Raw genomic sequence first — 55835 nt, forward strand, 5'->3', positions numbered from 1 at the left:
ACCGCCGGATCCCGCGGAACTCATGCTGGACCTCAACTGGTCGAGCGAGCAGGGCGGTGACCCGGCGGCACCTCGGGTGCATCAGCAGTCTCACGACTACCGACACAAGGATGGTGCACCAGTGAGCGAGGTGCTGGAGCCGTTGGAGAACACCGACGAGCACCCGAAGGAGCGCGTCGACCGCGAGCTCGGCGAGTTGCTGCAAGGTCTGCGGGTGGCCGCGACGGGCGTGCAGGTGCTGTTCGCGTTCCTGCTGACGCTCCCGTTCTCCGCCGGTTTCGAGAAGATCGACGCCACCGGAAACTGGCTGTTCTACACCGCGGTCGTGTCCGCGGCGGTCGCGTCCATCTGCCTGATCGCTCCGGCGACCCAGCACCGGATCCTGTTCCGGTCGGGTCTCAAGGAGCTGCTGCTGCAGCGGGCGAACCGGCTCGGCGTGGTCGGCGGGCTCGCCCTGGCCGTGTCGATGGCCTGCTCCACCGCCCTGGTCATGGACGCGCTGACCGGTATGTGGCCGACGGCGCTGGTCGGCGCGGGTGTGGCGCTGCTGTCCGGCTGGCTCTGGTTCATCCAGCCGCTCCTGTCGCTGCGCCTGGTCAGGGACGACGCCTGAAGAACCGCCATGAGAGCGCGACCGCGTGCACCGCGGTCGCGCTTCTTCGCGATCAGCCCGCTTCCCGCAGGCGCGGCAGGATCCGCGTCGCGTAGAACTCGAAGAACCCGTCCTGGTCCGGGCCGATCTGGTTGACGTAGACCTCGTCGAAGCCGGCGTCCACGTACTCGCGGATCGCGTTCAGGTGCGCCTCGGGGGAGGGTCCGCAGGGCGTGGACCGGGTCGCGGCCTCCTCCGTGACGAGCTGTGAGAGCTGCTCGAAGTGCCGGGGCAGCGGCAGGAGCTGTGCGGCCTCGCCCGGGATCCCCTGGTTGGGCCAGAGCCGGTGGACGGTCCTGCGCGCCTCGGCCTCGTCGTCCGACCAGCACACCTTCAGCCCGGCCGCGCACGGCTTGCCCTCGCCGCCCGCCTTGTGGAACGCCTCCACCATGTCGGCGGCGGGCGCGGTGTGGATGTAACCGTCGCCGAGCCGGCCCGCGAGCTCGACGGACTTGGGCCCGAAGCCCGAGATGTAGACCGGCGGGGGCCGGTCCGGCAGCGAGTACAGCCGGGCCGTGTCCACCTCGTAGAACTCGCCGCGGTAGGTCACCAGCTCGCCGGTCCACAGCTCCCTGATGACGTCGAGAGCCTCCTCCAGCATTTGCTGGCGATCCTCGGCCGGGGGCCACTGGTCGCCCAGGATGTGCTCGTTCAACGCCTCTCCGGTGCCGACCCCGAGCCGGAACCTGCCCTCCAGCAGGATCTGGGCGGTCGCCGCGGCCTGGGCGATGATCGCCGGGTGGATGCGGATGATGGGACAGGTGACGGCAGTGGTCACCGGTAGCGACGTCGCCTGCGAGACAGCCCCGATGATGGACCACACGAACGAGCTCTCGCCCTGCTCGTCCAGCCACGGGTGATAGTGGTCCGAGATCCACAACGCCTCGAAGCCGGCCTCCTCGGCGAGTTTCGCCTGGCGGACCAGCTCCTTCGGATCATGTTCCTCACTGGACAAGAAATAGCCGAAAGTGGTCATGTATCACCACATGCCCGAATATTGTCAAGCAAACGTAACAATGAGTGCTGCGAGGGAAAATTCGATCGGCCTCAGGCCTGAATGATGTTACGAGGCCCTTTGTACGGGCAGTGGAGGGCCATGGCTACTCTGCTTTGGATCATCGCCGTGGTACTGGTAATCGCCGGGATCTACGTGATCCTGGCCCGTCGGGACATCCTCTGGGGGATCGTCCTCATCGTCATCGGATTCCTCGTCGGCCCCGGTGGCGTCAGTATCTTCAATCCCTAGTCGCACCTCACCCACCCTGATCGCGGACACCGAGACGGCGGCCGGCCACAAGGGCCGGCCGCCGTCTCACGGCTGAACGCTCAGCATTGGTCGCCGTTCAGGCAGTAGACGGTGTACGCGTGTTTGATGACCGGAAGGGCGACATTACGCACCCGGATACCTCCGGGAGTCACGCCCTTTTCGGTGCCCGCGTGCGCGTGGCCGTGAATGAAGAGATCCGCGCCCTCGGCGTCGGCGGCCTCCGCCAGCATGTAACTGCCGAGGAACGGATAGATTTCCGGCGGCTCGCCCATCAGCGTGTCCTTGACCGGCGAGTAATGGCTGAGCACGATCTTGTGGTCGGCGTCGAGTTCCTTGAGCGCCCGCCGCCACCGCTCGGCGATTTCCTTGGTGTGCCGGACGAACGCCTTGGTCTCCGGCTCGCCGAACTCGCTCGCGCATTTCCCGGCGAAACCGCCGCCGAAGCCCTTGCCTCCGGCGACTCCGAGCCGTACGCCGTCGACGGGGACGACCGTCCCCTCGTCGTCGAGGACGGTGATGCCGGCGTCGCGGAGGAGGTCGATGATCTCCTGGTTGCAGTCGGAGTGGTAGTCGTGGTTGCCGAGCACGGCGACGACGGGGATGGGCAGGCCGCTCAGCTCCTCGGCGACCACCCGGCCCTCGGGGACCGTGCCGTGCCTGGTCAGATCGCCTCCTACCAGCAGCACGTCCGCGCGGCGCTCGATGCCCTCGATCTTCTTGCGATAGTGACCGCGCAGATCCTCGCCCAGATGGATGTCCGCGACGGCGGCGATCCGCAACTCCCTCACAGATGCTCCTCCTCTCCCGGCTCCCGCACCTCCACCAAGGTGATCTCGTTGTGCACCCGCAGGCCCGGAGCCGCCTCCCGGGCGACGTTCTCGATCTGGTGCCGCCGCTCGTCACAGGAGACCTGTCCGCGCAGGTAGACCTCTTCTCCTCGCACATCCACCCGAATGCCCAGCTCGGTGGTCCGATCGTCCTCCGCGAGAACCCGCTGCACGCGGGCCGCGACATAGTGCGGCGTCTCCATCTCTTCCCCTCGTGTCCCCCTCGGTTCTGTATCGCTAGCGCTGCCCGGCCGTTGCCGGGCGAAACCAGTGGTTTGACGGGCGCGAGGGTGGATATGGTTGTTGGTATTCCTGGTGCCTAAGACGCAGGTACCTCCTTGGCGTGAGCATGCCGTGATGGAGGAGCGTCTTGGGAACGTGTGACCGGCCTTCACCTCGCCGCGGCCGAAGCACCGCGGGCACCGGCGGCACCGATCACCGCACCTCTTCCACGGGCACCGTCTCCTCCGACCTCAATGACACGGCCCCCCACGGCACGGCCCCCCACAACACGGCCCCCCACGTCGCGGTCCCCTCCGTACGGGCCGTCTCCGGCATCCCCCACCGGCCACGCGCCACCGTCCTCGCGGGCCACGCGCCCGCCCTCCGCCGTCCGCCCGCCACGGCCCGCCATGCGTGCGCCGCCGTCGTCGCGGGCGGTTCCGTCCCCGGGAACCGCCGCGTCCGCGCCGCCGCTTCCCGCGCACGGCGACCTGCCGCCGCCCCCGCCCCGGTCGCCGGACCTGCTCACCTGGACTCCCTGACTCCCGAGCCGGGTATTCGCCACTGCCGCTCATGGAGGAACCCCCAGTGAAGATCGCCATGGTCTCGGAGCACGCCAGCCCGCTCGCCACCCTCGGCGGTGTCGACGCCGGCGGTCAGAACGTGCACGTCGCCGCCCTCGCCCGGGAGCTCGCCCGGGCCGGGCACGAGGTCACCGTCTACACCCGCAGGGACCGCGAGGACCTGCCGGAGACTGTCGCCTTCGGCCCCGGGGTGGACGTCGTCCACGTCCCCGCGGGCCCCGCCTCCGAGATCCCCAAGGACGAGATCCTTCCCTGGATCCCCCACTTCGGGAAGTGGCTGCACGACCGCTGGCTGTTCGACCGGCCGGACGTCGTGCACAGCCACTTCTGGATGAGCGGGCTGGCCGCGCTCGCCGCGGCGGAGAAGCTGCGGATTCCGGTCGTCCACACCTTCCACGCGCTCGGCAGCGTCAAGCGGCGGCACCAGGGCCCGGCCGACACCAGCCCGCGCGAGCGCGTCGAGGCCGAGGCCGAGATCGGACGGCGCGCCGACTGCGTCATCGCGACCTGCACGGACGAGATCGACGAGCTGATCCGCATGCGGGTGCCGCGCCGCGCGACCCGGGTGGTCCCCTGCGGAGTCGACGTCACCGCCTTCCATCCGCACGTCGAGCCGCTGGAGCGGCCGGAGCGCCCGCGCCTGTTGTCGGTCGGCCGGCTCGTGCCGCGCAAGGGCCTGGAGACGACCATCAGGGCCCTGCAGTATCTGCGGGACGCCGAGCTGGTCGTCGCGGGCGGTCCCCCGGCCGCCGGGATGCACCACGACCCCGAGGTCACCCGGCTGCGCTGGCTCGCGACTCAGGCGGGCGTCTCCGACCGGGTCCGCTTCCTCGGCAGGGTCGAGCGCGACACGCTGCCCGCGCTGATGCGCTCGGCCACCGCCGTCGTCTCCGTGCCGTGGTACGAGCCGTTCGGGATGGTGGCGCTCGAGGCGATGGCCTGCGGCGTCCCCGTCGTCGCCTCCGCCGTCGGCGGACAGAAGGAGACCGTGGTCAACAACGTGACCGGTCTCCTCGTGCCGCCCCGCCGGCCCGCCGTGCTGGCCAGGGCGCTGCGCAAGCTGCTCGACGACCGGGTGCGGCGCACGGCGTACGGCATCGCGGGCGCCGACCGGGCCCGCGCGAGGTACGCCTGGAGCCGCATCGCCACCGAGACCCTGGCCGCCTACGACCGGGTGCTGTCCGCCCGGCAGCTGGAAAGGAGCGCCTCTTGATCCTGTCGCCCCCCGAGGTGAACCGGTGACGTCGACGGCCCTCGTGCTGCGTTCCGACGGCATCGGGGGCCTTCTCACCGTCGTGCCCGCGTTGCGCGCCCTGCGCCGCCACGGGCTGCGCGTCGTCCTCGCCTGCCCGCCGGAGCTGAGCGAGCTCGCCGCGCTCACCGGCGCGGTGGACCGGATCCTGCCCGCCTACGGGCTCGCGCCGCTGTCGTGGCCCGGGCCCGGCGAGGAGGACGCCGCTCACCCGCCGCTCCTGCCGGACCTCGCCGTCAACCTGCACGACCGCGGGCCGCGCAGCCACCGCGTCCTCCTCGGTGTCGGGACGAGGCGCCTGTGGGCGTACGCGAACCCGGACGTCCCGTGGATCAGGGGGCCGTGGTGGGACCCGGGCGAGCACGAGGTGCTGCGGTGGTGCCGGCTGCTCCAGTGGCACGGCGTGCCGGCCGACCCGGAGGACATGGCGCTGCCCACTCCCCTGACCGCGAGTCCCGCCCCGGGGGCCGTCGTGATCCACCCCGGCGCGGGCGGCACCTCGCTGCGCTGGCCCGCCGACCGGTTCGCCGAGGTGGCCCGGGTGCTGACGGACGAGGGCCTGCCCGTCGTGATCACCGGCAGCGTTCGGGAACGGCCGATGGCCCTGCTCGTGGCGACCCGGGCGGTGCTGCCGCCGCAGATCGTGCTCGCGGGCCGAACCTCGCTGCGGGAGCTGTGCGCGCTGCTCGCCGGGGCCCGGCTGGTCATCAGCGGCGACGTCGCGATGACCCGGCTCGCCGGGGCCTACCGGACACCCTCGGTGCTCGTGTCGACGGCGGACGGACGCCACCCGATCCTGCACGAGGCGGACGCGTCCGACCACCTGGGCTCGGTGGTCCCGGCCGCCCAGGTGGTCAGCGCCGCCGTGCGGGCGCTCGGCGCAGGAGTTCGATGACGGCCTCCTCGACCGGCCCGTGGGTGGCGAGCCGGCCCTCGCCGGTCTCCTCGCCCAGCCGTTCGAGGGGGATCGTCCGCCCCTTCTCGTACAACGCGACGACGCGGGGGTCCACATAGGAGGCGCGGCACACCGACGGCGTGTTGCCGAGGTACTCCGACACCTCCTTCATCACCCTGGAGACCGCCCGTTTGCGCCCCGCGCCGCTGCGTACGGGGCGGGAGACGGCGAGCCCGACCGCGGCCAGGACCGTGGCGTGCCAGGTGCGGAAGTCCTTGGCCGAGACGTCCGTGCCGAAGGCGTCCTTCAGGTAGGCGTTGATGTCGGCGCTGCGCACGTCCACCCAGCCCTCCTCGGCGCGGTAGCGCAGCAGCTCGCCCCGGCGGCCCTTCGACAGCGCGGTGAGCACCGCGCACACGTCGGCGTCGGCCAGCACCTGCTCCCGCTCCTTGCGGCCCTTGGCCAGGTAGCGGCACACGACCTTGCCGTCCCCGCACTTCACGTGCGACGTCTTCAGGGTGGCCAGACCGTAGGAGTCGGTGTACTCCTCCCCGCCGACGCGGAAGAAGCCGATGTCGAGCATGCGCGCGGCGGTGGCCAGCACGCGCTCACGGCTCAGGCCGTCGCCGCGCAGGTCGCGGGCGACCCGCTCGCGGAAGGCGGGGAGCTGCTGGGCGATCTCCAGCACGTGGTCGAACTTGGCCTCGTCCTGCTGCCTGCGCCACTCGTCGTGGTAGCGGTACTGCCGCCGGCCGGCGGCGTCGGTGCCCACGGCCTGGAGGTGGCCGTTCGGATGGGCGCAGATCCACACGTCGGTCCAGGCCGGGGGGATCGCGAGGCGATTGATCCGGTGCAGGGTGACCCGGTCCTTCACGGGCCGGCCGGAGGCCCAGGAGTAGCTGAACCCGCGCCCGCGGCGCCGGCGCCGGATGCCCGGCTCGCTCGGGTCGCTCGGCCGCAGCTCGACGGGCGGTGTCTCGAAGACCTTCGCCTTCTCCGCCGCGGACTTGTCCGCCGCAGCCCTGTCCGCCGCGGACCTCGCCGCGCCGGACTTCTCGGCCACGGCGCTCATCGCAGCAGGTCCCACGCCTGTTCGAGCACGTCGTCCACGCTCACGTCGCCGACCCACGAGACGTCGCGGTGGCCGCACTCCCGCATGCCCTCCGTGCCGGCGGGGAGCCCGCAGACCGGGCAGCCCGACGTCCAGGAGATCAGCGGCCGCTGGTGCCCCCTGCTCAGCGGACCCCAGTTGATCATGTTGCCGCACCAGTAGATGCCCACGGTGGGCGTGCCCGTCGCCGCCGCCAGGTGGCGTGGCCCGGTGTCGTTGGAGACGAGCAGGTCGCAGGCGGCGTACAGCGCGGTGAGCCCGCCGAGCGACAGCTCTCCGACGACGGCCCTCGCCGGGGTCTGCATCTGCGCGACGACCTTCTCGACGACCTCCCGCTCCTCCTCGACGCCGGTCACCACCACCGGCCGTCCGAGGCGGTCGGCGACCTCCGCGAACCGCTCCGGCGGCCATCTCCTGCGCCGGTCCCCCGCGCCCGGGTGGATCGCCACCAGGCCCCGGGGCACCTTGCCGAGCGTGCGGTTCAGCTCGGCCCAGTCCTCCCTGACGACCGCGATCCTCGGCTCGATCTCGCTGGTGGCGGCGCCGAGCAGGCCGGCCACCTCCAGGTAGCGCAGGGTCTCGTGCTGGTAGTGGACGTACGGCACCCAGCGGTCGAGCGGCGCGGCGTCGGGCGTGCGCAGGCCGGCCGTCACCCGCGCCCCGAGGCCGCGGATGAACGGGTTGGAGTTGCGCCCGCCGCCGTGCATCTGGACGGCCAGGTCGAACCTGCGCTCACGCAGGTCCTCGTACAGCTCCTCGGGGGTGGCGGTCCCGTCCGGCGGGGAGGAGACGCCGGAGATGGGCGGCAGCGCCACCACCTCGTCCACCGGGCCCGGGCGGCCCCGCAGGAACCGCGCGTGCCATTCACGGCCGAGCAGGGTGATCTTGGCGGCGGGATACGCCCGCCTGAGCGCCCCGATGGCAGGCAGGGCCAGCAGCAGGTCGCCGAGGGCGTTGGCCCTCAGCACGGCGATCCGCTCGACTCCCTCGACGAGCAGCGCGCTCATGCCACCCGCCTCGTCCCCTCGTGCATCGGACACCCCCATTCGCCCGGCCCGCCGGCTGACCCCCGGCGGAGCGCTCGTGTGGTGCGACGTCTGATCCCGGTTACCCCGGTGCGACCGCCCCAAACCGGTCGGCCGGGTCTGCCGTGCCTCTTGTTTCCCCTGCGTCTGCCGGGGTAGCCGCCGAGGTATGACGGAAGAGACGCTCAACCGTTTCGGTGAAGTCACAGCCGTCGTCGTCGGGGACGTGATGCTCGACTCGTGGCTGCGGGGCCGGACCAAGCGCATGGCTCAGGAGGCCCCGGTGCCGGTGGTGACCGTCGAGCAGATCGAGGACCAGCCGGGCGGTGCCGCCAACACGGCCGTGAACCTGGCCGCCCTGGGCGCACGGGTCCACATGGTGGGGGTCACCGGCGCCGACCCCGCCGGGGCGACGCTCAACGCGACCCTGGGACGGCTCGACATCGAGGGCCTGGTCATCGTGCGCAGCTGGCGGACCTCGGTCAAGCGCCGGGTGCTGACCGACGGCCAGATCGTGGCGCGGTACGACGAGGAGGACGAGGCGCCGCTGCCGGCGGCGGCCGAGCGCGAGCTCATCGAGCAGATCACCCGGCTCGCGGCGGACGCGGACGTCATCATCGCCTGCGACTACGGAGGCGGGGTGTGCACGCCGGACGTCCGCCGGGTGCTGTGCGACCTGAGCATCGACCGCAGCGAGGGCTCGCGCGGCGCGCCGATCCTCGTGGTGGACGCCCACGACGTGGCGGCCTGGCGGGAGTGCCGGCCGGCGGCCGTGCTGCCCAACTACGCCGAGGTACGGCGACTGCTCGGCCAGGGGGACGACCACGACAGGGTCGCGTTCCTGTCCGCGCGGTCGGAGGACCTCATCGAGGCCACCGGCGCCGACCTGGTGGTCACCACGCTGGACGGCGAGGGCACACTGTTGCACCGGCGCGGCAGGCCGCCGCACCGCACGTACGCGACCCCCGCGCCCGACACGATGAGCATCGGCGCGGGCGACACCTTCACCTCGGCGTTCGCGCTCGCCCTGGCGGCCGGCGCGGAGCCCGAGCGGGCCGCGGACATCGGTCAGGCGGCGGCGAGCGTGGTGGTACGCCGCCAGGGGACGGCCGCCTGCTCCCACGAGGACCTGCTGCAGGCGCTGCGGCCCGACACCGCGCTGCCGCCCGAGCGGCTGGCCGCGTGCCTGGAGCGCGACCGGGCCGAGGGCAAGCGCGTCGTCTTCACCAACGGCTGCTTCGACGTGCTGCACCGCGGCCACGTCGCCTGCCTGGAGGAGGCCGCCCGGCTCGGCGACGTGCTGGTCGTCGCGGTCAACGGCGACGACGGCGTGGCCCGGCTGAAGGGGCCGCAGCGCCCGATCAACCGGTGCGAGGACCGGGTCGCGGTGCTCGCGGCGCTGGGCTGCGTTGACTACATCACCGTCTTCGACGAGGACAGCCCGACCGAGCTGCTGCGGCTCGTCCGGCCGGACGTGTACGTCAAGGGCGGCGACTACCACCCTGACCTGCTGCCCGAGGCGGACCTGGTCAGGGAGTTGGGCGGGGAGGTGCGGGTGCTCGGTTACGTCCCGGACCGGTCCACCACGGCGATAGTGAACCGCATTCGAGGGTAGAGGGGCCTCCATGACCGAAGAACAACGTTCGCCGACCGGAAAGCCTATGGTCGAGGCGACGCCGATGGACGTGATCCACGTCCGTATCGCGTCGTTCGCCCTGGTCTTCTGTTTCGCCGTTCTGGTGCTCTCCTTCGTCGGGCGCATCTGGGTGCTGACCGGGATCGTCGTGGCGATCATGGCGATCATCGCGATCTACATGGCGTTCGCCGTGCGCAGGCAGAAGAGGCTCGGCGGCGGGCCCCAATCGAGAGGATGAGCGGTGAGCCTGAAGGACAAGGTCGTCGTGGTGACCGGCGCGAGCGGCGGTGTGGGCCGCGCCGTGGTCCGGCAGCTCGGAGCGGAGGGCGCGAAGGTCGCGCTCATCGCACGTGGAGAGGCGGGCCTCGCGGGCGCCGCCGTGGACGTCGGGGCCGAGGGCGGCACCGGGAAGACCTTCGCCGCGGACGTCTCCGACTACGACCAGGTCCGCCAGGCCGCCCAGCGGGCCGAGGCCGAGCTGGGTCCGATCGACGTCTGGATCAACATCGCGTTCACGACGGTGTTCGCGCCGTTCCTGGAGATCACCCCCGAGGAGTACGAGCGCGAGACCAAGGTGACCTACCTCGGCTACGTGTGGGGCACCCAGGTGGCCCTGGAGATGATGAAGCCGCGCGACAAGGGCGTCATCGTTCAGGCGGGGTCGGCCCTGGCCTACCGGTCGATCCCCCTGCAGTCGGCGTACTGCGGCGCCAAGCACGCGATCGTCGGGTTCACCGAGTCGGTGCGGACCGAACTGCTCGCCGAGGACTCGGGCGTGAAGATCACGGTGGTGCAGCTCCCGGCGCTGAACACCCCGCAGTTCGACTGGGGGCTCAACCGCATGCGGCGGCACGCGCAGCCGGTGCCGCCGATCTACCAGCCGGAGGTCGCCGCCGACGCGCTCGTCTACGCCGCCCAGCATCCGGAGCGCAAGGAGTACTGGGTCGGCGGGATGACCGCGGCCACCATCATGGGCCAGCGGGCCGTGCCCGCCCTGCTCGATCGCTACCTCGCGAGAACCGGGGTGAAGTCGCAGCTCACCGGCGAGAAGGCGCCGACCGGGGTGTCCAACCTGTGGGAACCCGCGGACGAGGACAAGGACTACGGCGCGCACGGCAGCTTCGACCGCCGGTCGCACGGCCGCAGCGTGCAGCTGTGGATGTCGCAGCACCGCCGTCTGGTCACCGCCGCCGGTCTCGGGCTCGCCGCCGTCGCCGGTTTCGGCCTCCGCCGCCGCTGACGCCCGCGGCCACGGGCGGGTGTGCGCCCGGAGCACACACCCGCTTGATCGTGATCTCGCGAGGAAACCAGAAGCACCCGGGAACGCGGCCAAACACCGATCGCGGGTTTTGACCGTTCCGGATCGCAGGCTTTGTTCGTCCCCCACCGTGGGATATGCCGGAGTCACCGCCGCACGGTGATCACATGAGCACGGATAGCGATTGATCCCGATATATCCAGGCACGACTCTTTTGCGGTGATACGAAGGGGCTTACCGGGGTAGTCGAGGACGATGGACGAGCTTGACTACCGGTTCCTGTGCGAACTCGCGGCCCAGCTCCGGGTGGACTCGGTCCGGGCCGCCGCGGCCGCCGGCTCGGGGCATCCCACGTCCTCGATGTCGGCGGCCGAACTGATGGCCGTGCTGCTCGCGCGTCACCTCCGCGTGGACGTCGAGAACCCCGCCAACCCGGCCAACGACCACCTGATCTTCTCGAAGGGCCACGCCTCCCCCCTGCTGTACGCGATGCTCAGGGCCGCGGGGGTCGTCACCGACGAGGAGTTGCTCACCTTCCGCAGGCGCGGCAGCCGCCTGGAGGGCCACCCCACCCCGGAGGTGCCGTTCGTGGACGTGGCCACGGGCTCACTGGGCTTCGGCCTGCCCGTGGGAGTGGGGCTGGCGCTGAGCGCGCGCAGGCTGGACCGCCTGCCGTACCACGTCTGGGTGTTGTGCGGCGACAGCGAGCTCGCCGAGGGATCGATGTGGGAGGCGTTCGAGCACGCCGGGCACGAGGGGCTGAACAACCTCACGGCGATCATCGACGTGAACCGGCTCGGCCAGCACGGCCCCACCCGGCACGGCTGGGACCTCGGGGCGTACGCGGCCAGACTCGGCGCCTTCGGCTGGCACACCATCGAGATCGACGGCCACGACCCCGGCCAGATCGACTACGCGCTCGCCGACGCCCGGGCCACCCGGCGCCGTCCGACGGCGATCATCGCCAGGACCTGCAAGGGCCGCGGCGTGTCGGCCGTGGAGAACCGCGAGGGCAAGCATGGCAAGCCGCTGGAAGACGCCGAGCAGGCGCTCGGCGAGCTCGGCGGGCCCCGCGCCCTGACCGTCCGGGTCACCCCGCCCGACGCCCCTGTCACGCCGTACCGGTACGCGGACGGCGCGCTCGACCTGCCGAAGTACGCGGTGGGCGAGCAGGTGGCCACGCGGACCGCCTTCGGCGAGGCGCTGGCCGCGCTCGGCACGGCGCGGGGCGACGTGGTCGCGCTCGACGGCGAGGTGGCCGACTCGACGAAGCTGGAGGCGTTCGCCAAGACGCATCCGGAGCGGTTCTTCGAGTGCTACATCGCCGAGCAGCAGATGGTCGCCGCCGCCGTCGGCATGGACGCCCGCGGCTGGACCCCCTACGCCGCGACGTTCGCGGCCTTCCTCACCAGGGCGTACGACTTCGTCAGGATGGCGGCGGTGAGCCGGGCCGGGATCTGCCTGGTGGGGTCGCACGGCGGGGTGTCGATCGGTGAGGACGGGCCCTCCCAGATGGGCCTGGAGGACCTGGCGGCGTTCCGCGCCGTGCACGGCAGCACGGTGCTGTATCCCTGCGACGCGAACCAGACGGCCCGGCTGGTCGCGGACATGGCCGCCATGGAGGGCGTCCGCTACCTGCGGACGACGCGGGGCGAGACGCCGGTGATCTACGGGCCGGACGAGGAGTTCCCCGTGGGCGGCTGCAAGATCCTGCGCACCGGCGGCCAGGCGACCGTCGTCGCCGCGGGCGTGACCGTGCACGAGGCCCTGGCCGCGGCCGACCTGCTCGCCGAGGACGGCGTCTCCGTCACCGTGGTCGACGCCTACTCGATCAAGCCGCTCGACTCCCCCGAACTGGTCGAGATGGCGGAGGCGACCGGGAAGGTGGTCACGGTGGAGGACCACTGGCCGGAGGGCGGCCTGGGCGACGCCGTGCTCTCCGCGCTGGCCGGATCGCCGGTGCGGGTGCGCAAGCTGGGCGTGTCGGGAATGCCGGGCAGCGCGACCGCACAGGAGCAGCTGGAGGACGCCGGCATCGACAGGCACGCGATCCGCGAGGCCGTCCTGTCCCTGCTCCGCTGACCGAGGACCGGGGCCGGCGGTCCGGCTCACCCCTCCTTCTCTGATACGGCTGTCACACCACGCCGAAACCGTACCGAGTCGAGACCGCCGGCGACGGTGGGCGCAAGCCCGCGTGGCCGCAGCACCGGAATGTGGCTCGGCGTTAACTCCTCCGCCAGACGGATGTCCATTCGCCCGGCTTACTGTCAGCGAGGCCGCCTCCTCGGCCGACTCCCCTCGGCCGAGCCCCCTCGGCCGCCCCCCAAGGAGGTCTCGCGATGGAACGCCGTCACTTCCTGCGCGCGTCGGTGATCGGCGCCGGCACGATCGCCTTCAGCGGCAGTCTCTGGCAGGGCGCCGCTCTCGCCGCGCCGGCGCAGAACGCCCCCGGCCCGTACGGCCCGCTGCAGGCCGCCGACGCCAACGGCATCCAGCTCCCGGCGGGCTTCACCAGCCGGGTGGTCGCCCGCTCCCGCCAGGTCGTTCCCGGCACGTCCTACACCTGGCACGACGCCCCTGACGGAGGCGCGTGTTTCGCCGACGGCAGCGGCTGGATCTACGTCTCCAATTCCGAAACCAACCCCGGTGGCGGCGCTTCGGCCATCCGCTTCGACTCCAGCGGCGCCGCCACGTCGGCGTACCGGATCCTGTCCGGCACCCGGCAGAACTGCACGGGCGGGAAGACTCCCTGGAACACGTGGTTGTCGTGCGAGGAGGTCAGCCTGGGCTACGTGTACGAGACCTACCCGTTCGGCGGTGCGGCGGTGCAGCGCCCCGCGATGGGCCGGTTCAAGCACGAGGCGGCCGCCGCCGACCCGGTACGAAAGGTGATCTACCTCACCGAGGACGAGACCAACGGGCGCTTCTACCGGTTCATCCCCACCACGTGGGGCGATCTGTCGTCCGGAACCCTCCAGGTCATGGTGGCGGGATCAGGCACATCGGGCTCGTTCACCTGGGCGAACATCCCGGACCCGGATGGTTCGCCGACGGCGACTCGCAGCCAGGTGTCCGGTTCCAAGTCGTTCAACGGCGGCGAGGGGTGCCACTACGCCGATGACACCGTCTGGTTCACGACCAAGGGCGACAACCGGGTCTGGCAGGTCGACCTGACCGGCAACACCTACGAGCTCGCCTACGACGACAGCCTCGTCAGCCCGGGCACCGCGCCCCTCACCGGAGTCGACAACGTCACCGGCTCGACCTACGGCGACCTCTACGTGGCCGAGGACGGCGGCAACATGGAGATCTGCCTGATCACACCGGACGACAAGATCTCCCCGTTCCTCAGGATCAACGGCCAGAGCTCGTCGGAGATCACCGGGCCGGCCTTCAACCCCCTCGGCAACCGGCTCTACTTCTCCTCCCAGCGCGGCACCTCGGGATCGTCCTCCGGCGGCATCACCTACTGCGTGACCGGCCCGTTCCGCACCTGACCCCGCCCTTGGGGAAAGCGCCGCCGACGGCCCTCGCGGGGGCTGCCGGCGGCGCACGGAAGACAGGTCAGCGAGCCTTGGCGGTCGCCTTTCGGTTGGCCTTCTTGATGGCGTCCACGAGCTCGTCCTTGGTCATCCTGGACCGCCCGGGGATGCCGAGACGGCCGGCGACGTCGTAGAGGTGCTGCTTGGAGGCGTTCGCGTCGACGCCCTCGGCCGTCTCGCCCTGCTTCGGCGTGCCCTTCTCCGCCTGCTCGTCCGACGGTCCGCGCCTCTCCTTCTTCTCCCAGTGGTCGCCCACCTTCTCGAAGGAGTGCTTGAGCGCGGCGAACGCCGTACGGTGCGCCCGCTGGCCCTCGCCGTACGTCTCGACGGCGGAGTCGTGGGCCTTGATCCAGGTCTCCTGGGCCTCCTTGGGCGAGCGCTCCAGGGTCGAGGGCAGTTCCTCACGTCCTGGCATGGTCGGTGCCTCCCTTCAGACCGTCGGAAGTCCGTCGGAGGGGGTCAGATCAGATGGTGGGGTCGTCGTAGCGCCGCTCCTCGTACACGTGGCGGCGGGTGGCGGTGGCGTCCACGGGGGCGGCGGCGGTGACGGTGGTCCTGCGGCGGACCGTCGTCAGGCGCCAGATGCCGAAGAGCAGCCCGGCCAGACCGCCCACCATGAGGATCACCCCGATCACCTGGATGTCGAGGCCTGCGATGGTGAAGTCGACCGCCCAGGTGAGGATGGCCCCCAGCATGATGAGGATGATGCTTCCGGCGATGGTCATGGCTTTCCTCCTTCGCCTTCTGCTCTATCCCTCCCACGGATTCCAAACGTCGCATGCAGGTGCCCGCATAGGGCAACATGCGAATCATGACCGATATCCCCATTGTGGTGATGGGACTCATGGGCGCGGGGAAGAGCACCGTCGCCCGGCTTCTCGCCGACGCGCTCGGCCGTCCCATGCGCGACAGCGACGCCGACCTGCAGGCGAAGTACGGCACGACCGCCGCGGCGATGGCCGCCGACGTCGGCGCCGACGAACTGCACGCGCGCGAGGCGCTGGTGCTGCGGGACGCGCTGGCGGACCGTCCCGCCCCGGTCATCGCGGCCGCCGCCAGCACGGTCGAGGACGTGGAGACGCGCCGCGCGCTGGCCCCCGCCTTCGTGGTGTTCCTCGACGGCCCGCCCGAGGTGCTCGCCGAGCGGATGAAGTCGAGCCCTCATCGCCCGCACTTCAAACCCGACCTGGTACGCATGCTGACCGAGATGCGCGACCTGCGACTGCCGGGGTTCCGCGAGGTGGCGGACCTTGTCGTGGATGCCTCCGCACACGGGCCCGAGGAGATCGCGGCCACCGTGCTCGCCAACCTCGACGGCGCGAAGACTTCCTGAGGCGCCGGGCCGGGTTCGGTGGGAGGCGCGGTCAGCCGACGGCGATGCGGGACTGGTGCGGGACGACGGGCAGCAGTGGGGGGCCGCCCGCTCCGGCGAGGAACCAGACGGTCTTGCCGCCCCGGCCCCCACTCGCCACACCCCAGTCGTCGGCGAGTTCGTCCACGATGAGCAGGCCGCGCCCGCCGATGGAGTCGAGGTCCGCCTCACGCTGGTGCGGCACGCCCTCGCCCTGGTCGAACACCTCGCCGTACACCCAGGTGCCGTTGCTTCCCAGCCGGAGGGTGAAGACGTTGCCGCCGTGCCGTACGACGTTGGAGGCGAGTTCGCTCACTATCAGGGAGCAGTCGTCGACGAGCTCGTCAAGGCCCCATCGGCACAGTTCGCGGCGTACGAGGGCGCGTGCCTCCGCCACGCTGGCGCCGACGGCGGGCAGGAGGCATTCCGCGGTCCAGACGGGGGCCGGGTTGACCGGCGCCGTACCGAAGGGGAGAGTCACGCGCGCCTCCTTAGGCTCATGGGAGCGCTCCCACGGCTCAAGATACGGCACGCAACGCAGTCATGTGAATTCAAAGAAACAAGATTGTTTCCGGTCAATGCCCGATCCGTGATGGGCTCGAAGGAGAAGAACGCGGCGCGTCTCTCCTCCACCTCGCGTGTGAGCACGTCAGCGGCGCCACGTCCGGCGTCCCCGGCCCCTTCCCCGCGGCGGCGGGGCACCTCCGCCCGGGCGGTGTCGGCGTGAAAATAACTGAAATCCAGCCCGTCCCGGACTACCGATGCGGCAGGTCCGAATCGCGCTACATGTCCGCCGTGACCCGCAACAACCCTTTCGCGCACCTTCTGGCGTGCCCTCTCACGCCGCCGGCAGCGCGGCGATCCCCCAGCGGTGGGCGACCCGCTCCCCCGGCGCGAGGCGCACCAGGCACTCGCCGGTCGCGAAGGCGTTCGGCGGGCAGCTCATCGGCTCGACCGCCACTCCGGCCCGCCGGTACGGCTCGGCGAGCGTGTCCCCGGTGAAGACCTGGAGCCATTCGACACCGGGCCCGCCCCACAACTCCACGCCACGGGAGCCGTCGGCCGCCCGGAGCCGGGCCCGCACCAGCCCGTCGGCGTCGCGCCGCAGGACCGTGTAGGGGGTGTCGAGCACCGTGCCGCCGATGCGGCGTCCTTCGCGGAAGTCGTACTCCGTGCCCTCGACCGGGCGGCGGCCGACCGGGATCTTCTGCTCGTCCACGGGGGTCCACTCGGCCGCGGGCACCTCCAGCACGGCGTCGTCCACCGTCTCCTCGCCGAGGGTGAGGTAGGGGTGCGCGCCCATGCCGTACGGCGCGACACCGTCTCCCACGTTCACGGCCGACACCTCGACCTCCAGGCCCGCCTCGCCAAGCGCGTACGACGCCGTCAGGTCGAGCACGTGGGGATAGCCGAACTGGGGGAACAGCCGCAGCCCGAGCCGGATCGAGGCGTCCTCCCGGTCGAGGACCCTCCAGGGCATCAGCCGGGCGAAGCCGTGCGCGGCGTTGCCGGTCCTGGGCTCGGTGATCGCGAGCTGCCTGGTCTCGCCGTCGACGTCGTACCTGCCGTCGCGCACCCGGTTCGGCCAGGGGAGCAGCAACTGCCCGGCGCCGCCGACGGGCTGCGCCGCGGCGGGGTACGACATGACCAGCGGCCGGTCGCGGTACGTCAGGGCGCGCAGGCCGCCGCCCACCTCCGTGACGGTCGCCTCGTATCCGTGTGCGGCGACCGTGTGCTGTGTGCCGGTCGGGGGGACGGGTTCGCGGACCGCTGGTTCTGTCATGAGAGGGATTTTCCCATCCGTCCCACGACGCTCGCAGGGGGCCCGGCGGGGACTCCTCACCACGGGTGTGCGAGCTCTCCGGCGTATGAGCCCCGGCGGGTCTCCGGCCTAACGCCGAGGCGTGAGCCCGGCGGGCCGGGCCCACGTCCTGGGCGTCACGAGGAGAGCGGCTGGCCCGTCAGGCCGTCCTGCGCGGTGAGCAGCGCGCGCAGTTCCTCCGCGCTCTCGCCGCATGCGGTCATGATCAGGCCCCGGTCCATCTCGATCCGGGACAGCGACCTGGTCAGCCGGGTCGCGTACCAGCGGCCGGCGTCGCTCCTCCAGATCGACCAGCGACCGGCGTACTCGCTGCTCAGTTGTCTCCAGGCAGCGTCCTCCGCTGAGAACCGCACTCGTCACCACCTCCAGGCTCTGTGCCGGGAGACAACGATGTGCTCATCCGGACACGATTGGTAGTGAGAAGCGACCTCCCCCCTTCGGCGGCGCCGCCACCCCGGCCCCGACGAAGATCTCCCGCCGGATGCGGTGACTTCACCACCACTTGAGTCCCGTTCCTCCCGTACCACCCGTGTCATGCCGGGCACCGGAACCACACTGGCGTTCCCGGTCGGTCCCCTGGCCTGGCACGGCTGGCGGCGTGCGGCAAACGTCGCGTCTCCGATCACACCGGACATGGTTTTACTCCCTTGCCGGACAACGAGTCAGGGGAGAGATTCGAAAGGGCCGACATCGAGCGAAGGGAAGGTCACCCATGCCCGGACTCCCACGGCTGCCGTTCGACCGGCCGGACGTCCTGGAGATATCTCCCGGCTTCGGCGAACTGCGGAGCAGGGCGCCGATAACCAGGGTCACGACCGCGATGGGCGACGAGGCGTGGCTCGTCACCGGCTACGAGGAGATACGGCAGGTGTTCGGCGACGACAGGTTCGGCCGCTCCCACCCGGACCCGCCGAGCGCGGCCCGCCTGTCGAACAACGCCCTGCTCGGCGGCCCGACCGGCGACTACGCCACGGAGCGGTCCGTCCACACGCAGATGCGGCGCCTGCTCTCCCCCGCGTTCTCGGCCCGGCGCATGCGGAACCTGTCGGACCGGGTCGGGGCGCTGACCGGCCGCCTGCTCGACGGGCTCGCCGAGCAGGGCCCGCCCGCCGACCTGCACGCAGGCCTGTCGCTCCCGCTGCCGATCCAGGTGATCTGCGAGCTTCTCGGCGTGCCGTACGAGGACAGGGACAGGTTCCGGGCCATGGCCGAGGCGATGACCGACCTGCGCCACCCCGAGCGGTCCGCCGCCGCCCAGATGGAGATGAACACCTACACCTACGACATCGTGAAGGCGAAGCGGGACCACCCGGCCGAGGACGTCTACTCCGACCTCGCGAACGCCGCGCTGCCGGAGGACGACGTCGCCAGGATCGCGGGCGGCCTGCTGTTCGCCGGCCACGAGACCACGGTCAACCAGATCGACTACGGAGTGCTGCTGTTCCTGCGCGACCCCGCGCAGCGCGACGCGCTGCGAAGCTACCCCTCCCTCCTGGACGGCGCGGTCGAGGAGATCATGCGGGTCGCCTCGCCCAGCGAGCACGGGCTGGTGCGCTACGCGCACGAGGACGTCGAGGTCGCCGGGGTGCGGATCCGGGCGGGCGAGCTGGTCATGCTGTCCACCCCGGCGGCCAACAGGGACGAGCGCGTCTACCCCGACCCCGACAGCTTCGATATCCGGCGGCGCGATCCCCTGCCGCACGTCGGGTTCGGCCACGGGCCGCACCACTGTCTCGGGGCGTCCCTGGCGCGGGTCGAGCTGCGCGCGGTCTTCGGCTCCCTCTTCGCGCGCTTCCCCACCCTCGCGCTCGCCGTGCCGTACGAGGAGCTCAGGGCGCACACCGACAGGCTGGCCGGAGGGTTCGACACGCTGCCCGTCATGTGGTGAGGGACGCCGGGCGCGGTGTCACTCGCCGTACGGAGCCCGGTCGCCGGTGGCTACGGCCCCGGCACGCCCGGCCCCGGCGGTCTCGGATCCGGCGGCCTCGGATCCGGCGGTCTCGGCCTCGGCGAGCCGCCGGTACGCACGGTCGCGCAGCCGGAGCACCACCGTCGCCAGCAGCGCCGCGACCAGCGAGCCGGCCAGCACCGCCAGCTTGACCTGGGCGTCGCGGGGCGTGCCCGGGCCGAACGCCAGCTCGCCGATGAGCAGGGACACCGTGAACCCGATGCCGGACAGGATCGCCAGCCCGCCGACGTCCACCCACGCCAGTCCTTCGTCGATGTCGGCACGGGTGAAGCGGGCGGTCAGCCAGGTGGCCGCCATGATCCCCAGCGGCTTGCCCACGACGAGCCCGGCGATGACACCCAGCGGCACCGGGTCGGTGAGCAGGTTCGTCACCCCGCCCAGCCCCCCGAGCGGCACCCCCGCGGACAGGAACGCGAACAGCGGCACGGCCACCCCGGCCGAGATGGGGCGGAACCGGTGCTCGAAGTGCTCGGCGAGCCCCGGTCCCGCCTCCGGGCCGCCCGCCTTCTCACTGCGCAGGACGGGCACGGCGAAGCCGAGCAGCACGCCGGCCACCGTGGCGTGCACGCCCGAGGCGTGGACCAGCCCCCAGGTCAGGCCGGCCAGTGGGAGCAGCAGCCACCACGAGCGCACCCGCCGCTGCACCAGCACGGTGAAGACGCCGAGCGGCGCCAGCGCCGCCAGCAGGGGCACCACCGACAGGTGCGACGTGTAGAACACCGCGATGATCACGATCGCCAGCAGGTCGTCCACGACGGCCAGGGTGAGCAGGAACGTGCGCAGCGCGGCCGGCAGGCGCCGCCCCACCACGGCGAGCACCGCCAGAGCGAACGCGATGTCGGTGGCCGTCGGGGTCGCCCATCCCCGCATCGCACCGTCGTCGAGGAGTCCGTTGACCAGCAGATAGAGCAGAGCCGGGACGATCACACCGCCGACGGCCGCCGCGACCGGAACGACGGCCCTCCGGGGATCGCGCAGGTCCCCCGCCACGAACTCGCGCTTGAGCTCCAGACCGGCGACGAAGAAGAAAACCGCCAGCAGCCCGTCCGAGGCCCACTTGGCGAGGCTGAGGTCCAGGTGCCACCCGGCCGGACCGACCGTGACCGACCGTAGCCCCGCGTACGCCTCCGACCAGGGCGAGTTGGCCCAGACGAGGGCCGCGACGGCGGCGAACAGGAGCAGTGCGCCGCCGATCGTCTCCTTGCGGAGGATGTCGGCGATGCGGCGGGTCTCGGCCCGGGAAGTGGGACCGAGGAGGGACAGTCGGCGGGGAGAGGCCATGGGCGCTCCGTTTCCGGGCTCGGTTTCGACGACCGCCGACCAGACTTCCCGGCACTCCGCGTCCATTCTATGGCGTATCGACCGGATCCTTGCCCGCTGCACGTTTCCCCCCAACACCTTCGGCAGCGCCGCCGGCACCGGAAGGCGCGCGGCGGCGGCCTAGAGTGCGGGACAGTGCTGTCGACCCCGTTGGATGAGCGAACAGATGAGAATCGTCGAAGACGACCTGTCCGGCCCGCAGATCGCCGACTTCCTCCTGGAACACGTCCGGGAGATGAGGTCGATCACCCCCCTGGAGAGCAAGCACGCCCTCGATCTCGACGGTCTCCGCGTGCCCGAGATCAGGTTCTGGTCGGTGCTGGACGGCGCCGCCGTCGTCGGCTGCGGTGCGATCAAGAGGCTGGACGCCGATCACGCCGAGCTGAAGTCGATGCGGACCGCCGCGGCGCGCAAACGCAGCGGGATCGCCTCCCTGCTGTTGCGGCACATCCTCACCGAGGCCGAGCGGCTGGGCTTCGCCCGCCTGAGCCTGGAGACCGGCTCGGCCGACTTCTTCCTGCCCGCCAGACGGCTGTACGAGAAGTTCGGGTTCGAATACTGCGAGCCCTTCGCCGACTATCGGCCCGACCCCAACAGCGTGTTCATGACCAGGCTTCTGCGGGGATGAGACGACCGACGAACAGCGAAAGCCCAGGGCGGCTGTGCCGACCTGGGCTTTCGTTTTGTGCGCCGCCAGGGACTCGAACCCCGGACCCGCTGATTAAGAGTCAGCTGCTCTAACCAACTGAGCTAGCGGCGCCTGCGATGCCCGTAACCTTAGCAGTCCCGCGAAGGTCGCGCACATCGCCACGTGATCGGATTTCGGGGTCAGCTCCGCCAGGCGCCGCTGGAGAACGGCATCGGCTCGCCGCGCGTACCCGGTCCGTTGCCCCACTTGGTGACGACGTACTGGATCGGGATGTGACCGAGGTCACCGTTGACGGTCAGCGTGTCCTCGTTCCAGCTGGTGCCGGTCAGCTCGGCGAAGGTCTTGCCGTCGATGTCCAGCATGATGCCGCTGTCCGACGGGACGCCCGGGCCGCGGTCGCCGATGAAGAACTTGGCCTTCTTGCCCTTGTAGAAGACGTAGCCCTCGGTGCCGAGCGGCCAGCTCGGGCTGGCGAACATGCCCTTCTGCATGGGCTTGCCGATGGCGGGTAGGCCCGTGTCGCCCTGGCGGCCCGAGGAGTCGTCCCAGAAGTACGAGCCGGTGGTGCTGCCCTGGAGCAGGACCTCCTCATGCGCGGGGATGGCGAAGGCGAGCTCGCGCGCCGGGGCGGCGGCGGAGAAGTGGGCGGCCTCGTTGACCGGCTGCTCGACGGGTGCGGGCGCGGCGGCCACAAGGGACGCGGTGACGGCCGCCACACCGGCGAGCGCGGCCGCGGCGTTGAGGCGTCGGTTGCCACGCAGGTCAAACAGAGTCTTCATCAGGGCTGGGGATCTTTCGTTGAGACGACAGAGGATGGCCATGCGTCATCTAGGGACCTGCGAACGGCAGACCGCGAAGACGGGCCACGTGTCCGGGTACGAGAGGTCGTTCACCCGGAGGCGTGTGCGCGGAAGCTATGGCGATCGGCCGGAAGGCCGTCGTGGGTCAGACGTGTGATCCGAAATGCCTTGGCTCAGAGGTCGATGTGGGGTCACCCACGGTGATCTCCTCTCCAAGTCCAAACCAGCCACCGGTTGGCGGCAAACAGGACACTACAGGACGAGTCAGGACGGAGCAAAGTAAAAGCCGCATAACTCCCAGAAGATCTACCCATGGTCCTGTTTATCCCAAGCCGGACCGTGGTGGGCCCCTCTGCCCGCGGTGATGCCGACGCTGCGTGACCGGGCGCCCGATCCGCGCGAGGCAAAATCGGAAGGCCTTACGGCAAGAGAACACAAAGGAAATCACCGGGAACGACGCGGGAAAGCATTCCGCCGCAAAAGCGCGGACGCCCGGCGAGACGAAGCCTCCCGGGTTTACGAATGCAAAGGGTCTTTCCCTGCCGTGGAGACGCCCTCATGGGGGCGATAGGCCGACGGAGGGGCGGGCGGGCGGGAATCAAGGCGGGGCCGGCAGGCGGGAATCAAGGTGGAGCCGGCGGCCGGGGGAAGCGGACGGCCAGGTGAAGGGGGTACGCCGGACGCGGTCCGCGGCGGTCGGGGCACCACCCGGCGGGATGTGCCCGGGCGGCCGGGACTCCCAGGGCGGCCGGGGCTCCCAGGGCGGCCGGCGTGGCTTCGGCGGCCGGGCAGACCCCGCGCGAGGCGACCGGCACCCAGACCGTGGCGGGGGGAGAACGGGTGAAGGACCCTGGAAATGCCGGAGCCGGGCAGTCCCCCAACTGCCCGGCTCCGGATCAAAGCGGTTCCGCCAGGAATGCCCTCCCCAAAGGCACCGGCGGGTCCCCCGCTTTCCGGACGCGGTTCCCCCATCCGCGTCCTTTATCAAGAAAGTCTGTCGGCCTCTCCCGAGGACCTGCTTCAACATTACAAGGGGCCCTGTCATGAAGTCGTCATCGGCAGGTTGATTTCCGGCCTACATCCGGGCGGCCCCCCGCCCGGCCGTGCTAACTCCCGAGGTCCAGCCGGACCTCGGTGCCCTTCTGCAGCGACCGGCTCACCGTGCAGTGACGCTCGTGCACCCGCTCGGCGACGGCCTCGAAGACCTCGCCGGAGTCCTCCGAGGGCAGCTCCACGTCGTACGTCACCGTGACCGAGCGCAGGAGGGTCGGGCTCTCCTTCTCGGCGGAGACCTCGACGGCCAGCCGTACGAGCCGGTGGCCCCGCTTGGCGGTGAGCGGCTCGACCGTCATGACGTTGCATCCGCCGACGGCGGCCAGCAGCAGCTCCACCGGGCTGAACAGGCCGTCACCCGTGCCCATCTCGATCTCGGCGCCACGCTCGTTGCGGGCGACGAACCCGTCCTCGGTCCGCTCGACGCGTACAGAGCCCATGACATCACCCTACTGGCAGGGCCAGACGGACGAGCGTGCCGCCGCCGGGGGCGGCGCTGGCCGACACACTTCCGCCGTGGCTGTCCACCACCTGGCCCACGATGGCCAGGCCGAGCCCCGATCCGGGCAGCGCCCGCGCCGAGGGCGCGCGGTAGAAGCGGTCGAAGACGTGCGGCAGGTCGTCGGCGGAGATGCCGGGGCCGTGGTCGCGCACCGTCAGCACGCCGCCCCGCAGCGACACCTCGACCAGGCCACCGGCCGGGCTGTACTTGGCCGCGTTGTCGAGCAGGTTGGCGACGGCGCGGGCGAGCCGGTCGGGCACGCCCCGCACCACCATCGGCTCCACCGAGACGGAGTACGCGGTCGACGGCCAGTGCCGGGCCGCCCGGGCGACCTCCCGCTCCACGAGCTCGTCGAGGCGCACGCTCTCCACCAGCACGGCGGGCTCCTCGTCGCGGGCCAGCTCGACCACGTCGGAGACGAGCGCCGTCAACTCCTCCAGGCCGCTCACCACGGCCCGGCTCACCTCGTCGTGGACCTCCTGCGGCAGGTCTCCCCTCATCAGCAGCTCGACGTTGGTCCGCAGGGCGGTGAGCGGGGTGCGCAACTCGTGGGACGCGTCGGCGACGAGGCGCTTTTGCGACTTGGCGGAGCGTTCCAGGGCGTCGAGCATCGCGTTGAAGCTGCACGCCAGGCTGCTCAGCTCGTCGTCTCCCGCCACGTCGATCCGGGTGGTCAGGTCACGGGTGGTGGCCACCCGTCCGGCGGCGTCCTTGAGCGCGTTGACCGGCCGCAGCGCCGCCCGGGCGGCCAGCCAGCCGAGCGCCCCGGAGAGCACCAGGCCGCCGAGCGCCACGACGACGAAGGGCCAGCCCAGGTCGTCCACGTCGGCGAGGGCGGCCAGCACGCCGTTGGGGGGCCGGTCGCCGTACCTCTCGTACGTCCCGTAGTGGTCCATCGCCCACTCCACCCGGCGGCAGGTGATGACGTAGGCGGCCACGATCACGACGATCACGCTCACCGCGCCGGCCAGCGCGGAGGCCATCGCGAGCCGCCAGCGGAGCTTCACGGCTCCTCCCCGGCGAGAGAGGCGGCGGGCTCCCTGAGCGCGTAGCCGAGGCCGTGGACCGTGTGGATGAGCCGCGGCTCGCCCCCCGCCTCGGTCTTCTTACGCAGATAGCCGATGTAGACCTCCAGCGGGTTGGACCCGGGCCGGAAGCCGTAGCCCCAGATGCGTTCCAGGATGACCTGCCGGGTCAGCACCTGGCCGCCGTTGCGGATCAGCAGGTCGAGCAGGGCGTATTCGGTCCTCGTCAGGTCGATGAGCCGGCGGCCGCGCCGGGCCTGCCTGCTGTCGGGCAGCAGGACCAGGTCGGCGAAGCCCGCCTCCGGGGGCGGCGCGGCGCGGCGGAGCAGGGCGCGCACCCGGGCGAACAGCTCCTCCAGCGCGAACGGCTTCACCAGGTAGTCGTCGGCGCCCGCGTCCAGGCCGGCCACCTTGTCGCCGATGCCGTCCAGGGCCGTCAGCATGAGCACGGGCAGCCGGTTGCCGTCGCCGCGCAGCGCACGGCAGACCTCGATCCCGTCCATGCCCGGCATGAGCACGTCGAGCACCACGAGGTCGGGCGCGACGCCGTCGATGGCGTCGAGGGCGTCCACGCCGTCCCCGGCGGTCGCCACGCCGTATCCCTCCACGCGCAGCGCCCGCGCGATCGCGTCGCGGACCTCGGGTTCGTCGTCGACGACGAGCACCTGTGTCTTGACCACGCCGCCATTGTGACGTGCGGAGATGAGAGCTTGCTGAGCGCTCCCGGGGACGGGACGCGCTCAGGCGTCGGGATGTTTGGACAGATAGTCGACGTAGACCGGCCGGAGCGCGTCGCCGAGTTCGCCCTCGCCCGCCCCGATCGCGTCGCTGAGCAGCGCCGAGACCCTGCTGAGGTCGTTCGCGGTCTCGCCGGTGTTGCCGCTGGCGGCCTCGGCCGCCGGGATGACCTTCAGCAGTTCCCACAGGAAGCCCAGGTCGCCGTGCCGTACGGCGTAGCGCACGGCGCGGTCGTGCAGCTCCTTCGCGGGGAGCGACTCGAGCTCTTCCACGTCCATTCGATCTCACCCCCAACTCGTGGGTTTCCCCCAGGTTTGCCCCTTATACCCCCGCCACGGGAGAAAGACCGCCGGAAGCGGACGAGCTTTTTGCCGCCCCACCCGGCCTTCGGCGCGAGTCCGCCCCGCATCGGCCACACGGGAGCCGCGCACTCTTTGCCGTGCCATGGAAGGATTCTTGAGGTGAAGGTCATACTCAAGATCATCGTGGTGGCCGCGGCCCTGTGGGCGTCCACCAAGCTGGTGGACGGCATCACCGTCAGCGCCGGCTCCACGGCCAGGCAGATCGGCACCCTCCTCGCGGTCGCGCTGATCTTCGGCCTCGTGAACGCCGTCATCAAGCCGGTCATCAAGACGATCGGCTGCGCGTTCTACGTGCTCACGCTCGGGTTGTTCGCCCTGGTGGTGAACGCCGCCCTGCTGCTGTTCACGAGCTGGCTCGCCGAGCAGCTCGACCTCCCCTTCCACGTCGACGGGTTCATGGCCGCCTTCTGGGGCGCCATCGTCGTCGGCGTGATCAGCTGGCTCCTCAACATGATCCTCGGCGACGACTGACCGGCTCCGGGGCGGGTCGCGATCCGCCCCGGGGTCACACCCGGCCGATAATCATGTATTCTGAGTAGGGAATTAGGACTTCTCGGAGGGGCCGGGCCGATGAGCGTGGACGTGCACCAGCACCTGTGGACGCCGTCCCTCGTCGACGCGCTGCGCCGCCGCACCCGCCCGCCGTTCCTGGACGGATGGACGCTCGTCCTCGACGGCGAGCCGCCGTACGAAGCGGACCCGGCCGACCACGACGTGGAGATCCGGCGTAAGCGCAACGCCCACCTCGACCTCGCCCTCGTCTCCCTGTCGAGCCCGCTCGGCATCGAGCATCTGCCTCCGGAGGAGGCGTGGCCGCTCATCGACGCCTACCACGCCGACGCCCGCGCGCTGCCCGCGCCGTTCGGCGCCTGGGCCGCCGCCCCGGTGACCGACCCCGACCCCGTACGGCTCGCGCACGTCCTCGACCACGCCCCCGGCCAGGCCCCCGGCCGAGGCCTGGCCGGGCTGCAGCTTCCGGCGACCGCGCTCGGCGACGCCCGGGGACTGGCCCTGGCCGCCCCGCTGCTCGACGTGCTGGAGGAGCGCGGCCTGCCGCTGTTCGTCCACCCGGGCCCCGCCGCGGCCCCGGGCCCCGCGTGGTGGGCCGCCGTCGTGCCGTACGTGCAGCAGATGCACGCCGCCTGGTACGCGTTCGAGGCGTTCGGCCGGCCCCGGCATCCCCGCTTGAAGGTGTGCTTCGCGCTGCTGGCCGGGCTGGCCCCGCTGCACAGGGAGCGTCAGTTGAGCCGGGGCGCCGCCGGGCGCGGCCTGGTGGACCCCGGCCTGTTCCTCGAGACGTCGTCCTACGGCCCCCGGGCCGCCGACGCGGTGATCCGCGAACTCGGGATCGACGTCCTCGTCGCCGGAAGCGACCAGCCGTACGCCGAGTCGGTCTGGCCGGACCCCGGCGACCCCGCACAACGAGCCATCGATCACGCCGTCCGCGTGGCCAATCCCGGCCGCCTGCTGTCCCGGAAGGAGTCGCCGTAATGAGCACGCCCACGATCCAGGAAGGCGCGCTGTGTGCCTCCTTCGCCGACCTGCCCGCACGCACGCTCGACCGCCGCGAACTGCTCGCCCTGGTGGAGGACCTGGCCGGGCGGCCCGAGCTGTGGCGTCACCACCTCGGCTTCGAGGGCGCGGAGGACGGGGGACGCCACTACGTCTCCCTGCACCGGGACTCGTACGTGGACGTGTGGCTGCTGTGCTGGCGCCCCGGGGACGACACCGGCTGGCACGACCACGACGTCTCCTCCGGCGCGGTCCGCGTCGTGGCCGGTGAGCTGAAGGAGTGCAACCCGCGCATCGGCGGCGCCCACCTGGAGACGCAGGTCGTGGCGGGCGACGCCTTCTCCTTCGGGCCCGACCACATCCACCGGCTGACCGGCGAGGCGCCCGGCTCGGTCTCGATCCACGCGTACTCCCCACCCCTGTGGCGGATGGGGCAGTACTCCATCACCGAGGACGGGACCATGCGCCGCCTTTCGGTCGGATACGCGGACGAATTGCGCCCGCTCGACCCGGCTTAGGGCAGTGCGAGTAGTTCGGTCATCACGCACCGTGACGCTAGTCTGCTGCTATGACCAGCGTGCTCGATGACTGGCTGCAGCCTCGTCCGGGAGACGGGGCCGGGGGCGTCCCCGATCGGCTCTCCCCGCCCCGTCCCGCCGTCGGCGAGCAGCGGGACGGCGGGGACGACAGCCTCGACGCCGGCCTCATCTCCACCGGCCCCCAGACACGGTTCCGCGAACGCGTGGCCTACGGCCTGCGCACGGCGCTGAACGCGCAGGCGCCGGGCGACCTGGTGGCGGTCAGCCGGATGGACGTCCTGCTGGAGCCGGAGCGGCGTGCCCGCCCCGACGTGTCCCTGGTGGACGACCTCGCCGCCTCCGACGACCGGAGGACCTGCTACCTCGCCGAGGAGGTGGGGCTGGTCATCGAGATCGCGGGCCCCGACTCGGCCGTCCCCGACCGCGACGTGCTGCCACGGCACTACGCGGCGGCCGGCATCCCGCACTTCTGGCGGGTCGAGAGCACCGGCTGGCGGCCGTTCGTCTACTCCTACGAACTCGACGCCGGCGGAGCCGGTTACCAGGTGACCGGCGTCCACCACACCCGGCTCACGGTCGGCACTCCGTTCCCCATCGAGATCGACCTCGAACGGCTGCCGCGCTGACTACGTCCGCGCCGGGCGGGCGGCGAGCATCCCCGACACCAGTTGGAGGCCGCAGGCGCCCAGCCCGGCGAGCAGGGGCACGGTCCAGCCGCCGGACAGCTCGTGGAGCAGGCCGAACGCGAGCGGCCCGATCGCGGCCAGCAGGTAACCGCTCGACTGGGCGACCGCCGACAGCGCGGTCACCGAGGCCGGATCCGGCGCCCGCAGCGTGATGATCAGCAGGGCGAGCGCGATCGAGGCCCCCTGGCCGAGCCCGAGGACGATCATCCACAGCCACGGCGTGACGGTGGGCGCGAGCAGCACCCCCAGATATCCGCCGACGGTCAGCAGCACGGCCACGACCACGTGCGGCGTCTGGGATCGGGCCCGGCCCGCGTGCAGGGGGACGACCAGCGCCGCGGCGATCTGCATGAGGTTCGTCAGGCCCAGCAGATATCCCGCCTCGTCTGCGGGCAGGCCGGCGGCCTGGAACACGGTCGGCAGCCAGGCCAGCAGGACGTAGAAGGTCAGCGACTGCAGTCCCATGAACGCCATGACCGGCCACGTCGCCGGCGCGCGGAGCAGGGTCGCGTACGGCCGGTGGCCGGGGTCGCCGGGCCGGGGACGGCGGGCCCCGCGCGCCTCCGGGGACGACGGCTGCTCCGGGCCCGCCACCGATCGCGCCGCCTCGGCCGGGGAGACCTCCGGCTGGGCCGCCTTCGTCCGGGCCTGTGCCGCCGGAAGCGACGCCGCCCTGGTCAGCGCCACGCGCCACAGGGCCGCCGCCAGCAGCGCGAGCAGGGCCGCCGACCCCGCCGCGACCCGCCAGCCGACCTGCTCCGCCAGCGGGACCATCGCCGCCGAGGCCGTCGCGGCCCCGCCCACCATGACCGAGACGTACAGGCCGGTGAAGAGCCCGACCCTGTCCGGGAAGTGCTGTTTGACGAGGCCCGGCATGACGACGTTCATGACGGCGATGGCCGTGCCGGCCAGGGCCGCGCCGCAGTACAACGCGGGCACGCCGTCCGCGCTGCGCAGCGCGACGCCGGCGGCCAGGACGAGCAGCCCGGCCAGCAGCGTGCGGTCCAGCCCGATGCGGGTGGCCAGCGCGGGCGCGACCGGGGCGAGCAGGCCGAGGCACGCCACCATCACCGTGGTGATGGCGCCGCCACCGGCGGGGCTGAGGCCGAGGTCCCGCATGATGGCCGGGAGGAGCGGTGACACGCCCGCGAGAGCGGGCCTCAGGTTGAGCGCCGCCAGGACGAACCCGGCGATGAGCAGCGCATCTCCCCGATGAACCATGATCCCTCTCGTCACCCGCCAAACCCTACCGGCGCGGTGTCCCGAGCCCCGTCCGGCGCTAGGGTTCGGTCGGGAGGTGGGCGGCCATGGCGGAGGAGCACGTCCAGTCGCTGGCCCGGGGCCTGGCGGTGATCCGGGCGTTCGACGCGACGAGCCCGGAGCTGACGCTCAGCGAGGTGGCCCGCAAGACCGGTCTCACCCGCGCCGCGGCGCGCAGGTTCCTGCTGACGCTCGCCGGCCTGGGCTACGTGCGGACCGACGGGCGGCTTTTCGCCCTGTCGCCCCGGGTCCTGGAGCTGGGCTACGCCTACCTGTCGAGCCTGTCCCTGCCCGAGGTCGCTCTGCCGCACCTGGAGCGGCTCGCCGCCGAGGTGCACGAGTCGGCGTCGGTCTCGGTGCTGGACGACACCGAGATCGTCTACGTGGCCCGCGTGCCGACGGCCCGGATCATGCGCGTGACGATCGCGATCGGGACCCGCTTCCCGGCGTACTGCACCTCGATGGGCAGGGTGCTGCTCGCGGGGCTGTCCCCGGAGGACCTCGACGCCTACCTCGCCCGCGCCGACCTGCGGCGGCTGACCCCCCACACCGCCACGTCGCCGGTGGCCCTGCGCACCGCGCTCGACGAGGTACGGGCCCAGGGCTGGGCCATGGTGGACCAGGAACTGGAGGAGGGGCTGCGGTCGATCGCCGCGCCGATCAGGGGCCGCGACGGCCGGGTGGCGGCGGCGGTCAACGTCTCCTCGCACGCCAGCCGCACCACGCCGGAGTCCGCGCGACGCGACCTGCTGCCCCCGCTGCTCGCCACGGCCGCCGGGATCGAGGCCGACCTGCGCGCCACCGGGGGCGCGAGCCGCGCGGACCTCCCCTGACGCACCCCCACATCCCCACAAAAACGACCATCTCCCACCATGGAACTGACAACGTTGTCTACGGCGCTGAAATGGGAGATGATCCCTGCGTGGGAGAGACGAGACGCGGCCGTCCGACCATGAACGACGTGGCCGCCGCGGCCGGTGTGGCGCTCAAGACCGTCTCCCGCGTCGTCAACAACGAACCCGGCGTCAACACCGCGACCGCCGGTCGTGTGCAGGCGGCCATCGAGCGGCTCGGCTACCGCCGCAACGACAGCGCGCGCATCCTGCGGCGGGGCCGTACGGCGAGCATCGGCCTGGTCATCGAGGACGTCGCCGACGCCTTCTACTCCAGCCTCAGCCGGGCGGTGGAGGACGCCGCGCTGCACCACGGCTACCTGCTGTTCAGCGGCTCGTCCCGGGAGGACCCGGACCGCGAGCGCGACCTCGTGCTCGCCTTCTGCGCCCGCCGCGTGGACGGGTTGATCATCGTGCCCGCGGGGAGGGACCACGCCTATCTCGCGCCCGAGTTCGAAGCCGGGATCAAGACGGTCTTCGCCGACCGCCCGCCCGGCGCGGGGTGCGAGGCGGACACCGTCCTCTGCGACAACACGGGCGGGGCACGGGCGGGCACGGCCCACCTGATCGCGCACGGCCACCGCCGCGTCGCCTTCCTCGGCGACTCCCCCGGGATCTTCACCGCCGCCGAGCGGCTGCGCGGTTACCGGCAGGCGCTGGCCGCGGCCGGCCTGCCGTACGACGAGGGCCTGGTGGTCATGGGGCCGCCGGACCCGGCGCGGATGCGGGCCGACCTGACCCGGCTGCTCACGGCCTTCGATCCCCCGACCGCCCTGCTGACCGGAAACGGCCGCACCACCGTGGAGATCCTGCGGGCGCTGGCGTCGCTCACGGACACCGCCGACGCGGGCGCCGCCGGAGGCCTCGCTCTGGTCGGGTTCGACGACTTCGAGCTGGCCGACCTGTTGGGCGTCACCGTGGTGGCGCAGGATCCCACCCGGCTGGGCCGCACGGCCGCCGACCTGTTGTTCATGCGCCTGTCCGGGGACGAGGGGCCGACCAGCAGGATCGAACTGGCCACGCGGCTCATCCCGCGGGGCTCGGGCGAACGCCCTCCCCTGTCTCTCCGGGACCGTACGGCGGGCTGACGCGGGACGACAGGGCGCCGCGCAGATCACGCCGCAGCGTGAGCACCACGGCGATCACGCCACAGCCCGACAGCGCGATGGCGAGATGGGCGGGCACCAGTTCGGCGAGGGCGCCCGCGGCGGCGGCGCCCAGTGCCTGGGCCGTCATCAGACCGGACGTCTGCAGGCCGAACGCCTGCCCGCGGGCGGCCTCGGGAACCGTGTCGAGGAACCGCCGCTGGAGCCCCAGGTTGTAGGCCAGCCCCGCCGCGCCCAGGGCGGCCAGCGCCGCCGCGCCGGCGACCCCCGGGCGGGCGGCGAACCCGAGCAGCGGCACTCCCAGCGCGAGCGCCAGCGGGAAGGTCAGCCGTTCGCGCACCGCGGGCGGGGCGAACCTGCCGACGGCGAACTCTCCCGCGCCCATGCCCGCCGCCGCGGCGGCCAGCACGACCCCCGCGCCCCACGGCGCCCCCTCGCCTGTGAGGTACGGCACGTAGACGGCCTCCGCACCGATCGCGAGCATCGGCGGCAGCCATCCGGCGAGCAGCAGTCCCCGGACGGCGCGGTCGGCCAGCAGCGCCCGGTTGACCCGTAGCGTCGTCCGTACGGCCCCGGCCCGGTGATGCGGGGCGGAGTGCGCGGCGCGCGCCGGGCGGTCGCGCAGCCCGAACCGGGTCACCGCCGCGCTGCCCAGCGAGAGCGCGGCGGTGATCAGCAGCGCCCTGAGAGGGCCGGTCACGGCGAGCAGACCGCCGCCGACGGCCAGCCCGGCCACCTGCGCGCCCGCCGAGGTCGTGGTGAACAGCGCGCGGCCGAGCACGTACGCATCTCCCACCAGCACGTCCGGCAGCACGGCGGCGCGCGCGGCCGAGAACAGGGGCGTGGGCACGCCCGCCGCGAACACCAGCGCGAGCATGACCCCGATCGGCAGGTCGCCGACACCGAGGACGAGGCACGTGGCCACGCGCAGCAGGTCGCCCGCGACCATCAGGGCCCGCGGGCGCCACCGGTCGGCGAGCGACAGCAGGAACATCCCGCCCGCCACCTGCGGCAGGAACCCGATCATGTACGCCAGCGCGGCCAGGCCCGGCGACTCCGTGCGCGCGTAAACCAGCACGGAGAACGCGAGCATCTTCACGGTGTCGCCCAGGACCAGCAGAAGCTGGCTCCCGAAGAGCACGCGGAACTCCGGGACGGCGAAGCACGCCCGGAACGTCGATCTCTCCTGGTTCGCGGCCACGGTCACGGCCCACCTCCCGGCACACATGCTCGGCCCGCCGCCTCCGGCCGCGCTAACGTTTCGGAAACTGCCGAAGGGTGGGCGTTTGTACCGGATCGAGGTGAGCCCGCAGGACGTCGCGGCCAGCCGTTTCGCGATCTCCCCGCTCAACGAGACCATGCACGCGATGTGGATGCTGTCGGGGCGGCTGGAGGCGGGGGCGCACGCGTCCTGGGCCGCGGTGGCGCGCCCCCGGTTCGCCCGGCTGCTGGCCGGCAGCCCGGGGGCGCGGGCGATGGTCGCGCTGTTCCGCCAGGGGGCCTACATCGCCGACTTCATCGCGCCGCCGCCCACGGGGATCAACGTCTCCTTCGCCGAGGAGATCGCGGCGATGCGGGCCACCCCCCTTGAGCGGGCGCGGACCGAGATCGCGATGTCGCTGGACGGCCGGCCGCCCCCGCCCGCCGACGTCATGGAGATCCTGGCGGACGACCACGTGGTCGCGTTCCTGGCCGACGGGCTGGAGCGCACCTGGACGGAGCTGGTCGCGCCGCAGTGGCCGCGCTTCCACGCGATCCTGGAGCGCGACGTGATCCAGCGGGCCGGGCGGCTGGCGACGTACGGCTGGGCGGCGGCGCTCGGCGACCTCGGCCCGCGGGTCCGCTGGCGGCCGGAAGAGGCCGACGCACCGGCCCGCATCGAGGTGGCGGCCTCCGGCGACCGGGACGAGCGGCACCGGCTCGGCGGCCGCGGCCTGCTGTTCCTGCCCAGCCTCTTCGTCCGCAAGGTGATCGCCTACCTCGACGAGGCGTGGCCGTACGCACTGGTGTATCCGGCGCGGGGGGTGGCGGCGGCGCACCCACGGGCGGGCGGCGCGGCGGCGCTCGCCGGACTGGTCGGCAGGTCCCGCGCCCGGGTCCTGGCCGAGCTGGAGACCCCGGCGACCACCACGCAGCTCGCCGCCCGCCTCGGGCTGGCGCTCGGCACGGCCGGCGGCCACCTGGCCGCGCTGCGCGCGGCCGGGCTGGTCGCCGGCGCCCGGGTCGGGCGGCGGGTGCTCTACCGGCGCACTCCCCTTGGGGACGCGCTGGTGGCCGGCCGGCTCGATTCCTGAGAGTCAGCCCTTGAGCGCGCCCGCCATGAGGCCGCGCATGAAGAACCTGCCGAGCAGCACGTAGATGACCATCGTGGGGATGGACGCCAGGATCGCCGCCGCCATCTGCTGGCTGTACGGCGTCGTCACGGCGCCCGCGATGTTGTTGAGCATGACCGTGGTCGGCCACGAGCTCGGCCCGGTGAGGAAGACCGCGAACAGGAAGTCGTTCCACATCGAGGTGAACTGCCAGATGATCACGACGGCGAACGCCGGGCCGGAGACCGGCAGCACGATCGACCAGAGCGTCCGCAGCATCCCCGCGCCGTCCACGCGGGACGCCTCGATCAGCTCGTCGGGGATCGTGACGTAGTAGTTGCGGAAGATCAGCGTGCAGATCGGGATGCCGTACACCACGTGGGCGAGGACCAGGCCGGGGATGCCGCCGTACAACTGCACGCCGAGCGCGTCGCCCACGTCCACCATGAGCTGCACCAGCGGGATCATCACGCCCTGGTACGGGATGAACATGCCGAACAGGAACAGTGTGAACAGCACGTCCGCGCCGGGGAAGCGCCACTTGGACAGCACGTATCCGTTCAGCGACCCGAGCGCCGCGGAGATCAGCGAGCCGGGGATCGCGAGCAGGAAACTGTTGACGATGCCGGGCTCGAGCTTCTCCCAGGCGACGCTCCACGCCTCGGTCGTCCACACCTTCGGCAGGTTCCACGCCTGCGCCGGGTCGGCCTCGCTGAGCGGCTTGAAGCTCGTGACCAGCAGCACGTAGACCGGGATCAGGAAGACCAGGACGAACAGCAGCAGGAGGACGAGCCGCACCCACGCGGCGGTCCTGCCCCGCTCTCGGACCGGGGCGGGCGCCGTGCGCGGGGCCTTCTCGGCGACGTGCGCGGTCATGAACGCTTCCCCTTACGGGCGTCCCAGATCAGGTAGGGCACGACGAAGACGACGACGGACAGCACGATGTAGGACGCGATCGTCGCGCCCTTCGCCGGGTCGTGCGAGTCGTAGACCGCCGTCCACATGAACGTCGCGGGCACGTCGGTGATGATCTGCTTGCCCGACACCGCGACGACGAGGTCGAAGACCTTCAGCGAGATGTGGCCGAGGATGATCAGCGCGGACAGCGTCACCGGGCGCAGCATCGGCAGCACCACGTGCCGGTAGACGCCCCACTCGCTGCAGCCGTCCACCCGGGCGGCCTCCCGCAGTTCCTCGGGCACACCCCGGAACCCGGCGAGGAACAGCGCCATGATGTATCCGGACATCTGCCAGATCGCTGGGATCGCCATGGCGGCCATGCCCCAGTCGGGGTCGCGGAACCACTGCCACTGGAGGAAGTCGACTCCGAGGTAGTGGAAGAGCCGGTTGAGCCCGACCGCCCGCTCACCCGTCGCGCTGTTCATCAGCCACCGCCAGACCACCCCGGTGGCGATGAAGGAGACGGCCATCGGGAACAGGTAGACGGCGCGGAAGCCGCTCTCCGCCCGGATGCCCTTCTCCATCAGGAAGGCCAGGAGCCAGCCGAGGACGAGCGCGCCGCCGACGAAGACCACGGTGAAGATGATCGAGTGCCGGACCGACAGGCCCCAGCGCTCCTCGCTCCAGATGCCGGTGAAGTTCTCCAGCCCGACGAAGTTGCCGGGGATCTCCGCGATCTCGTCGTGCTTGTCGGTCATGGCGAGCTTGAAGTTCCAGCCCAGCAGGCCGTACACGAAGACCGCGATGAGGATGATCGACGGCGACACCAGGAGCAGCCCGGGCAGCCATCTGCGCACCCGCGTCACATGTACCTCTCAGAAGTCAAGTACGGCCCACGCCGTTGTGTCCACAGCGTGGGCCGTACGAGGAGATCAGCTCACTGACCGCTGTTCTTGGCCGCCGTGACCAGCGCCTGCTGGAACTTGGCGACGTCCTTGTCCTGCTGGAACAGGCCGACCGCGTCGGTGATCGCGGTGCGCCACGCGTCGTTGGCGACCACGCCGTGCTGGATCGAGCCGGCCAGCTTGCTGCCGGACCACTGCTCCAGGCTCCAGGACAGGTAGTCCTTGTAGAGGGACTGGTCGGCGTCCTTGCGGGCCGGGATCGAGCCCTTCAGCGGGTTGAACGCGTCCTGGCCCTCCTTGCTGGCGGCCACCTTCAGCCACGCGATCGCGCCGTCGCGGTTGGGCGCGCCCTTCGGCAGCGTGAAGCTGTCCGACAGCCACATGAACGTGCCGTCCGTGCCCGGCGACGCGGCCCAGTCGAAGTCCTTGTGCGACTCCTTGCCGAGGCCGCCCTCCGGCGGGTTGTGGAAGTAGCCGTAGGCCCAGTCGCCCATGATGTTGAAGGCCGCCTCGCCGTCGGCGACCTGCTTGGCCGCCGGCTGCCAGTCGTCCTGCGGGCTGCCCGCGTACGACAGGATGGTCTTGAAGTTCTCCAGCGCCTTGGTCACGTTCGCGTTGGACCAGTCGGCGTTGGCCGTCCACAGGGCGTTGTAGGCGTCGGTGCCGAGCGAGCCGAGCAGCACGGACTCGAGCAGGTGCACCAGGGTCCACTGCGAGCCGATCGACAGCGGGATCTTCCCGGTCTTCTTGACCTTCTCGAGGTCGGTGACGAACTCCTCGACGGTCTTCGGCGCGCCGTCGATGCCGGCGTCCTTGAGGACCGTGGGGTTGAACCACAGGACGTTCGACCGGTGGATGTTCACCGGTACGGAGTAGATCTGGCCCTGCACCGAAATCTGGTCGATGAGCTGCTGCGGGAAGACCTCCTTCAGCTTCAGCTCGTCGTACAGGAAGTTCACCGACTCCAGCTTGCCGCTCTTGATGTAGCCCTGGAGCTCGGCGCCTGCGTGACCCTGGAAGGTGTCCGGGGGCTGGTTGGCCTGCAGCTTGCTGGACAGCAGCGCGCGGGCCTGGTCGCCCGAGCCGCCGGCCACCGCGGCGTCGAAGAACTCGAAGTTCGCGTTCTGCTTGGCGAAGATCTCCCGCATCGCCTTGAGGCCGTCGGCCTCACCGGGACCCGTCCACCACGAGAAGACCTCGACCTTCTTCGCGGCCTGACCGCCTCCGCTCTCCTGCTTGTCACCGCCACCACAGGCGGAAAGAGTGAGCAGACCTGCAACAGAGACCGCGACGGCCGCCATCCACCGTCGTCTCATCGCAACATTCCCTTCAGGCTGATCGGGAGGATTTCGGGCCCCCGAAGACACATATGGCTGACAACGTTGTCAGCAGGCCCAATCAACCCACTTTCACCGGTACGTCGTCAAGTTTGTGCCGATAACGTCTCTGCATACGGGCCCTGGCGCCGTGTTAGGGGCGTGCGTCAAAAGAAGGGCCGCCACTCGCGCCCGGGAAATTGTCGGCGCTCGCGCTCACACTGCAGGCATGACGGTGACACAACAGGGGGGACCTGATCACCTGTCGGAGGACGACCTGCCGGACATGGCGGACGTCGAGTCCCCGCAGTGGGCGCGGCACTACGGAACGATGGCGGGGCTGGGCTTCCTCACGGTGGCGCGGCGGCTGCCCCGGCTGGTCAGGCAGGCACTGGGCATCGCCTGGGAGGCGAGCCCCCGCGACACCGTGGCCACGGTCACGCTCAGCGCACTCGGCGGCGTCTTCACGGCCTTCGGCCTCCTCGCCACCACCGGCGTGCTGACCGCGCTGTTCCAGGCGGGCCCCACCCCGGAGCGGGTCCGGGCCGCGCTGCCCAGCCTGCTGCTCGTGGGCCTGGCCGCCACCGCGCGCACGGCCCTGCAGGCGGGGGCCGGTTGGGCCCAGTCACGGCTCGAACCCCAGGTCAGCCGGATCACGGAAGAGCGCCTCTACACGCTGACCAGCCGGGTCGACCTCGTCTGCTTCGACGACCCCGAGTTCCACGACGCGCTGCAGCGTGCGCGCATGCGCGGCATGCAGATGGCCGAGATGGTCGTGAGCACGGCCATCGACACGCTGTCGGGCCTGGTCGGCATCGTGGCGGCGGCGGGCGTGCTGGGCGTGCTGCACCCCGTGCTGCTGCCCCTGCTCCTGCTCGCGGTCGTCCCCGACGCCTGGGCGGCCGTACGTGCGGCCAGGATGCGCTACACGACCGCCCTCGTGCTCGTCCCGGCCAGACGGCGCAAGTGGATCATCGAGGAGCTGCTCGCGGACAAGGACACCGCCGCCGAGGTCCGCACGTTCACCATGCGCGGCTTCCTGCTCCGGATGTTCGACACGGTCGCCCGTGGCGAGCAGCGCGTCATGCTCGACCTCGCGCGGCGGCAGACCGTCGCCCGCGTCCTCGGCGAGGCGCTCGGCGGCCTGGGGCAGGGCGCGGTCTACGTCGCGCTCGGCCTGCTGCTCGCGGCGGGCGCGGTGCCGCTAGCGGTCGCCGGCACCGCGGTGCTGGCGATCCGGTCCGGCCAGACGTCGCTGTCGAACTTCATGTACGCGACGAACCGGCTCTACGAGGAGGGTCTCTACTTCACCGACTTCCTCGACTTCATCGCGCACGCCGAGGCCCGCATCCCGGCGGCCCGCGACCGGACGGCCCCCGACGGCTTCGGCCGCATCACGGTCGAGGACGTCACCTTCTCCTATCCCGCCGCACCGGCGCCCGCCCTGCGCGGGGTGTCGGTCCGCATCGAGCGCGGGGAGGTCGTGGCCCTCGTCGGAGAGAACGGCTCGGGCAAGACCACCCTCGCCAAGATCCTCGCCGGCCTGTACGAGCCGGACGGCGGCCGCGTCCGGTGGGACGACGCCGACCTGTCCGAGATCGACCCGGACAGCCTGCGCCGCAGGATCGCGGTCATCGCCCAGGACCACACCCGGTGGCCGCTGACGGCCCGCCACAACATCACGATGGGCATGGAGAAGGGCGAGGCCGAGGTGGCCCGTGCGGCCGAGGTCGCCGGCGCCGACCAGGTCATCGCCGAGCTCCCCTACGGCTACCGCACCCTGCTCGACCGCAGGTTCAAGAACGGTCACGAACTGTCGGGCGGGCAGTGGCAGCGGATCGCGGTGGCGCGCGGGTTCTACCGGGACGCGCCCCTGCTGATCTGCGACGAGCCCACGGCCGCCCTCGACGCCCGGGCGGAGCACGCGTTGTTCGAGCGGATCCGGCAGCACGCCGACGGCCGGACCGTGCTGCTCATCACCCACCGCCTGGCCAGCGTCCGCTACGCCGACCGCATCTACGTGCTCGACCACGGCAAGGTCCGCGAGCACGGCACCCACGAGGAGCTGATCACCCTCGACGGCCTCTACGCCGAGCTCTACAACCTCCAGGCCGAGGCGTACCGCTCCCCCTGACCCGCCTGTAGGTGGCGGCGTACCGGCAGAAGTGCAGGAGCCCGTACGAGCGGAGAGGCGGCGGTGTGCGGCCACTGCGATTCTCGGCCGACGCCCTGCGGCTTCGTGAATCAGGGCAGCGAGGCAGGCAGAGCGAAGGCCGGGAAGTGTTCGGGACCAAGGAACGAGACGATCTGGCAGATGCGCGTGCCGCGGAACGCGAGCACGGTGATCGACCAGGCGGCGTGCGGTCCGATGGCGTCGCCACCGATGTAGAACGCCACGGCGGCCTGGCCGTTGGCGCTGGTCGGAAGAGACCGCCAGCTTGGGCACCTGGTCATGGGGACCTGCACGGCGAAGTCGGTGACGGCCGCCAACCCCTGGTACCAGGTCGCCAGGGGCGGCATGGACCAGGTGACGTCCTCGGTCAGCAGCGGCACCAGGGCGTCGATGTCGCCACGTTCCAGCGCCGCCGCGAATGCGGCCACGAGCCGCTGAACCTTGGCGTCGCCGATTTTCCGCAGCGCCTGCCGCTGACTCAGGGAGGGGATCTTTTCTGTCACGAGCCTGCGGGCCCGAGCCAGGGCGGAGTTCACTGACGTGGTCGAGGTACCCATCATGGAGGCGATCTCGGCGGCGGAGAACCCGAGAACGTCGAACAGCAGCAGCGCGGCCCGCTGGTTGCCCGGCAAGTGCTGCAGGGCGGCGACGAAGGCGAGTTCGACGGATTCACGCTGCTCGTAACGTGCCTCAGGGACGGCCCGGCCGTCGGCGAGGCCCTGATCGGGGTAAGGGCCCAGCCAGGCGACCTCGGTCAGCGGGGCGGCGTCGAGCACGGCGCGTTCGCTGGATGAGCCGAGGTCGGCGGGCAACGCCCGCTTGCCGCGGGAGTCGGCCAGGTCCAGGCAGGCACGGGTGGCCACGGTGTAGAGCCACGAACGCAACGAGCCACGTCCCTCGAACCGCGCGAGCCCTCGCCACGCGCGCAGCAGGGCATCCTGCAGGGCATCGTCGGCGTCGTGACCGGAGCCCAGCATGCGGTAGCAATGCCCATGCAACTCCTGGCGCAGCGGTCCTACCAGGCGGGCGAAAGCAGCATCATCCCCCGCGCGAGCCCGAGCCAAGTCGGCGTCCTGAACGCGCTGCGCCGCCGGATCCGCCCGGAGCCCGGAAGATTTTTCCCGCATGAGCGACGATTGTGCCCTACGGCGGCAGTCCTACCAGGTGAGGGGGCATACCGGCCCTCGTGAAGGAGGACTGCCATGACGTCGACCGGATCTCATCCCACGCCCGGATGGTTCGACATCTCCACTCCCGACGCTTCGCGATCACGACGCTTCTACCAGGAGCTGTTCGGCTGGACGGTGAACGTGATCGACGAGACCTACGCACTCGTCGGTGGTGACAACGACCGTCCGGCAGGCGGCATCGGCCAGGCCGGTCCCGGCAGCCCGTACACCGGGATCGTGGTCTACTTCACGGTCGACGACGTCGAGGCCGCACTGGCGAGGGCGGAAAGCCTGGGCGGCAGCCCCGTCTTGGAGCCGAGACCAACGCCCCTGGGACGGATCGCGGTGTTCGCCGACCCCGACGGCAACCATGTCGGTCTGGTGAGCCGTTGACCATGACCGAGCCGACAGGACATCACAAGACCGATATCTGGTCCCTGGTCCACAGCGAGCGGGCAGCCCTGGCGGCCGACCTCGCGGATCTCACCAGCGAGCAATGGACCACACCGTCCCTGTGCACCGGGCTGACGGTGCGTGAGGTGCTGGCGCACATCACCTCAGGGGCGAGCCTCACACCGGTGCGGTGGATGACCGGCGTCATCCGCTGCCGCTTCGACTTCGACAAACAGGTGGCCATGCGATTGGCCGAGCAACTGGGCGCGACCCCGGCCGAGACGCTCGCCCGGTTCCGCCGCATCGTGACCAGCACGACCAAGCCGCCCCTGCCCGTGATGGCGATGCTGGGCGAGACGATCGTGCACGGAGAGGACATCCGCCGGCCATTGGGCATTCGGCGCGACCACCCGATCGAGACGCTCACCCGGGTAGCCGGCTACTACCGGCGCTCCGACCTGGTCGTCCTCGCCAAGGGCCGAATCCGAGGCCTGCGCCTCGTCGCCACCGATGGTCCGTTCACGACCGGCTCCGGCGCATTCGTGGCCGGCCCCACACTGGCACTGATCATGGCGATGACCGGACGCACCGGCTACTGGGACAAGCTCGAAGGCGACGGAGTAGCGACCCTACGCGCCCGTGGCGAGGTCACGTGACTCCTCACTCCAGGCCCCCAGTACTCCAGGCCCTCAGTACTCCAGGCCCTCAGTCCCGCCGGCTCCGGAACGGTTCGGACTGTACGCGCGCCCTAGACTAGGACGCCTGCTCGGGGAGCATGTCGCGCATGGTCCGCACGTCCTTGTAGTACTGGATCTTCCGCTGGATCGCGCCCTGCTTCTGGCGCAGGTCGGCGATCTGCTCCTCGGCCTTCCGGTCGTGCTCCTCCAGCAACGCGATCCGGTCCTCGATGGTGTGCTCGCCCTGCCGTACGAGCTGGGCGAAGCGCAGCATCTCCGCGATCGGCATGCCCGTGTCCCGCAGGCAGCGGATCATGCCGAGCCAGCTCACGTCCTCTTCGCTGAACCGCCGCTGGCCCGCCGCGTTGCGGCCGACCGGCTCCAGCAGCCCGATCCGTTCGTAGTACCGAAGGGTGTCGAGGCTGAACCCGGTCTCCTCGACGACCTGTCCAGGTGTGTACACCGCCACACCATTGATCCTGTCACACCGGATCTCGGGCGCATGCGCCCTTTCCGCTGTAGGCATTTGGCAAGCGGGCCGCAATTCGCCCCCATATAACGGGTCCTGCCACGTACGACCCGGGCCGGCGTCCGGGTGGTGCTCCCGAGAGACAGTGAGACAGCAATGCCCGGCATCCCCCGCCTGATCGCCAGCACGGTGGCCTTCTCCGCTGCGATCGCGCTGTCGATCCCGATGGCCCCGGCAGCCGTGGCGACGCCCGGCGACCGCCTGCCGTGCCGCCCCGGCAGCGGCCCGCATCTCGCCGGCAGGGACCTCACCCGGGCCACACTGCCCGCCGATCTGTCCTGCGCGGACCTCCGGGGCGCCAAACTGGACGGCCTGACCGTGCGGAGCGTGCTCACCGGGGCCGACCTGACCGGAGCCTCTCTCAAGGGAGCCCATCTCGGGTACGCCCGGATGGCCGGGGCCAGACTGCGCGAGGCCGACCTCTCCGAGGCCGAGCTGTACTACGCGGACCTGCGCGGCAGCGACCTGCGCGAGGCGACGATGGACGACTCCTCGCCGTACTACGCGCATTTCGAGGGAGCCGACCTGAGCGGGGCCACGATGGCGCGGGCCAAGACGTACGGCGCGCAGTTCGACGACGCGAAGCTGGTCGGCGTCGACCTGACCGACGCCTCCGCCTACGGCGCGGACATGCGCCGGGCCGACCTCAGCCGGGTCAGGGCGGCGAGGGCCAAGCTCTACGGCGCCACCCTGATCAGGACGGTCCTGCGGCAGGCGGATCTCAGCGCGGCGCAACTGTACGAGTCGGTGATGACCGGCGCGGACTTCCGGGGGGCCGACCTCACCGGGGCCGACCTGCGCGACGTCAGGGACGCCCGGCTCGCCGGAAGCAGGGGCGTGCCCGGATACCTGCCGGCGCCGGACCCGTCGTGCGAGCCCGGCGGCGGTCAGGACTACCGGGGCTGGGACCTGACCGCGGCCACGAGCTTCCCCGGCGATCTGAGCTGCGCCGACCTGACCGGCGCCAGGCTGGACGGCCTCGACCTGTCGGGCGTCAAACTGAACCGGGCCATCCTTCGCGAGGTCTCCGCCGTCGGGACGAGGCTTCGCGAGGCGAAGGGGGCGGACCTGCGCGGCGCGCGGCTGCGGCGGGCCAAGCTGGGCAGCGCCGACCTCGTGGGGGCGAACCTGTCCCGCGCGGACCTGTCGGGCGCGGCGCTCGGCAGCGCCGACCTGACCCAGGCCGAGCTCGCCGGCGCCGATCTTCGCTACACGGAGATGAACAGCGTCACGGCCGACCAGGCCGACTTCACCGGCGCCAGGTTGGACCGGGCGGACCTCCGCTACGGCAAGTACCGGGACGCGGTCTTCCGCAAGGCCACCCTGACCGACGCCGATGTGTCCTCGGCCGAACTGCGGGGCGCCACGTTCGAGGACGCCGAGGTCACCGGGCTGAACCAGGACTTCGCCAAGGACGTCGACCTGTCCGGGTCCTCCAGCCGCATGTCCACCGGCTGGCTGGTCTTCTTCGGCATCGCCGGCCTGGTCGTCTTCTGGATGGCCGCCGGGCTGGTCACGGCCAGGGTACGGCGGAGCAGAGCCGCCAGGGAGCAGGCCGCCGAGAGAGCCGTCCGGTTCGAGGACGCCAAGAGCGTCCAGGAGGAGAACGTGACCCGGCTGGGCGAGGAGATCGACAGCCTGACGGACAGAACCGGCGACGTCGACTGGAACGCGGTCCTGGACGCCTACGACGCGGCCAAGGAAGCGCTGGCCAGGGCTCACGACATGGACGATCTGAGGGACGTCGAGACCATCGTGGCGCGTGGCCGCAGCGCCCTCGACCGCCGCCGCTGAAAGCCGCTTGCGCTGGAGTGCGCTCCAGGCGGCAAGGTGGTCGGCATGAGAATCGCTCTGGGAACGATCCCCTTCGGGACCACCGTGGACGAGGCGACCTCGTTCGCCATCCTCGACCGCTTCGTCGAAGCCGGCGGAACGATGCTCGACACAGCCAACAACTATCCGTTCTGGCTGGAGGGCGCGACCGGCGACGAGAGCGAGGCCACCATCGGCCGGTGGCTCGCCTCCCGGCGCAACCGGGACAGCGTGGTGATCAGCACCAAGTGCGGCGCCCGCCCGGCCGTGCCCGGCGCCCGTACGCTCGACGCCGCCGAGGGCCTGTCCGCCGGCGTGATCCGGGCCGCGATCGAGGGCAGCCTGCACCGGCTCGGCACCGATCACGTCGACGTCTACTGGGCCCACGTCGACGACAGGTCGACGCCGCTGGAGGAGACGGTCGCCGCCTTCGACGAACTGGTGCTCGCAGGCAAGGCCAAGGAGGTCGGCGCGAGCAACCACGCGGTGTGGCGGCTGGAGCGGGCCCGCTCACTGGCGGCGGCGCGCGGCGGCGCTCGATACCGTCACGTGCAACTCCGCCACTCCTACCTCCGCCCCCGGCCCTGGGTACGCGTGCCCGAAGGCGGCCACACCCAGGTCTCCGACGAGATGCTGGACTACGTGCGTTCCGAGGGCGACCTGACGCTGTGGGTCTACTCCTCGTTGCTCGCGGGCGCGTACACCGCCAAACCGATGCCCGAGTACTACGACCACCCGGGCACCACGAGGCGGCTGGCTGTGCTGGACGAGGTGGCCGGCGAGCTCGGCGCGACGCGCAACCAGGTCGTGCTCGCCTGGCTGCGGGCGCAGGACATCATCCCGATCGTCGGCGTCAGCTCGATGGCCCAGCTCGAAGAGATCATCGTCGACGTCAAGCTCGACGACGAGCACATCGCCCGCCTCGACGCCCCCGCCTGACCACCTCCGGCCCGAAGACGCATGATGAGCGCCCGAGGCGACCGGGCGCGTCGGCGGCCGGCCGGAGTCGAAGGCAGGGATCCGCCCGGGGCCGGGGTGGTCATTCGACACTCCGCGCTGGATGCCGGCCCTGACGAGCCGGGGAAACGCCGGTAGCCGGTGATCAGAGCCGTCCGATCCGCACCCGCCATACGTCCGGGCCGGACTCGACGTAGCCCCAGTCGAACTCACCCGGGTGCCGCGCCGCGAACTGGTAGTAGAGCGGCTTCGGATCGTGGTCGTTGACCAGTACGAACGCCTCCCTCGGCCGGAGAGCGCGGAAGGTCGCGAAGATTTCCTCGTGCCGTTGGACGTGCGCCAGGCGCCGCACGTCCAACTCACCCTCCACGACCTCCACACTCGCGTCCCCGGCATCGGCGGCGTCGTGACCGCCGCCGCACGTGCACGAGCAACCGCCGTGCCCCCGCGCCCGCCCCTGCGCCGAGCCGTGCTGCTCCGAGCCATGCGTGTGGCCGGACTCACCGAGGATCTCGTGCATACCGGCGAGCAGCGCGCCGAGGTCGACCCCGGCGTCGACGAGTGCCGGAAGCAGGATGTCGTTCTCCTTCTCCAGATGCGACTGGAACATCGCGTCAAGCGCTGCGGCGGCACCGGCGATCTCTCCGGGGGTGCGGGCCTGTTCCACCGCGTCCACCAGATTGCCCAGCGCGGTGTGTTCGCCCGTCATGGCGCGCACCAGCAGCGCCGTCTCCATCAGCCGCGCGCCCGCGGCGTACAGCGTGCGCTCCTCGGCGATCGCGTGGGGAAGGACGTCTTCTCTGCAGAACGCGACCAGCGTCGCCTGTCGGGCGGACGGGGACGAAAGCTGGTCGACCGCGCGTCCGATGGTCAGCGCGTGATCCGCCATCGTCCGGCCGAGCTTCCGGTGGTGGTCGCGGATCGCCTGGACGGTGGCCTCCCGCGTCTCCAGGTCTTCCTGTGTTTCGGAGGCTTCCCGGGATCCGTCTGCCGAGGTGGTCTGCGCCTTGTCGTCGCCGGTGACAGTCATGTACGGCTCCTCGTCTCCGGCCGGGGCTACGTCCTGGGCCGGCAGTGTCTTCTCTTCCGCATCAGGCTCCGGAAGGGTTTTTCACGGTCTCCGTTGTATTTATACTACTGACCGTGGAAACTCAACGGGCGACCCGACGGGCGGCTGAGAGCGTGACCGGCGACCGCGGCGCGGACATCGATCCGCGCGCCCATCGCGTGCTCGCGGACGTGAGTCGTGTCGCCGTCCTGGAGACCCTGCGAAAGGCGGGGCGTCCGATGGCCATCCCCGAGATCGCCGCCGCCGTCGGGCTGCACCCCAACACTGTGCGCGGCCATCTCGCGCTCCTGGTCGAGCACGGATACGCGAACGGCGGCAGGGAAGACCGAGAACGGCCGGGCCGGCCCCGCCTGCTCTATTCCGCGACCGCCGGGCCCGACGCCGACGAGCGGCGCAACTACCGGCTGCTCGCCGAGGTGCTGCTCACCTACCTGAGCGGGCTCGACGAGAACCGGGGGGCCGCCGCGATCTCGGCCGGCCGCGCGTACGGCGAGCGAACGGGGAAACGAGCCGGCAGCCGGGCGGATGAGCAGGCGCCTCCGGCGGAGACCACAACAGGGACGACGGCAGCGGCAGGTGATCGCTCGCCGATGGAGGCGGGGCTCGCGGCGGCCACCGCCGAGATCGTGGAACTGCTGGACGACGCCGGTTTCGACCCGCTGCCGGTCGACGACGGCTCCCGCATCGAACTGCGTCGCTGTCCGTTCCGCGAACTCGCCCAGGCCGACCCCGAGGTGGTCTGTGGCGTGCACCTCGGCCTCATGCAGGGCGCGCTCGCCGAGATGGGCGCCCCGCCCGACATGGTCCGCCTGCAACCGTTCGTACGGCCCGGCCTGTGCGTGGCCACACTGCACAGCCACGGGGAGCACGCGCCCGGGGAAACGCCGTGTTCGTGTGGTGGCGGCGGAGGGCCCGGATGACGGATGCCGGAGCGCGCGGGGGAACGGCCGTGAGCAGGCTGCCTCTGCCCGCGGGCGCCCTGCTGTCCGTCATCGCCGGGCTCTGGGGCGGACTGAGCCTGCTTGGCGTAGGCGTGCCCGTGCCCAGCGCGGCGCTCGCCACGCAGCACGGACCGCTGATGGCGCTCGGCTTCCTGGGCACGCTCATCTCTCTCGAACGCGCGGTCGCCCTCGGGCGGCCGTGGGGCTATGCCGCGCCGGCTCTGGCCGCCGTCGGCGCGCTCGCGGGCGCGGCGGGATTCACGCGGCCAGGGCAGCTGCTGCTCACCGCGGCGGCCGGTTGGTTTCTCGCCGTCTATCTCGTGCTGCTCGCCCGCCGGCCCTGCCCTGAGGTCGTCGTCCAGATGTCCGGCGCGATCGCGTGGTACGTCGGGGGCCTGCTGTGGCTGCGCGGACTCCCGATCGCCGACCTGGTGCCCTGGCTGACGGCCTTCCTCGTCCTCACGATCGCCGGGGAACGGCTCGAACTGGCTCACGTCGGGTTCGTGGGCCGCCGGGCCGTCGACGGCGTCCTGGCCGCCATGGGCGTCCTCGGCGCGGGCGTCCTCGCCTCGGTTCCCCGGCCGGACCTGGGATGGCGGGTGGCCGGGGCGGGCATGATCGCTCTGGCGGGGCTGCTGGCCGTCCACGACATCGCCCGCAGGACCGTGCGCACGGCCGGCCTGCCGCGTTATGCCGCGGTCTGTCTGCTGTCCGGTTACGCCTGGCTGGCCCTGGCCGGGACGCTATGGGGGATTTTCGGGCGTCCCACAGCGGACGGCGTGTACGACGCCGCGCTGCACGCGGTCTTCCTCGGGTTCGCCATGTCCATGGTGTTCGGCCACGCGCCGGTCATCCTGCCCGCCGTTCTGCGGGTGCGGCTGCCGTATCACCGGGTGCTGTACGGCCCGCTGGCCCTGCTGCACGCCGCCCTGCTGGTCCGGATCGCCGGCGACCTCGGTGGCGTGGCCGCCGTCCGCACGGTCGGCGGCGTGCTGGGGGAGGTGGCGCTGCCGGCGTTCGCCTGCTGCGCCGTGTTCGCCCGTCACGCCGTGCCCGCTCACCGCCCGGCAGCCGCGTCCCGCCTGTCTCGCTCTCGAAGAATGGACCCCTCATGAGAACGGTCGATGTGCGGGTCGGCGCCCCCGGTCCCGGGCCGACGCCGCCGACGCGGCGTCGTTCGCGTGCCTCCTGGCACGCGAGGGCGAACGGGGTCGTGCTGGCCTGGCTCGCGCTGGTGGCTCTCGCCACGCTCACGCACGATCACCTGCCCGCACCACGGTGGCTGCTGATCCACGTGTTCCTGCTCGGCGCGGTGACCAATGCCATCGTGACCTGGACGGAACACTTCGCGATCGCACTGCTGCGCCGGGGCGAACCGTCCCCGTGGGTGCGCCCGGTGCGGCTCGCCACCCTGAACACCGGGGTGGCGGCGGTGCTGTACGGCGCCACGTACGGCCCCGTCCGGCTCGGCATCGCCGGAGCGGCGATCGTGGTCGGCGTCATCGGCTGGCACGTGGCGATCCTCGTCTCCTGGTCGAGGCGGGCCCTCGGCGGCCGGTTCGCGCACGTCGTCGCCTGGTACATCGGCGCGGGGGCGGCGCTCGTCACCGGGGGGACGCTGGGCGGGCTGATGCTCGCCGCATGGCCGCCGGGCATGAGCAGCACGCGACTGCAGGCCGCGCACGTCCACGTCAACCTGCTCGGCTGGGTCGGCCTCGCCGTCCTGGGCACGCTGTTCACGCTCTGGCCGACGGTGCTGCGCACCCAGGTGGCCGAAGGAAGCGGGGTGATCGCCCGCCGCTCGCTGCGCCTCGCCGTACCCGGCCTGGCCGTGACGGTGGGCGGGTTCCTGGGCGGAGCACGCTGGGTCGCGGTGGCCGGGCTGCTGCTTTACGCCGCGGCGGCCGCGCTCGCCCTCGTGCCGTTCCTCCGTACGGCACGGCGCCGGCCGCCGCACACACCCGCCGCGTGGATGCTCGCAGCGGGCACGGCCTGGTTCGTCGTGGCCGTCCTCGCCGATCTGTCGGTCGTGGCGACCCGGCCCGCGGACCAGGTGGCACACGGGATTGAGCCGCTGGTGCCGTTCACCCTGGTGGGCTTCGCAGGACAGACGCTTCTCGGCGCACTGACCTTCCTGCTGCCCGTGGTGCTCGGCGGCGGACCCGCCGCACTGAAGCGGAACGCGGCTCTGCTGGAGCGCGGCTGGATCATGCGGCTGGCCGTGGTCAACGTCGCGGTGCCGCTGATCGCGCTGCCCGTGCCCGGCCGGGTGTCGCTGATCGCCTGGGGGTTCGTGGTGGCGGCGCTCGCGGCGTTCGTCCTGCTCGCCGCCGTCACCGTGGTCCGCGCGCGTGGGCCGCGCGTCTCGCCCACGGTCGGGGGTGTCGCGGTCGGCCTGCTGGCCACGGCGGTGGCCGTCGCCCTCGCGCTCAGCGACGGCAGGGGAGTCACGCCGGCCACGAAGCTCGCCGTGCAGGACAACAGCGCGGGCGTCCGCGCGGTGGAGGTCACCCTGGCGAACATGCGGATCATGCCCGGGACGATCGAGGCGGCCCCCGGGACCCGGCTCGTGCTGCGGGTGACCAACCGGGACGCCCAGCAGCACGACCTGAGCCTCGCCACCGGCCAGCGGACGCCGATGCTCGGCGCCGGGCAGACCGCGACGCTCGAGTTGCCCCCGCTCGCCGGCCCGATCGACGGCTGGTGCACGGTGCCGGGACACCGGGCGGCCGGCATGACCATGCGGATCGACGTCAAGGGCACCGCCCCGGCCCCCGCGTCGGGCATGGATCACGGCGGTCGAACGGATCACACGGCCACGGCCCCCGGTGTGCTGAACCTGACCGCGCCGATGAGCCCGGGATGGCGTCCGTACGACGCGACGCTGCGGCCCGGGGCGGGCGGCACCGAGCACCGGATGGAGATCCACGCGGTGTGGAAGGACATCGAGGTCGCGCCGGGGGTCCGGCAGCGGATGTGGACCTTCGGCGGCACCGTGCCCGGGCCCGTGCTGCGCGGCAAGGTCGGCGACGTGTTCACGATCACGCTGGTCAACGACGACACGATGGGACACGGCATCGACTTCCACGCCGGGTCGCTCGCGCCGGACGTGCCGATGCGCACGATCCGCCCCGGTGAACGCCTCACCTATCGGTTCCGCGCCGAGCACGCCGGGGCCTGGCTCTACCACTGCTCGACGATGCCGATGCTCCAGCACATCGCCAACGGCATGTACGGCGCGGTCATCATCGATCCGCCGGACCTTGCCCCTGCCGACCGGGAGTACGTGCTCGTACAGGGTGAGCTCTACCTCGGGCAACCGGGCGGCACCGAGCAGGTGGCCAAGATGCGCGACGGCCGGCCCGACGCCTGGATGTTCAACGGCACCGCCGCCGGATACGACCACGCTCCGCTGACCGCTCGGCCGGGCGAGCGGGTCCGCGTGTGGGTGGTCGCCGCCGGCCCCGCCTCGGGCACGGCCTTCCACATCGTGGGCGCGCAGTTCGACACCGTCTACAAGGAAGGCGCCTACCTGCTGCGGCCGAGCCAAGGCGACGGGGCGTCCCAGGTGCTCGATCTGGCCGCCGCCCAGGGCGGATTCGTCGAAACCGTCTTCCCGGAACCGGGTCACTATCCCTTCGTCGACCATGACATGCGCCACGGCGAGGCCGGCGCACACGGCGTCTTCGAGGTGACCCGTTGACCTGGTGGTCCGTCATCCGCTTCCTGCACGTCACCTCGGCGGCATTGTGGGTCGGCGGACAGCTCACCGTCTCCCTCGTCGTTCTCCCGCTGGCCCGGCGTCTCCTCGACACGGGCCAGCGCGCCCGGGTGCTTCGCGAGGTCGGCCGCCGCTTCGGGATGTTCACGGGGGCGTTCTTCCTGCCTGTGCAGGTCTCCACAGGGATCGCCATGGCGGTGCACAAGGGCGTGACGTGGGAGTCGCTCACCTATCCCGGCTACGGCCGGACGCTGTCGGCCAAGCTGCTTCTCTTCGTCCTCGTCATGGTCGCGGCCACGGTGCACGGGTGGGCCAACGGCAGGGGCATGGCCGTGTTCGCGCGAAGCATGGCGATCGCCGCGCTCGTCGGCTCCGTCGGCATCGTCCTGCTCGCCACCGCGCTGCCCGTCACCTGACGGGCAACGTGGTCACGCGACGGACAGCCTCGGCCGGCGCGCTGCTGGCCGTACTGCTGCGCCCTGTCGTCATGGTCATCCTCAGTGCGCTCAGCTATCTGATATCCACGCTGGGGATCCGGGCGATCACGGGCTCCCAAGCCCTCCGGCCGCCACCCGACCGGGGCGGCCGGAGGCGACCTTGTCACTGTTTACCGGAAGGCTTCGACGTTTCGACGGGCCCAACCGGCGAAGGGGCACCGCTTCCTCGATCGCCCGCATGAGGCCACCGTGCGGGGGCGACTCCGGCCTGGTCACCACGCCTTGCGAGGAGAGCAGCACCACCCGCTGGACCCGGCGACCCTGGCCACGTCCAGGATTGCTCTAGGTTCGAGCCCATGGCCGCCCGCGCCGCCGTCGTGCAGGAACAACGTCTCGGCACCGGCGAGGGCGGGCCGCGGGGTCTCCGGCGCGGCCAGGTCAGCCCGCACGTGTCTCGTCCCGCTCGGGAGATCCACCGGGGCTATCCCCCTCGACACCGCCGTCACCCGACGAATGCCCTGCACCGACCGAGGGATGACGCCTTGTGGCTCAACTGGTGACGAATCCGCTGCACACGGCCCTGCAGAACGCCGTACGGACGGTCAACCCCCTGGTCGATGACATCGAGCAGCGCGTCGATGGGTCATACCTGCACTTTCACAGCGGGACGGTGTGGACAGGGCCGGCGGCCAGACGCTTCGATGAGGAGTTCGCCCAGCACCGCTCCCGCGTCCGTACCGCGAGCGACAGGATCCTGTCCGATCTACGCCAGACGCTGGCCCGCACACCCCCAGAGGTGACAGAGGACGAGGCCAGAAAGATCAGGATCAGATACAGCCTGCCCTGACGCCTCACCCGTTGCCAACGGCACTCCCCTTACGCCTTGCCGCCCGAAGAAGCCAGGGCGAGCAGTTCGCGAAACTCGCCGACGGCGAGCCGATCGTGCTGGTCACGCGGTACGGCACGCAGCATCCATCGCGCGGTCTCGGTGGTCATGACACTGCGAGCCTCCGGGCGGATGTCGCCCATCCCCCCGCCGCGAGGCGTGCGCCCCCATCGACCCCTCCGTTGACGACCGCGCACAGGGCTGTATGTAGTTGGATCATCGCGAAGTACTGCCCGCTGTGCCGGATCATGGCCGCGCAGGAGAGCCTGGCCGATAAGACGCCCGCCCTCCACCGCCTGATCGCGCCCGCGACCGGCCCCGCGAGCCTGCTCACACAGTGCCTGACGTGCCGGAGCCCCACGCGACGTGTGTAGTCAGCGGTCGGCCGTTCCTGGCTCTACAACCCACTGAGTGGGCTGGCCTGTGATTGAAGCGATCATGTCGAAGTCGCCATCGTAATGAAGCACCACAGCGCGGTGCCGTTCGGCGACGGCGGCGATGATCAGATCTGCCATAGAAAGCGCTCGGTGGAAACCACGGTCCAGGGCATCACTCTGAACGTCGAGGACACGGTCGAAGATCTCGTCACCGCAGTAGAGGTAGTTGAACCCGCGCAGGAGAAAACGAATACGCGCCATGTCGGGCTTGTTCCTGGCGCTGCAGACCATCTCCCACTCGATCGCGGCGCAGGTGGCGAGCAGACCACGATCGCTGAGTTCGTCAAGCACCTGCGCAACCGGTGGGTTGCCCCAGCGAGCGAGCGCGGACTTGTCGACCAGATAGTCGGTCACGCAGCGCCCTTCGAGGAACGCTGGAGCGTGCCGTCCGCATTGCGGGGACCGGTCTTCTCCACGATCTCGCTGAGGTCGAGCTCTCCGCTCTTGATCGATTCGGCCAGTTCCAGTCGCAGACGTCGCTTCACGGCCTCCTCCATGGCCATCCGCACCGCCTTGGCCTTGGTTCTGGTGCCGTAGATCCGCATGGCCTCGGCAACCATGTCGTCGTCTAGATCGATGACAGTTCGACTCATCCGAGCACCTCCTCCAGCCAGACTAAAACGATACTATCTGACACGTCGAAAAGATATCGTTTCAAGACTTCACGTCGGCAGATCGCTGTGGCGCGCGGGCATGACCGTAGCGCGCGAGGACCGAAGCGGCTCAGGCGAGGTGGTCGGAGAGGTAGCGGCGGACGAGGCGTTTGCACTCGGCGATGAGGTCGGGGTCACCCTCGGGGTGGGCGCGGAAGGCCAGCTTGAGCACGGCGTCGGCGGCCTCCACGGCGACCACGAAGGCGCGCGACAGGTCGTCGCCCGGCGCCACCCCGAGCGACTCCACCACGAGGGAGCGCAGCCGGTCGGCCACGACGACGTTGTTCTCCAGGGCCTCGTCGAGCATCCGCCGGGTGCCGGGCAGGGCCGGACCGCCGGGAGCGGCGAGCACCTCGCCGAAGTCCACCACACCGAAGCCGGGCGTGGTCCGTTTCATCCGTACGAACTCGTCGACGACCAGGTCCACGGCATCGGTCCAGTCGGACAGCGGCGCGGCGGTCAGCCGGGACGCGATCCGGTCCAGATACGCCTCCAGGTTCCGCAGCGCGAGCGCGCGGACCAGGCTCTGCTTGTCGGTGAAGAACTGGTAGAAGGTCCCGATCGGCACCTCGGCCCGGCGGGCGACCTCCTTGGTCGTCAGGGCCGCGTACCCCGCCTCGTCGAGCAGCTGGGCACACTCGTCCAGCATGCGCTCGACCCGCTCCTGACTGCGGCGCTGGGCGGGCCGGCGGCGCAGCACTCCCCCTGTGGTCATTCCGCCATTCTCTCCCGCTTCACGGGCATCCGGACTAACATGAGTTCTGCTCATATTAGCGGAGAGAGGCGGCATCATGTTCCTCTGGGGTACGGCCACCGCGTCCTACCAGATCGAAGGGGCGGCCACGGAGGACGGCAGAGGGCCCTCCATCTGGGACACCTTCTCGCACACCCCCGGCAGGGTCCGCGACGGGCACACGGGCGACGTGGCCTGCGACCACTACCACCGTTACACCGAGGACGTGACGCTGATGGCCGGCCTCGGCGTCAACGCCTACCGCTTCTCCATCGCCTGGCCGCGGGTGATGCCCACCGGCTGCGGCCCGGTCAACCAGGCCGGGCTCGACTTCTACGACCGTCTTGTGGACGCACTGTGCGAGAACGGCATCACTCCGGTGCCGACGCTCTTCCACTGGGACCTGCCGCAGGCGCTGGAGGACGAGGGCGGCTGGCTCAGCCGCGACACCTCCCGCCGTTTCGCCGACTACGCCGCCGTCGTGGCAGAACGGCTGGCCGACCGCGTACGCATGTGGATCACGCTCAACGAGCCGTTCGTCCACATGGTGGAGGGATACGGCCTGGGCATCCACGCCCCGGGCAGGGCGCTCATGTTCGACGCGCTGCCGGTGGCCCACCACCAGTTGCTCGGGCACGGCCTGGCCACGCAGGCGCTGCGCGCGGGCGGCGCGCAGCAGGTGCTGATCACCAACAACTGCACCCCGGTCCGGCCCGCCTCGGACTCCCCGGAGGACCTGGCCGCCGCCGAGACCTACGACATCCTGCACAACCGGCTGTTCAACGACCCGGTCCTCACCGGCGCCTACCCCGACCTGACGGCGTTCGGCGTCGAGATCCCCGTGAAACCCGGCGATCTGGAGGCGATCGCCCAGCCCCTCGACGGGATCGGGATCAACTACTACAACCCCACCCGGATCGGCGGACCCGGCGGGGACGGCCTGCCGTTCCGGTTCGAGGAGATCACCGGCGTTCCCACCACCGCCTTCGGCTGGCCCGTCGTCCCCGACGGCCTGCGCGAACTGCTCGACGGCCTCAAGGACCGGTACGGCGACGCGCTGCCGCCCGTCTACATCACCGAGAACGGCTGCTCGTACGACGGCCTGGACGACCAGGAGCGGATCGACTACCTCGACGGCCACATCCGGGCGATGCGGCAGGCGGACGTGGACCTGCGGGGCTACTTCGTCTGGTCGCTGCTGGACAACTTCGAGTGGGCCGAGGGCTACCACCAGCGGTTCGGCCTGGTCCACGTCGACTTCGAGACCCAGGAGCGCACGCCGAAGGCGTCCTACCACTGGCTGCGCGAATTCCTGCGGGATCAGAGCACCGACACGTGAACGTGGTCGTAGTGGTTGGCGGTGATGCCACCGCGGTCGGACATCATCCTCCATCCGGCGCCGGTGCGCATGTCGTAGAAGCGCTGCTGCCAGATGATGTACATGATCCCGTACTCGCTCGCGTGCTGGATGCACCACTGGGCCAGGGCGTCGCCGCGCTCCTTGGCCACCACGTCCGGCATGCGGCCGCCGCCGCTCATCATGAAGTCACAGGCCCGGCCCTTGCCGTGCTCCCCCGGGTCGCCGGGGCGCAGGCAGCCGACGCCGAACGGCATCGGGAACTGCCCCATGATCGCATTGCGCGTCGAGACCATGCGCTGGGTCAGTCCGCTGCCGGCGTCGGGCGCCTGGAAGCCGTACTTCGCCATCAGCCGCTCGACCTCGCCGCGCCTCGACTTGAGCTGCTTGATGTGCGCCTGCAGTTTGTCGATCTCGCCGGCGGCCGCGAGGGCCGCCTTCTTCTGCTTGGCGACGAGGTCCTTGACGCTGTTGAGCCGCTCGGTCCTGGCGGTGCCCAGATAGGACAGCATCGCCAGCGAGCTCGGGTCGGCCGACAGGGAGAACAGCTGCGAGGCGTCCGCACCCCCGGTCATGTACGAGGACTGCGCGAACGCCGCC

At 71.3% G+C, this 55835-nt stretch carries 59 protein-coding genes and 1 tRNA gene (1 of these 60 running past the window's edge); 30 read left to right on the plus strand and 30 right to left on the minus strand.

Going from position 1 to position 55835, the window contains the following annotated elements; all coding sequences use genetic code 11:
• Nucleotides 1-613, plus strand: a 613-nt coding sequence (locus HHX30_RS23315; protein WP_311922782.1) for a DUF6328 family protein, incomplete at its 5' end; no start/stop codon positions are given.
• A gap of 52 nt (nt 614-665) precedes the next feature.
• Here the strand turns inward: HHX30_RS23315 and HHX30_RS23320 are convergent.
• On the minus strand, nt 666-1628 hold the full coding sequence (locus HHX30_RS23320; RefSeq protein ID WP_169984117.1) for an LLM class F420-dependent oxidoreductase: 963 nt from the start codon (nt 1626-1628) through the stop codon (nt 666-668).
• A gap of 120 nt (nt 1629-1748) precedes the next feature.
• Between HHX30_RS23320 and HHX30_RS23325 the strand changes: the two genes are divergently transcribed.
• Nucleotides 1749-1898, plus strand: a complete 150-nt coding sequence (locus HHX30_RS23325) for a GPGG-motif small membrane protein (RefSeq protein WP_169947694.1) — start codon at nt 1749-1751, stop codon at nt 1896-1898.
• 80 nt (nt 1899-1978) lie between these two features.
• Here HHX30_RS23325 and HHX30_RS23330 read toward each other — a convergent pair whose 3' ends face one another.
• The gene (locus HHX30_RS23330; RefSeq protein WP_310742001.1) at nt 1979-2707 is read right to left on the minus strand and encodes a metallophosphoesterase; all 729 of its coding nucleotides are present in this window, start codon (nt 2705-2707) and stop codon (nt 1979-1981) included.
• Complete coding sequence (locus HHX30_RS23335) at nt 2704-2949, minus strand: BON domain-containing protein (protein ID WP_169984118.1); 246 nt, start codon at nt 2947-2949, stop codon at nt 2704-2706. The genes HHX30_RS23330 and HHX30_RS23335 overlap by 4 nt, the downstream gene beginning before the upstream one ends.
• A 592-nt stretch (nt 2950-3541) precedes the next feature.
• Between HHX30_RS23335 and HHX30_RS23340 the strand changes: the two genes are divergently transcribed.
• Both HHX30_RS23340 and HHX30_RS43365 read left to right on the plus strand, forming a co-directional pair.
• On the plus strand, nt 3542-4765 hold the full coding sequence (locus HHX30_RS23340; protein ID WP_249350365.1) for a glycosyltransferase: 1224 nt from the start codon (nt 3542-3544) through the stop codon (nt 4763-4765).
• Between the two features lie 25 nt (nt 4766-4790).
• Entirely contained in the window at nt 4791-5699 is a 909-nt protein-coding gene (locus tag HHX30_RS43365; protein WP_169984119.1) for a glycosyltransferase family 9 protein, read from the plus strand.
• Here HHX30_RS43365 and HHX30_RS23350 read toward each other — a convergent pair.
• On the minus strand, nt 5659-6771 hold the full coding sequence (locus HHX30_RS23350) for a DNA topoisomerase IB (RefSeq protein ID WP_169984120.1): 1113 nt from the start codon (nt 6769-6771) through the stop codon (nt 5659-5661). The genes HHX30_RS43365 and HHX30_RS23350 overlap by 41 nt on opposite strands.
• Nucleotides 6768-7817, minus strand: coding sequence for a glycosyltransferase family 9 protein (locus HHX30_RS23355; RefSeq protein WP_169984121.1), 1050 nt, complete (start codon nt 7815-7817; stop codon nt 6768-6770). The genes HHX30_RS23350 and HHX30_RS23355 overlap by 4 nt, the downstream gene beginning before the upstream one ends.
• 187 nt (nt 7818-8004) lie before the next feature.
• Between HHX30_RS23355 and rfaE2 the strand changes: the two genes are divergently transcribed.
• The 5 genes from rfaE2 to HHX30_RS23380 all read left to right on the plus strand — a co-directional run bounded on the left by rfaE2 (nt 8005) and on the right by HHX30_RS23380 (nt 14226).
• Complete coding sequence (gene rfaE2 / locus HHX30_RS23360) at nt 8005-9450, plus strand: D-glycero-beta-D-manno-heptose 1-phosphate adenylyltransferase (protein ID WP_169984122.1); 1446 nt, start codon at nt 8005-8007, stop codon at nt 9448-9450.
• A gap of 10 nt (nt 9451-9460) precedes the next feature.
• Nucleotides 9461-9709 carry a hypothetical protein gene (locus tag HHX30_RS23365; RefSeq protein WP_142558099.1) on the plus strand — a complete coding sequence of 83 codons (249 nt, stop codon included), beginning with the start codon at nt 9461-9463 and terminating at the stop codon, nt 9707-9709.
• Between the two features lie 3 nt (nt 9710-9712).
• Entirely contained in the window at nt 9713-10711 is a 999-nt protein-coding gene (locus tag HHX30_RS23370) for an SDR family oxidoreductase (protein WP_311922790.1), read from the plus strand.
• A 273-nt stretch (nt 10712-10984) separates the two neighbouring features.
• The gene (locus HHX30_RS23375; protein ID WP_169984123.1) at nt 10985-12811 is read left to right on the plus strand and encodes a transketolase; all 1827 of its coding nucleotides are present in this window, start codon (nt 10985-10987) and stop codon (nt 12809-12811) included.
• 257 nt (nt 12812-13068) lie between these two features.
• Entirely contained in the window at nt 13069-14226 is a 1158-nt protein-coding gene (locus HHX30_RS23380; RefSeq protein ID WP_169984124.1) for an alkaline phosphatase PhoX, read from the plus strand.
• Nucleotides 14227-14293: 67 nt separating this feature from the next.
• Here the strand turns inward: HHX30_RS23380 and HHX30_RS23385 are convergent, their stop codons facing one another.
• Entirely contained in the window at nt 14294-14686 is a 393-nt protein-coding gene (locus HHX30_RS23385) for a ChaB family protein (RefSeq protein WP_169984125.1), read from the minus strand.
• 49 nt (nt 14687-14735) lie between these two features.
• A complete protein-coding gene (locus tag HHX30_RS23390) occupies nt 14736-14996 on the minus strand; it encodes a DUF6458 family protein (RefSeq protein WP_030505976.1) in 261 nt (86 codons plus the stop codon).
• 86 nt (nt 14997-15082) lie between these two features.
• On the opposite strand from HHX30_RS23390, the gene HHX30_RS23395 reads away from it, so the two are divergent.
• Nucleotides 15083-15604 (plus strand): shikimate kinase, encoded by a 522-nt coding sequence (locus HHX30_RS23395; RefSeq protein ID WP_211592419.1) that lies wholly within the window; start codon nt 15083-15085, stop codon nt 15602-15604.
• Between the two features lie 31 nt (nt 15605-15635).
• On the opposite strand, the gene HHX30_RS23400 is transcribed toward HHX30_RS23395, so the two are convergent.
• The 3 genes from HHX30_RS23400 to HHX30_RS23410 all read right to left on the minus strand — a co-directional run bounded on the left by HHX30_RS23400 (nt 15636) and on the right by HHX30_RS23410 (nt 17797).
• Nucleotides 15636-16103 carry an ATP-binding protein gene (locus HHX30_RS23400; RefSeq protein ID WP_169984126.1) on the minus strand — a complete coding sequence of 156 codons (468 nt, stop codon included), beginning with the start codon at nt 16101-16103 and terminating at the stop codon, nt 15636-15638.
• A 357-nt stretch (nt 16104-16460) separates the two neighbouring features.
• Nucleotides 16461-17405 carry an aldose 1-epimerase family protein gene (locus tag HHX30_RS23405; RefSeq protein ID WP_169984127.1) on the minus strand — a complete coding sequence of 315 codons (945 nt, stop codon included), beginning with the start codon at nt 17403-17405 and terminating at the stop codon, nt 16461-16463.
• Between the two features lie 155 nt (nt 17406-17560).
• Nucleotides 17561-17797, minus strand: coding sequence for a hypothetical protein (locus tag HHX30_RS23410; protein WP_169984128.1), 237 nt, complete (start codon nt 17795-17797; stop codon nt 17561-17563).
• A 359-nt stretch (nt 17798-18156) separates the two neighbouring features.
• Between HHX30_RS23410 and HHX30_RS23415 the strand changes: the two genes are divergently transcribed.
• Nucleotides 18157-19332, plus strand: a complete 1176-nt coding sequence (locus HHX30_RS23415) for a cytochrome P450 (RefSeq protein WP_169984129.1) — start codon at nt 18157-18159, stop codon at nt 19330-19332.
• An 18-nt stretch (nt 19333-19350) separates the two neighbouring features.
• Here the strand turns inward: HHX30_RS23415 and nhaA are convergent, their stop codons facing one another.
• Nucleotides 19351-20694 carry a Na+/H+ antiporter NhaA gene (gene nhaA / locus HHX30_RS23420; RefSeq protein ID WP_169984130.1) on the minus strand — a complete coding sequence of 448 codons (1344 nt, stop codon included), beginning with the start codon at nt 20692-20694 and terminating at the stop codon, nt 19351-19353.
• 205 nt (nt 20695-20899) lie between these two features.
• Here nhaA and HHX30_RS23425 point away from each other — a divergent pair, with 205 nt between their 5' ends.
• Nucleotides 20900-21361 carry a GNAT family N-acetyltransferase gene (locus HHX30_RS23425; RefSeq protein ID WP_169984131.1) on the plus strand — a complete coding sequence of 154 codons (462 nt, stop codon included), beginning with the start codon at nt 20900-20902 and terminating at the stop codon, nt 21359-21361.
• 58 nt (nt 21362-21419) lie between these two features.
• Here HHX30_RS23425 and HHX30_RS23430 read toward each other — a convergent pair.
• The 6 genes from HHX30_RS23430 to HHX30_RS23455 form a co-directional block, all read right to left on the minus strand.
• Nucleotides 21420-21493: transfer RNA gene (locus tag HHX30_RS23430), tRNA-Lys, on the minus strand.
• 68 nt (nt 21494-21561) lie between these two features.
• Nucleotides 21562-22161 carry a hypothetical protein gene (locus HHX30_RS43370; protein WP_169984132.1) on the minus strand — a complete coding sequence of 200 codons (600 nt, stop codon included), beginning with the start codon at nt 22159-22161 and terminating at the stop codon, nt 21562-21564.
• A gap of 1127 nt (nt 22162-23288) precedes the next feature.
• A complete protein-coding gene (locus HHX30_RS23440; protein ID WP_169984133.1) occupies nt 23289-23675 on the minus strand; it encodes an OsmC family protein in 387 nt (128 codons plus the stop codon).
• 4 nt (nt 23676-23679) lie between these two features.
• On the minus strand, nt 23680-24744 hold the full coding sequence (locus HHX30_RS23445) for a HAMP domain-containing sensor histidine kinase (protein WP_169984134.1): 1065 nt from the start codon (nt 24742-24744) through the stop codon (nt 23680-23682).
• Nucleotides 24741-25442 carry a response regulator transcription factor gene (locus HHX30_RS23450; RefSeq protein WP_169984135.1) on the minus strand — a complete coding sequence of 234 codons (702 nt, stop codon included), beginning with the start codon at nt 25440-25442 and terminating at the stop codon, nt 24741-24743. Before HHX30_RS23450 ends, HHX30_RS23445 begins: the two co-directional genes overlap by 4 nt.
• A gap of 60 nt (nt 25443-25502) precedes the next feature.
• Complete coding sequence (locus HHX30_RS23455) at nt 25503-25778, minus strand: hypothetical protein (protein ID WP_169984136.1); 276 nt, start codon at nt 25776-25778, stop codon at nt 25503-25505.
• A gap of 183 nt (nt 25779-25961) precedes the next feature.
• Here HHX30_RS23455 and HHX30_RS23460 point away from each other — a divergent pair, with 183 nt between their 5' ends.
• The 4 genes from HHX30_RS23460 to HHX30_RS23475 all read left to right on the plus strand — a co-directional run bounded on the left by HHX30_RS23460 (nt 25962) and on the right by HHX30_RS23475 (nt 28539).
• Nucleotides 25962-26333 carry a phage holin family protein gene (locus HHX30_RS23460; RefSeq protein ID WP_169984137.1) on the plus strand — a complete coding sequence of 124 codons (372 nt, stop codon included), beginning with the start codon at nt 25962-25964 and terminating at the stop codon, nt 26331-26333.
• Nucleotides 26334-26432: 99 nt separating this feature from the next.
• The gene (locus HHX30_RS23465) at nt 26433-27353 is read left to right on the plus strand and encodes an amidohydrolase family protein (protein WP_169984138.1); all 921 of its coding nucleotides are present in this window, start codon (nt 26433-26435) and stop codon (nt 27351-27353) included.
• Nucleotides 27353-27892, plus strand: coding sequence for a cysteine dioxygenase family protein (locus tag HHX30_RS23470; RefSeq protein WP_169984139.1), 540 nt, complete (start codon nt 27353-27355; stop codon nt 27890-27892). The genes HHX30_RS23465 and HHX30_RS23470 overlap by 1 nt, the downstream gene beginning before the upstream one ends.
• 50 nt (nt 27893-27942) lie before the next feature.
• Complete coding sequence (locus HHX30_RS23475) at nt 27943-28539, plus strand: Uma2 family endonuclease (protein WP_169984140.1); 597 nt, start codon at nt 27943-27945, stop codon at nt 28537-28539.
• On the opposite strand, the gene HHX30_RS23480 is transcribed toward HHX30_RS23475, so the two are convergent.
• Entirely contained in the window at nt 28540-29820 is a 1281-nt protein-coding gene (locus HHX30_RS23480; RefSeq protein ID WP_169984141.1) for an MFS transporter, read from the minus strand.
• Between the two features lie 86 nt (nt 29821-29906).
• Here HHX30_RS23480 and HHX30_RS23485 point away from each other — a divergent pair, with 86 nt between their 5' ends.
• Entirely contained in the window at nt 29907-30692 is a 786-nt protein-coding gene (locus tag HHX30_RS23485; RefSeq protein ID WP_169984142.1) for an IclR family transcriptional regulator, read from the plus strand.
• An 89-nt stretch (nt 30693-30781) separates the two neighbouring features.
• Entirely contained in the window at nt 30782-31840 is a 1059-nt protein-coding gene (locus HHX30_RS23490) for a LacI family DNA-binding transcriptional regulator (RefSeq protein WP_311922802.1), read from the plus strand.
• On the opposite strand, the gene HHX30_RS23495 is transcribed toward HHX30_RS23490, so the two are convergent.
• On the minus strand, nt 31779-33065 hold the full coding sequence (locus tag HHX30_RS23495; RefSeq protein ID WP_311922804.1) for an MFS transporter: 1287 nt from the start codon (nt 33063-33065) through the stop codon (nt 31779-31781). The genes HHX30_RS23490 and HHX30_RS23495 overlap by 62 nt on opposite strands.
• Before the next feature lie 79 nt (nt 33066-33144).
• On the opposite strand from HHX30_RS23495, the gene HHX30_RS23500 reads away from it, so the two are divergent.
• Nucleotides 33145-34152: a winged helix-turn-helix domain-containing protein gene (locus tag HHX30_RS23500; RefSeq protein ID WP_249350366.1), complete on the plus strand. Its 1008-nt coding sequence runs from the start codon at nt 33145-33147 to the stop codon at nt 34150-34152.
• Nucleotides 34153-34155: 3 nt separating this feature from the next.
• Here HHX30_RS23500 and HHX30_RS23505 read toward each other — a convergent pair whose 3' ends face one another.
• The 3 genes from HHX30_RS23505 to HHX30_RS23515 form a co-directional block, all read right to left on the minus strand.
• On the minus strand, nt 34156-35046 hold the full coding sequence (locus tag HHX30_RS23505) for a carbohydrate ABC transporter permease (RefSeq protein ID WP_169984145.1): 891 nt from the start codon (nt 35044-35046) through the stop codon (nt 34156-34158).
• Nucleotides 35043-35927 carry a sugar ABC transporter permease gene (locus tag HHX30_RS23510; RefSeq protein ID WP_311922806.1) on the minus strand — a complete coding sequence of 295 codons (885 nt, stop codon included), beginning with the start codon at nt 35925-35927 and terminating at the stop codon, nt 35043-35045. Before HHX30_RS23510 ends, HHX30_RS23505 begins: the two co-directional genes overlap by 4 nt.
• 80 nt (nt 35928-36007) lie before the next feature.
• The gene (locus HHX30_RS23515) at nt 36008-37291 is read right to left on the minus strand and encodes an ABC transporter substrate-binding protein (RefSeq protein ID WP_169984147.1); all 1284 of its coding nucleotides are present in this window, start codon (nt 37289-37291) and stop codon (nt 36008-36010) included.
• A 229-nt stretch (nt 37292-37520) separates the two neighbouring features.
• Between HHX30_RS23515 and HHX30_RS23520 the strand changes: the two genes are divergently transcribed.
• Nucleotides 37521-39425: an ABC transporter ATP-binding protein gene (locus HHX30_RS23520; RefSeq protein WP_169984148.1), complete on the plus strand. Its 1905-nt coding sequence runs from the start codon at nt 37521-37523 to the stop codon at nt 39423-39425.
• Nucleotides 39426-39535: 110 nt separating this feature from the next.
• Here HHX30_RS23520 and HHX30_RS23525 read toward each other — a convergent pair whose 3' ends face one another.
• Nucleotides 39536-40591, minus strand: coding sequence for a sigma-70 family RNA polymerase sigma factor (locus HHX30_RS23525; RefSeq protein ID WP_169984149.1), 1056 nt, complete (start codon nt 40589-40591; stop codon nt 39536-39538).
• A gap of 75 nt (nt 40592-40666) precedes the next feature.
• Between HHX30_RS23525 and HHX30_RS23530 the strand changes: the two genes are divergently transcribed.
• A complete protein-coding gene (locus HHX30_RS23530; RefSeq protein ID WP_169984150.1) occupies nt 40667-41026 on the plus strand; it encodes a VOC family protein in 360 nt (119 codons plus the stop codon).
• Between the two features lie 2 nt (nt 41027-41028).
• Nucleotides 41029-41682, plus strand: a complete 654-nt coding sequence (locus HHX30_RS23535) for a maleylpyruvate isomerase family mycothiol-dependent enzyme (RefSeq protein WP_169984151.1) — start codon at nt 41029-41031, stop codon at nt 41680-41682.
• A gap of 97 nt (nt 41683-41779) precedes the next feature.
• Here HHX30_RS23535 and HHX30_RS23540 read toward each other — a convergent pair whose 3' ends face one another.
• Entirely contained in the window at nt 41780-42166 is a 387-nt protein-coding gene (locus tag HHX30_RS23540) for a MerR family transcriptional regulator (RefSeq protein ID WP_311922809.1), read from the minus strand.
• A 162-nt stretch (nt 42167-42328) separates the two neighbouring features.
• Between HHX30_RS23540 and HHX30_RS23545 the strand changes: the two genes are divergently transcribed.
• Nucleotides 42329-44026 (plus strand): pentapeptide repeat-containing protein, encoded by a 1698-nt coding sequence (locus HHX30_RS23545; protein WP_169984153.1) that lies wholly within the window; start codon nt 42329-42331, stop codon nt 44024-44026.
• Nucleotides 44027-44071: 45 nt separating this feature from the next.
• On the plus strand, nt 44072-44983 hold the full coding sequence (locus HHX30_RS23550; protein ID WP_169984154.1) for an aldo/keto reductase: 912 nt from the start codon (nt 44072-44074) through the stop codon (nt 44981-44983).
• Between the two features lie 163 nt (nt 44984-45146).
• On the opposite strand, the gene HHX30_RS40835 is transcribed toward HHX30_RS23550, so the two are convergent.
• Nucleotides 45147-46031: a DUF2249 domain-containing protein gene (locus HHX30_RS40835; protein ID WP_211592424.1), complete on the minus strand. Its 885-nt coding sequence runs from the start codon at nt 46029-46031 to the stop codon at nt 45147-45149.
• 113 nt (nt 46032-46144) lie between these two features.
• Here HHX30_RS40835 and HHX30_RS23560 point away from each other — a divergent pair, with 113 nt between their 5' ends.
• From HHX30_RS23560 to HHX30_RS23575, 4 genes are read left to right on the plus strand one after another with little or no spacing between them, the layout of a single operon-like run.
• Entirely contained in the window at nt 46145-46990 is an 846-nt protein-coding gene (locus HHX30_RS23560; RefSeq protein ID WP_311922810.1) for a helix-turn-helix domain-containing protein, read from the plus strand.
• Nucleotides 46991-47019: 29 nt separating this feature from the next.
• Nucleotides 47020-48126 carry a hypothetical protein gene (locus tag HHX30_RS23565; RefSeq protein ID WP_211592425.1) on the plus strand — a complete coding sequence of 369 codons (1107 nt, stop codon included), beginning with the start codon at nt 47020-47022 and terminating at the stop codon, nt 48124-48126.
• On the plus strand, nt 48123-50714 hold the full coding sequence (locus HHX30_RS23570; protein ID WP_169984155.1) for a multicopper oxidase domain-containing protein: 2592 nt from the start codon (nt 48123-48125) through the stop codon (nt 50712-50714). Before HHX30_RS23565 ends, HHX30_RS23570 begins: the two co-directional genes overlap by 4 nt.
• Nucleotides 50711-51148, plus strand: coding sequence for a hypothetical protein (locus tag HHX30_RS23575; protein WP_169984156.1), 438 nt, complete (start codon nt 50711-50713; stop codon nt 51146-51148). The genes HHX30_RS23570 and HHX30_RS23575 overlap by 4 nt, the downstream gene beginning before the upstream one ends.
• 293 nt (nt 51149-51441) lie before the next feature.
• On the opposite strand, the gene HHX30_RS23580 is transcribed toward HHX30_RS23575, so the two are convergent.
• The gene (locus HHX30_RS23580; RefSeq protein WP_169984157.1) at nt 51442-51618 is read right to left on the minus strand and encodes a hypothetical protein; all 177 of its coding nucleotides are present in this window, start codon (nt 51616-51618) and stop codon (nt 51442-51444) included.
• A 95-nt stretch (nt 51619-51713) separates the two neighbouring features.
• Between HHX30_RS23580 and HHX30_RS23585 the strand changes: the two genes are divergently transcribed.
• A complete protein-coding gene (locus tag HHX30_RS23585) occupies nt 51714-52016 on the plus strand; it encodes a hypothetical protein (RefSeq protein WP_169984158.1) in 303 nt (100 codons plus the stop codon).
• Nucleotides 52017-52429: 413 nt separating this feature from the next.
• Here the strand turns inward: HHX30_RS23585 and HHX30_RS23590 are convergent, their stop codons facing one another.
• From HHX30_RS23590 to HHX30_RS23600, 3 genes are all read right to left on the minus strand, one after another.
• Nucleotides 52430-52846: a PIN domain nuclease gene (locus HHX30_RS23590; RefSeq protein ID WP_169984159.1), complete on the minus strand. Its 417-nt coding sequence runs from the start codon at nt 52844-52846 to the stop codon at nt 52430-52432.
• Complete coding sequence (locus HHX30_RS23595; protein ID WP_169984160.1) at nt 52843-53085, minus strand: type II toxin-antitoxin system VapB family antitoxin; 243 nt, start codon at nt 53083-53085, stop codon at nt 52843-52845. The genes HHX30_RS23590 and HHX30_RS23595 overlap by 4 nt, the downstream gene beginning before the upstream one ends.
• Nucleotides 53086-53215: 130 nt before the next feature.
• Nucleotides 53216-53860: a TetR family transcriptional regulator gene (locus HHX30_RS23600; protein ID WP_169984161.1), complete on the minus strand. Its 645-nt coding sequence runs from the start codon at nt 53858-53860 to the stop codon at nt 53216-53218.
• Between the two features lie 76 nt (nt 53861-53936).
• Between HHX30_RS23600 and HHX30_RS23605 the strand changes: the two genes are divergently transcribed.
• Complete coding sequence (locus HHX30_RS23605; protein ID WP_169984162.1) at nt 53937-55217, plus strand: GH1 family beta-glucosidase; 1281 nt, start codon at nt 53937-53939, stop codon at nt 55215-55217.
• On the opposite strand, the gene HHX30_RS23610 is transcribed toward HHX30_RS23605, so the two are convergent.
• On the minus strand, nt 55199-55835 hold the 3' portion of the coding sequence (locus tag HHX30_RS23610; protein ID WP_169984163.1) for a hypothetical protein. The gene runs 260 nt beyond the window's last position; only the last 637 of its 897 coding nucleotides appear in the window; its start codon lies off the right edge, out of view; it ends in the stop codon at nt 55199-55201. The two genes, HHX30_RS23605 and HHX30_RS23610, sit on opposite strands and share 19 nt — an antisense overlap.

Source organism: Microbispora sp. H10836, from assembly GCF_012999525.1.
In the GTDB taxonomy this organism is placed as follows: domain Bacteria; phylum Actinomycetota; class Actinomycetes; order Streptosporangiales; family Streptosporangiaceae; genus Microbispora.

Coding starts and splice junctions, on each gene's coding strand:
- HHX30_RS23320 (WP_169984117.1), bottom strand. CDS start 1,628: ATGACCACTTTCGGCTATTTCTTGTCCAGTGAGGAACATGATCCGAAG.
- HHX30_RS23325 (WP_169947694.1), top strand. CDS start 1,749: ATGGCTACTCTGCTTTGGATCATCGCCGTGGTACTGGTAATCGCCGGG.
- HHX30_RS23335 (WP_169984118.1), bottom strand. CDS start 2,949: ATGGAGACGCCGCACTATGTCGCGGCCCGCGTGCAGCGGGTTCTCGCG.
- HHX30_RS23340 (WP_249350365.1), top strand. CDS start 3,542: ATGGAGGAACCCCCAGTGAAGATCGCCATGGTCTCGGAGCACGCCAGC.
- HHX30_RS23350 (WP_169984120.1), bottom strand. CDS start 6,771: ATGAGCGCCGTGGCCGAGAAGTCCGGCGCGGCGAGGTCCGCGGCGGAC.
- HHX30_RS23355 (WP_169984121.1), bottom strand. CDS start 7,817: ATGAGCGCGCTGCTCGTCGAGGGAGTCGAGCGGATCGCCGTGCTGAGG.
- rfaE2 (WP_169984122.1), top strand. CDS start 8,005: ATGACGGAAGAGACGCTCAACCGTTTCGGTGAAGTCACAGCCGTCGTC.
- HHX30_RS23365 (WP_142558099.1), top strand. CDS start 9,461: ATGACCGAAGAACAACGTTCGCCGACCGGAAAGCCTATGGTCGAGGCG.
- HHX30_RS23375 (WP_169984123.1), top strand. CDS start 10,985: ATGGACGAGCTTGACTACCGGTTCCTGTGCGAACTCGCGGCCCAGCTC.
- HHX30_RS23380 (WP_169984124.1), top strand. CDS start 13,069: ATGGAACGCCGTCACTTCCTGCGCGCGTCGGTGATCGGCGCCGGCACG.
- HHX30_RS23385 (WP_169984125.1), bottom strand. CDS start 14,686: ATGCCAGGACGTGAGGAACTGCCCTCGACCCTGGAGCGCTCGCCCAAG.
- HHX30_RS23390 (WP_030505976.1), bottom strand. CDS start 14,996: ATGACCATCGCCGGAAGCATCATCCTCATCATGCTGGGGGCCATCCTC.
- HHX30_RS23395 (WP_211592419.1), top strand. CDS start 15,083: ATGACCGATATCCCCATTGTGGTGATGGGACTCATGGGCGCGGGGAAG.
- HHX30_RS23405 (WP_169984127.1), bottom strand. CDS start 17,405: ATGACAGAACCAGCGGTCCGCGAACCCGTCCCCCCGACCGGCACACAG.
- HHX30_RS23415 (WP_169984129.1), top strand. CDS start 18,157: ATGCCCGGACTCCCACGGCTGCCGTTCGACCGGCCGGACGTCCTGGAG.
- nhaA (WP_169984130.1), bottom strand. CDS start 20,694: ATGGCCTCTCCCCGCCGACTGTCCCTCCTCGGTCCCACTTCCCGGGCC.
- HHX30_RS23425 (WP_169984131.1), top strand. CDS start 20,900: ATGAGAATCGTCGAAGACGACCTGTCCGGCCCGCAGATCGCCGACTTC.
- HHX30_RS43370 (WP_169984132.1), bottom strand. CDS start 22,161: ATGAAGACTCTGTTTGACCTGCGTGGCAACCGACGCCTCAACGCCGCG.
- HHX30_RS23440 (WP_169984133.1), bottom strand. CDS start 23,675: ATGGGCTCTGTACGCGTCGAGCGGACCGAGGACGGGTTCGTCGCCCGC.
- HHX30_RS23455 (WP_169984136.1), bottom strand. CDS start 25,778: ATGGACGTGGAAGAGCTCGAGTCGCTCCCCGCGAAGGAGCTGCACGAC.
- HHX30_RS23465 (WP_169984138.1), top strand. CDS start 26,433: ATGAGCGTGGACGTGCACCAGCACCTGTGGACGCCGTCCCTCGTCGAC.
- HHX30_RS23470 (WP_169984139.1), top strand. CDS start 27,353: ATGAGCACGCCCACGATCCAGGAAGGCGCGCTGTGTGCCTCCTTCGCC.
- HHX30_RS23475 (WP_169984140.1), top strand. CDS start 27,943: ATGACCAGCGTGCTCGATGACTGGCTGCAGCCTCGTCCGGGAGACGGG.
- HHX30_RS23480 (WP_169984141.1), bottom strand. CDS start 29,820: ATGGTTCATCGGGGAGATGCGCTGCTCATCGCCGGGTTCGTCCTGGCG.
- HHX30_RS23485 (WP_169984142.1), top strand. CDS start 29,907: ATGGCGGAGGAGCACGTCCAGTCGCTGGCCCGGGGCCTGGCGGTGATC.
- HHX30_RS23505 (WP_169984145.1), bottom strand. CDS start 35,046: ATGACCGCGCACGTCGCCGAGAAGGCCCCGCGCACGGCGCCCGCCCCG.
- HHX30_RS23515 (WP_169984147.1), bottom strand. CDS start 37,291: ATGAGACGACGGTGGATGGCGGCCGTCGCGGTCTCTGTTGCAGGTCTG.
- HHX30_RS23520 (WP_169984148.1), top strand. CDS start 37,521: ATGACGGTGACACAACAGGGGGGACCTGATCACCTGTCGGAGGACGAC.
- HHX30_RS23525 (WP_169984149.1), bottom strand. CDS start 40,591: ATGCGGGAAAAATCTTCCGGGCTCCGGGCGGATCCGGCGGCGCAGCGC.
- HHX30_RS23530 (WP_169984150.1), top strand. CDS start 40,667: ATGACGTCGACCGGATCTCATCCCACGCCCGGATGGTTCGACATCTCC.
- HHX30_RS23535 (WP_169984151.1), top strand. CDS start 41,029: ATGACCGAGCCGACAGGACATCACAAGACCGATATCTGGTCCCTGGTC.
- HHX30_RS23545 (WP_169984153.1), top strand. CDS start 42,329: ATGCCCGGCATCCCCCGCCTGATCGCCAGCACGGTGGCCTTCTCCGCT.
- HHX30_RS23550 (WP_169984154.1), top strand. CDS start 44,072: ATGAGAATCGCTCTGGGAACGATCCCCTTCGGGACCACCGTGGACGAG.
- HHX30_RS40835 (WP_211592424.1), bottom strand. CDS start 46,031: ATGACTGTCACCGGCGACGACAAGGCGCAGACCACCTCGGCAGACGGA.
- HHX30_RS23570 (WP_169984155.1), top strand. CDS start 48,123: ATGAGAACGGTCGATGTGCGGGTCGGCGCCCCCGGTCCCGGGCCGACG.
- HHX30_RS23595 (WP_169984160.1), bottom strand. CDS start 53,085: ATGAGTCGAACTGTCATCGATCTAGACGACGACATGGTTGCCGAGGCC.
- HHX30_RS23600 (WP_169984161.1), bottom strand. CDS start 53,860: ATGACCACAGGGGGAGTGCTGCGCCGCCGGCCCGCCCAGCGCCGCAGT.
- HHX30_RS23605 (WP_169984162.1), top strand. CDS start 53,937: ATGTTCCTCTGGGGTACGGCCACCGCGTCCTACCAGATCGAAGGGGCG.